At 63.8% G+C, this 56,520-nt stretch carries 54 protein-coding genes and 1 other RNA gene (2 of these 55 cut by a window edge); 38 read left to right on the top strand and 17 right to left on the bottom strand.

What is annotated here, in order from left to right:
* From ABID26_RS13940 to ABID26_RS13910, 7 genes are all read right to left on the bottom strand, one after another.
* On the bottom strand, positions 1-816 hold the 5' portion of the coding sequence (locus ABID26_RS13940; protein ID WP_354415862.1) for a 2-hydroxyacid dehydrogenase. The gene continues 126 nt to the left of window position 1, outside the view; 816 of the gene's 942 nt are visible here — the first part of the coding sequence; it begins with the start codon at positions 814-816; its stop codon lies beyond the left edge, outside the window.
* 38 nt (positions 817-854) lie between these two features.
* Entirely contained in the window at positions 855-2,483 is a 1,629-nt protein-coding gene (locus ABID26_RS13935; RefSeq protein ID WP_354415861.1) for an ABC transporter ATP-binding protein, read from the bottom strand.
* Entirely contained in the window at positions 2,480-3,619 is a 1,140-nt protein-coding gene (locus ABID26_RS13930) for an ABC transporter permease (RefSeq protein WP_354415860.1), read from the bottom strand. The genes ABID26_RS13935 and ABID26_RS13930 overlap by 4 nt, the downstream gene beginning before the upstream one ends.
* Positions 3,619-4,716 (bottom strand): microcin C ABC transporter permease YejB, encoded by a 1,098-nt coding sequence (locus ABID26_RS13925; protein ID WP_292299501.1) that lies wholly within the window; start codon positions 4,714-4,716, stop codon positions 3,619-3,621. The genes ABID26_RS13930 and ABID26_RS13925 overlap by 1 nt, the downstream gene beginning before the upstream one ends.
* Before the next feature lie 30 nt (positions 4,717-4,746).
* Positions 4,747-6,618 (bottom strand): extracellular solute-binding protein, encoded by a 1,872-nt coding sequence (locus tag ABID26_RS13920; protein WP_354415859.1) that lies wholly within the window; start codon positions 6,616-6,618, stop codon positions 4,747-4,749.
* Entirely contained in the window at positions 6,618-8,498 is a 1,881-nt protein-coding gene (locus ABID26_RS13915) for an extracellular solute-binding protein (RefSeq protein ID WP_354415858.1), read from the bottom strand. The genes ABID26_RS13920 and ABID26_RS13915 overlap by 1 nt, the downstream gene beginning before the upstream one ends.
* A 158-nt stretch (positions 8,499-8,656) precedes the next feature.
* Positions 8,657-9,322 carry a c-type cytochrome gene (locus ABID26_RS13910; protein WP_292367580.1) on the bottom strand — a complete coding sequence of 222 codons (666 nt, stop codon included), beginning with the start codon at positions 9,320-9,322 and terminating at the stop codon, positions 8,657-8,659.
* Between the two features lie 193 nt (positions 9,323-9,515).
* Between ABID26_RS13910 and ABID26_RS13905 the strand changes: the two genes are divergently transcribed.
* Positions 9,516-10,244, top strand: coding sequence for a 3-deoxy-manno-octulosonate cytidylyltransferase (locus tag ABID26_RS13905; RefSeq protein ID WP_354415857.1), 729 nt, complete (start codon positions 9,516-9,518; stop codon positions 10,242-10,244).
* 23 nt (positions 10,245-10,267) lie between these two features.
* Positions 10,268-11,131, top strand: coding sequence for a prephenate dehydratase (locus ABID26_RS13900; RefSeq protein WP_126096370.1), 864 nt, complete (start codon positions 10,268-10,270; stop codon positions 11,129-11,131).
* Between the two features lie 52 nt (positions 11,132-11,183).
* On the opposite strand, the gene ABID26_RS13895 is transcribed toward ABID26_RS13900, so the two are convergent.
* Positions 11,184-12,047, bottom strand: coding sequence for a LysR family transcriptional regulator (locus ABID26_RS13895; protein WP_126096369.1), 864 nt, complete (start codon positions 12,045-12,047; stop codon positions 11,184-11,186).
* 86 nt (positions 12,048-12,133) lie between these two features.
* Here ABID26_RS13895 and ABID26_RS13890 point away from each other — a divergent pair, with 86 nt between their 5' ends.
* Complete coding sequence (locus ABID26_RS13890) at positions 12,134-13,120, top strand: aldo/keto reductase (protein ID WP_354415856.1); 987 nt, start codon at positions 12,134-12,136, stop codon at positions 13,118-13,120.
* A gap of 58 nt (positions 13,121-13,178) precedes the next feature.
* On the opposite strand, the gene ABID26_RS13885 is transcribed toward ABID26_RS13890, so the two are convergent.
* From ABID26_RS13885 to ABID26_RS13875, 3 genes are read right to left on the bottom strand one after another with little or no spacing between them, the layout of a single operon-like run.
* Positions 13,179-13,481: a Dabb family protein gene (locus tag ABID26_RS13885; protein WP_126096368.1), complete on the bottom strand. Its 303-nt coding sequence runs from the start codon at positions 13,479-13,481 to the stop codon at positions 13,179-13,181.
* 10 nt (positions 13,482-13,491) lie between these two features.
* Positions 13,492-14,433: an NAD(+) diphosphatase gene (gene nudC, locus ABID26_RS13880; RefSeq protein ID WP_354415855.1), complete on the bottom strand. Its 942-nt coding sequence runs from the start codon at positions 14,431-14,433 to the stop codon at positions 13,492-13,494.
* Between the two features lie 49 nt (positions 14,434-14,482).
* Complete coding sequence (locus ABID26_RS13875) at positions 14,483-14,902, bottom strand: HIT domain-containing protein (protein WP_292299508.1); 420 nt, start codon at positions 14,900-14,902, stop codon at positions 14,483-14,485.
* Between the two features lie 181 nt (positions 14,903-15,083).
* On the opposite strand from ABID26_RS13875, the gene ffs reads away from it, so the two are divergent.
* The 11 genes from ffs to ABID26_RS13820 all read left to right on the top strand — a co-directional run bounded on the left by ffs (position 15,084) and on the right by ABID26_RS13820 (position 26,522).
* Positions 15,084-15,180: signal recognition particle sRNA small type (gene ffs, locus ABID26_RS13870), an RNA gene on the top strand.
* Positions 15,181-15,280: 100 nt separating this feature from the next.
* Positions 15,281-17,080: a DNA polymerase III subunit gamma/tau gene (locus ABID26_RS13865; protein WP_354415854.1), complete on the top strand. Its 1,800-nt coding sequence runs from the start codon at positions 15,281-15,283 to the stop codon at positions 17,078-17,080.
* A gap of 21 nt (positions 17,081-17,101) precedes the next feature.
* A complete protein-coding gene (locus tag ABID26_RS13860; protein WP_071101772.1) occupies positions 17,102-17,425 on the top strand; it encodes a YbaB/EbfC family nucleoid-associated protein in 324 nt (107 codons plus the stop codon).
* Positions 17,426-17,642: 217 nt separating this feature from the next.
* On the top strand, positions 17,643-18,632 hold the full coding sequence (locus tag ABID26_RS13855; protein ID WP_292299510.1) for a cell wall hydrolase: 990 nt from the start codon (positions 17,643-17,645) through the stop codon (positions 18,630-18,632).
* A 101-nt stretch (positions 18,633-18,733) separates the two neighbouring features.
* Positions 18,734-19,339, top strand: a complete 606-nt coding sequence (recR, locus tag ABID26_RS13850; RefSeq protein ID WP_292345833.1) for a recombination mediator RecR — start codon at positions 18,734-18,736, stop codon at positions 19,337-19,339.
* Between the two features lie 190 nt (positions 19,340-19,529).
* Positions 19,530-20,807 carry a lytic murein transglycosylase gene (locus tag ABID26_RS13845; RefSeq protein ID WP_354415853.1) on the top strand — a complete coding sequence of 426 codons (1,278 nt, stop codon included), beginning with the start codon at positions 19,530-19,532 and terminating at the stop codon, positions 20,805-20,807.
* Positions 20,808-21,076: 269 nt separating this feature from the next.
* Positions 21,077-22,708, top strand: coding sequence for an ABC transporter substrate-binding protein (locus tag ABID26_RS13840; RefSeq protein ID WP_354415852.1), 1,632 nt, complete (start codon positions 21,077-21,079; stop codon positions 22,706-22,708).
* An 18-nt stretch (positions 22,709-22,726) separates the two neighbouring features.
* Positions 22,727-23,794 (top strand): ABC transporter permease, encoded by a 1,068-nt coding sequence (locus tag ABID26_RS13835; protein ID WP_292299514.1) that lies wholly within the window; start codon positions 22,727-22,729, stop codon positions 23,792-23,794.
* A 187-nt stretch (positions 23,795-23,981) separates the two neighbouring features.
* The gene (gene nikC, locus ABID26_RS13830) at positions 23,982-24,908 is read left to right on the top strand and encodes a nickel transporter permease (protein ID WP_354415851.1); all 927 of its coding nucleotides are present in this window, start codon (positions 23,982-23,984) and stop codon (positions 24,906-24,908) included.
* Positions 24,909-24,918: 10 nt separating this feature from the next.
* On the top strand, positions 24,919-25,779 hold the full coding sequence (locus ABID26_RS13825; protein ID WP_354415850.1) for an ABC transporter ATP-binding protein: 861 nt from the start codon (positions 24,919-24,921) through the stop codon (positions 25,777-25,779).
* A complete protein-coding gene (locus tag ABID26_RS13820) occupies positions 25,776-26,522 on the top strand; it encodes an ABC transporter ATP-binding protein (protein ID WP_354415849.1) in 747 nt (248 codons plus the stop codon). Before ABID26_RS13825 ends, ABID26_RS13820 begins: the two co-directional genes overlap by 4 nt.
* Positions 26,523-26,720: 198 nt before the next feature.
* Here the strand turns inward: ABID26_RS13820 and ABID26_RS13815 are convergent, their stop codons facing one another.
* The 3 genes from ABID26_RS13815 to ABID26_RS13805 are packed head-to-tail and all read right to left on the bottom strand — an operon-like array spanning position 26,721 to position 32,022.
* Positions 26,721-29,819 (bottom strand): efflux RND transporter permease subunit, encoded by a 3,099-nt coding sequence (locus ABID26_RS13815; RefSeq protein WP_354415848.1) that lies wholly within the window; start codon positions 29,817-29,819, stop codon positions 26,721-26,723.
* The gene (locus ABID26_RS13810; protein WP_354415847.1) at positions 29,819-30,892 is read right to left on the bottom strand and encodes an efflux RND transporter periplasmic adaptor subunit; all 1,074 of its coding nucleotides are present in this window, start codon (positions 30,890-30,892) and stop codon (positions 29,819-29,821) included. Before ABID26_RS13810 ends, ABID26_RS13815 begins: the two co-directional genes overlap by 1 nt.
* Entirely contained in the window at positions 30,889-32,022 is a 1,134-nt protein-coding gene (locus ABID26_RS13805; RefSeq protein WP_354415846.1) for an efflux RND transporter periplasmic adaptor subunit, read from the bottom strand. The genes ABID26_RS13810 and ABID26_RS13805 overlap by 4 nt, the downstream gene beginning before the upstream one ends.
* Before the next feature lie 296 nt (positions 32,023-32,318).
* Between ABID26_RS13805 and ABID26_RS13800 the strand changes: the two genes are divergently transcribed.
* The gene (locus ABID26_RS13800; RefSeq protein WP_354415845.1) at positions 32,319-33,596 is read left to right on the top strand and encodes a 4-aminobutyrate--2-oxoglutarate transaminase; all 1,278 of its coding nucleotides are present in this window, start codon (positions 32,319-32,321) and stop codon (positions 33,594-33,596) included.
* 326 nt (positions 33,597-33,922) lie between these two features.
* Here the strand turns inward: ABID26_RS13800 and ABID26_RS13795 are convergent, their stop codons facing one another.
* Positions 33,923-35,176, bottom strand: a complete 1,254-nt coding sequence (locus tag ABID26_RS13795; RefSeq protein WP_354415844.1) for an NAD(P)/FAD-dependent oxidoreductase — start codon at positions 35,174-35,176, stop codon at positions 33,923-33,925.
* Positions 35,177-35,341: 165 nt separating this feature from the next.
* Entirely contained in the window at positions 35,342-35,533 is a 192-nt protein-coding gene (locus ABID26_RS13790; protein ID WP_126096351.1) for a hypothetical protein, read from the bottom strand.
* A 72-nt stretch (positions 35,534-35,605) separates the two neighbouring features.
* Between ABID26_RS13790 and ABID26_RS13785 the strand changes: the two genes are divergently transcribed.
* The 21 genes from ABID26_RS13785 to ABID26_RS13685 all read left to right on the top strand — a co-directional run bounded on the left by ABID26_RS13785 (position 35,606) and on the right by ABID26_RS13685 (position 54,979).
* Positions 35,606-36,922, top strand: a complete 1,317-nt coding sequence (locus tag ABID26_RS13785) for an imelysin family protein (protein ID WP_354415843.1) — start codon at positions 35,606-35,608, stop codon at positions 36,920-36,922.
* A 127-nt stretch (positions 36,923-37,049) separates the two neighbouring features.
* A complete protein-coding gene (locus tag ABID26_RS13780) occupies positions 37,050-37,361 on the top strand; it encodes a (2Fe-2S)-binding protein (protein WP_354415842.1) in 312 nt (103 codons plus the stop codon).
* Complete coding sequence (gene bfr / locus ABID26_RS13775; RefSeq protein WP_292299526.1) at positions 37,327-37,812, top strand: bacterioferritin; 486 nt, start codon at positions 37,327-37,329, stop codon at positions 37,810-37,812. The genes ABID26_RS13780 and bfr overlap by 35 nt, the downstream gene beginning before the upstream one ends.
* Before the next feature lie 129 nt (positions 37,813-37,941).
* On the top strand, positions 37,942-39,426 hold the full coding sequence (locus ABID26_RS13770) for a di-heme oxidoreductase family protein (RefSeq protein ID WP_435528572.1): 1,485 nt from the start codon (positions 37,942-37,944) through the stop codon (positions 39,424-39,426).
* Positions 39,426-40,505, top strand: coding sequence for an imelysin family protein (locus ABID26_RS13765; protein WP_126102431.1), 1,080 nt, complete (start codon positions 39,426-39,428; stop codon positions 40,503-40,505). The genes ABID26_RS13770 and ABID26_RS13765 overlap by 1 nt, the downstream gene beginning before the upstream one ends.
* 4 nt (positions 40,506-40,509) lie before the next feature.
* Positions 40,510-41,628, top strand: a complete 1,119-nt coding sequence (locus ABID26_RS13760) for a DUF1513 domain-containing protein (protein ID WP_354415840.1) — start codon at positions 40,510-40,512, stop codon at positions 41,626-41,628.
* Between the two features lie 109 nt (positions 41,629-41,737).
* Positions 41,738-42,484, top strand: a complete 747-nt coding sequence (gene tsaB / locus ABID26_RS13755) for a tRNA (adenosine(37)-N6)-threonylcarbamoyltransferase complex dimerization subunit type 1 TsaB (protein ID WP_354415839.1) — start codon at positions 41,738-41,740, stop codon at positions 42,482-42,484.
* A complete protein-coding gene (gene rimI, locus ABID26_RS13750; RefSeq protein WP_126096345.1) occupies positions 42,484-42,978 on the top strand; it encodes a ribosomal protein S18-alanine N-acetyltransferase in 495 nt (164 codons plus the stop codon). Before tsaB ends, rimI begins: the two co-directional genes overlap by 1 nt.
* A 111-nt stretch (positions 42,979-43,089) precedes the next feature.
* Entirely contained in the window at positions 43,090-43,890 is an 801-nt protein-coding gene (olsA, locus tag ABID26_RS13745) for a lyso-ornithine lipid O-acyltransferase (protein WP_126096344.1), read from the top strand.
* An 83-nt stretch (positions 43,891-43,973) separates the two neighbouring features.
* Positions 43,974-45,383: a tRNA (N6-isopentenyl adenosine(37)-C2)-methylthiotransferase MiaB gene (miaB, locus tag ABID26_RS13740; protein ID WP_354415838.1), complete on the top strand. Its 1,410-nt coding sequence runs from the start codon at positions 43,974-43,976 to the stop codon at positions 45,381-45,383.
* A 136-nt stretch (positions 45,384-45,519) separates the two neighbouring features.
* Positions 45,520-46,512, top strand: a complete 993-nt coding sequence (locus ABID26_RS13735; RefSeq protein WP_245460396.1) for a PhoH family protein — start codon at positions 45,520-45,522, stop codon at positions 46,510-46,512.
* Between the two features lie 66 nt (positions 46,513-46,578).
* A complete protein-coding gene (ybeY, locus tag ABID26_RS13730) occupies positions 46,579-47,076 on the top strand; it encodes an rRNA maturation RNase YbeY (RefSeq protein WP_354415837.1) in 498 nt (165 codons plus the stop codon).
* Between the two features lie 27 nt (positions 47,077-47,103).
* Positions 47,104-48,180 (top strand): hemolysin family protein, encoded by a 1,077-nt coding sequence (locus tag ABID26_RS13725; protein WP_126096340.1) that lies wholly within the window; start codon positions 47,104-47,106, stop codon positions 48,178-48,180.
* 12 nt (positions 48,181-48,192) lie between these two features.
* A complete protein-coding gene (locus ABID26_RS13720; protein ID WP_354415836.1) occupies positions 48,193-48,663 on the top strand; it encodes a VOC family protein in 471 nt (156 codons plus the stop codon).
* Positions 48,664-48,815: 152 nt separating this feature from the next.
* A complete protein-coding gene (locus ABID26_RS13715; protein WP_292345740.1) occupies positions 48,816-49,406 on the top strand; it encodes a YajG family lipoprotein in 591 nt (196 codons plus the stop codon).
* 300 nt (positions 49,407-49,706) lie between these two features.
* Complete coding sequence (lnt, locus tag ABID26_RS13710; protein ID WP_354415835.1) at positions 49,707-51,296, top strand: apolipoprotein N-acyltransferase; 1,590 nt, start codon at positions 49,707-49,709, stop codon at positions 51,294-51,296.
* Positions 51,297-51,435: 139 nt separating this feature from the next.
* Positions 51,436-51,858: a helix-turn-helix domain-containing protein gene (locus ABID26_RS13705; protein WP_126086026.1), complete on the top strand. Its 423-nt coding sequence runs from the start codon at positions 51,436-51,438 to the stop codon at positions 51,856-51,858.
* A gap of 169 nt (positions 51,859-52,027) precedes the next feature.
* Positions 52,028-53,305 carry a methionine adenosyltransferase gene (gene metK / locus ABID26_RS13700; protein WP_126096337.1) on the top strand — a complete coding sequence of 426 codons (1,278 nt, stop codon included), beginning with the start codon at positions 52,028-52,030 and terminating at the stop codon, positions 53,303-53,305.
* A gap of 20 nt (positions 53,306-53,325) precedes the next feature.
* The gene (gene trmB / locus ABID26_RS13695; protein WP_126096336.1) at positions 53,326-54,027 is read left to right on the top strand and encodes a tRNA (guanine(46)-N(7))-methyltransferase TrmB; all 702 of its coding nucleotides are present in this window, start codon (positions 53,326-53,328) and stop codon (positions 54,025-54,027) included.
* A 139-nt stretch (positions 54,028-54,166) separates the two neighbouring features.
* Entirely contained in the window at positions 54,167-54,466 is a 300-nt protein-coding gene (locus tag ABID26_RS13690) for a type II toxin-antitoxin system TacA family antitoxin (protein ID WP_126096335.1), read from the top strand.
* 3 nt (positions 54,467-54,469) lie between these two features.
* The gene (locus tag ABID26_RS13685) at positions 54,470-54,979 is read left to right on the top strand and encodes a GNAT family N-acetyltransferase (protein WP_126096334.1); all 510 of its coding nucleotides are present in this window, start codon (positions 54,470-54,472) and stop codon (positions 54,977-54,979) included.
* 71 nt (positions 54,980-55,050) lie between these two features.
* Here the strand turns inward: ABID26_RS13685 and ABID26_RS13680 are convergent, their stop codons facing one another.
* Complete coding sequence (locus ABID26_RS13680; RefSeq protein ID WP_189521391.1) at positions 55,051-55,200, bottom strand: hypothetical protein; 150 nt, start codon at positions 55,198-55,200, stop codon at positions 55,051-55,053.
* A 352-nt stretch (positions 55,201-55,552) separates the two neighbouring features.
* On the opposite strand from ABID26_RS13680, the gene rimP reads away from it, so the two are divergent.
* On the top strand, positions 55,553-56,185 hold the full coding sequence (rimP, locus tag ABID26_RS13675; RefSeq protein WP_126096333.1) for a ribosome maturation factor RimP: 633 nt from the start codon (positions 55,553-55,555) through the stop codon (positions 56,183-56,185).
* Between the two features lie 45 nt (positions 56,186-56,230).
* Positions 56,231-56,520, top strand: the 5' end (the start) of a protein-coding gene (nusA, locus tag ABID26_RS13670) for a transcription termination factor NusA (protein ID WP_126096332.1). 1,306 nt of this gene lie beyond the right edge of the window; the window shows 290 of its 1,596 coding nt (coding positions 1-290); it begins with the start codon at positions 56,231-56,233; its stop codon lies off the right edge, out of view.

Genomic DNA, 56,520 nt, shown 5'->3' with positions numbered 1-56,520 from the left:
GAACACTTTCGGATGGCTCCACAGCGGGCTTGTCTTCGGCAGCGGCTCGACCTCGAACACGTCGAGGCTCGCTTCCTTCAGCGTGCCATCGGTGAGCGCGCGCAGGATGTCGGCGTCCTTCTGCAGCCGGCCGCGCCCGGCATTGATCAGCACCGCGCCGCCGAGGCCGTTGCGCCTGCGCAATTCCTTCAGCACGCCGTAGTTGATGATGCCTTGCGTGTTGGGGGTGAGCGGCAGCAGCACCACCAGGATGTCGGTGGCGTTGAGGAAAGGGATCAGCCCCGCTTCGCCGGCATAGGTCGAAACGCCCTTCATCGGCCGCTCGTTCCGCGACCAGCCATTGATCGCGAAGCCGAGCGAGAGCAGCACCGATGCCGCGGCGCGGCCGAGATTGCCAAGACCCATGATGCCGACGGAGATGTCTTCCGCCGGCCGCTGCGGCAGCTCGCGCCAGATCTTCTTCTGCTGCTGCGCGCGGTAGAGCATGCTCTGGCGATGGTGGTCGAGCACCCGCCAGACGACATATTCGGTCATGTGCTGGGTGAGATTGTCGGCGACGACCCTGACGATCGGCACGTCGGGCAGGCCGGGATCGGCGAAGATATGGTCGACGCCGGCGCCGATCGAGAAGATGGCGCGCAAATTGGGCAGCCTCGACAAGAGATTGGGCTTCTGCTTCCAAACCACCGCATAGGCAATCGACGGATCGGTAGGGCCATCAGGCTCCAGCACCACTTCGCGCTCGGCCGCGAGCAGTTCGCGCCAATGCTGTGGGTGAAAGCCGGTGAGGGCAAGCAGGACTTTGCCTTTTTCCATTCGCGGATGTTCTTCCCTGTTATTGAAACCCGGCGAGCCTACTGGCTGACCACGCCGGTCGGCGCCGTCTCGATCCGGAAGGCGGCCGAGATCAGCGCCCTTGTATAGTCGGTCTGCGGGCTGCCGAAAATCTGTTCGGACGGGCCGGCCTCGACGACCTGGCCATTGCGCATGACGATCACGTCATTGGCAAGGGCGCGGATGACCTTCAGGTCATGGCTGATGAAGAGATAGGCGAGGTTGTGCTTTGCCTGCAGGTTGCGCAAAAGGTCGACCACCTGCGCCTGCACGCTCATGTCGAGCGCCGAGGTCGGCTCGTCGAGCATGACGAAGCGCGGATTGAGCACCATGGCGCGCGCGATGGCGACACGCTGGCGCTGACCGCCGGAGAATTCATGCGGGTAGCGGTGGCGCGTTTCGGGATCGAGGCCGACCTCCTTCAGCACTTCGACGACCTTGTCGTCACGCTGGTCGGGCGAGAGTCCCGGCTCGTGGATCTTGAGCCCCTCCTCGATGATCTCCGCCACCGACATGCGCGGGCTCAACGACCCGAACGGGTCCTGGAAGACGATCTGCAACTCGCGTCTCAGCGGCCGCATGGCGCTGAAGGATAGCTCGTTGATGTCGCGCCCGTTGAAATTGATGGTGCCGTTCGAGGAGATCATCCTGGCCAGCGCCAGACCGAGCGTCGTCTTGCCGGAGCCGGATTCGCCGACGACGCCGAGCGTCTGGCCGGCGCGCACGGTCACGTCGATGCCGTCCACCGCTTTCACATTATCCACCGTGCGGCGGAAAAAACCACGCTTGATCGGGAACCAGACCTTGATGTCCTTGCCGGTCATTACCGCCTTGGCCGCGGCATCCGCCGCCGGCGGCTTGCCCTTCGGCTCGGCGGCCAGCAGGTGCTTTGTATAGGCATGCTGCGGGTTGGCGAAGATCTCCCTGGTCGGGCCGGTCTCGACGATTCTGCCCTTGGTCATGACGCAGACGCGGTCGGCGATCTTCCTCACGATGCCGAGGTCGTGGGTGATGAAGAGCATCGACATGCCCTTGCGGCTTTTCAGGCCCGCGAGCAGCTCGAGGATCTGCGCCTGCACGGTGACGTCCAGCGCCGTGGTCGGCTCGTCGGCGATCAACAGCTCGGGCTCATTGGCCAAGGCCATGGCGATCATGACGCGCTGGCGCTGGCCGCCGGAGAGCTGGTGCGGATAGGCATCGAGCCGCTTCTGCGGATCGCGGATGCCGACCTCGGTGAGCAGCTCCAGCGTACGGGCGTGGGCCTGCCGGTCGCCCAGCCCCTGATGCAGCTTCAGCACCTCGACGATCTGCTGCTCGATCGTGTGCAGCGGATTGAGCGAGGTCATCGGCTCCTGGAAGATCATGGTGATCTTGTTGCCGCGCACGCCGCGCAAGGTCTTTTCGTTGGCGCTGAGCAGATCGGCGCCATGGAATAGGATCTTTCCCGAAGGATGGCTGGCCGCGGGGTATGGCAGAAGCTTCAGCACCGACAGCGCCGAGACCGATTTGCCGGACCCGGATTCGCCGACCAGCGCCACGGTCTCGCCCTTGGCGATGTCGAAGGAGATGTGGTCGACGGCGACCGACTGTGTGCCGCCTTGCGCGAAGGCAACGCTCAGATCGCGGACGGAAAGCAGGGCTTCGCTCATTTGAACGTCTTGCGCGGATCGAAGGCGTCGCGCGTCGCCTCGCCGATGAAGACCAGCAGCGACAGCATCAGCGAGATCACGATGAAGCCGGAGATGCCGAGCCAGGGCGCGTTGAGATTGCGTTGCGCCTGCTTCAGCAGCTCGCCTAGCGAGGCGGAACCTGGCGGCAGGCCGAAGCCGAGATAGTCGAGCGAGGTCAGCGTCGAGATCGAGCCTGAGAGCAGGAAAGGCAGGAAAGTCAGCGTCGCCACCATGGCGTTGGGCAGAAGGTGGCGGAACATGATGGTGAGGTTGGGCACGCCAAGCGCCCGCGCCGCGTTGACATATTCGAAGTTGCGCGCGCGCAGGAACTCGGCCCGCACCACGCCGACCAGCGCCACCCAGGAGAACAGCAGCATCAGGCCGAGCAGGATGAAGAAACCGGGTGGCAGGATGGCGGAGACGATGAGCAGCAGATAGAGCACCGGGATCGCCGACCAGATCTCGATGAAGCGCTGGAACAGAAGGTCGGTCCAGCCGCCGAAATAGCCCTGCACGGCGCCGGCCGCGACGCCGATCAGCGAGGAGCCGAGCGTCAGGATCAGCCCGAACAGCACCGAGATGCGGAAGCCGTAAAGCACCCGCGCCAGCACGTCGCGCGCCTGGTCGTCGGTGCCGAGCCAGTTCCAGTTGCCGACGACGCAGTTCTCATCGGCCTCTCCCTTTGGGTATTGGCTGCAACGCTTGTTCTTGTCGTAGAGCCAGGAGGGTTTGGCGGGCGCCGCCTCCGGAATGGCGTTGTTGACGGTCTGATACGAGTAGCGCACCGGCGGCCAGACCATCCAGCCGTTCGAATTGATCTCGTCCTGGATGACCGGGTCGCGATAGTCGGTGACGGCATAGAAGCCGCCGAACTTCTCTTCCGGATAGGCGACCAGCACCGGAAACAGGATCTCGCCCTTGTGGGAAACGATGATCGGCTTGTCGTTGGCGATCAGCTCCGAAAACAGCGACAGCACGAAGAGGAGAAGGAAGATCCACAGCGACCAGTAGCCGCGCCGGTTCGCCTTGAAGTTTTGCAGCCGCCGCTGGTTGAGCGGCGAAAGCCACGGCCGGGCGGCGCGGGCCGGCTTGGTTTCGGCCGAAGCTGCCGTCATCAGACGTCTCTCCGCTCGAAGTCGATGCGCGGATCGACCCAGGTGTAGATCAGGTCCGACAAGAGGCCGACGAACAGCCCGAGCAGCGAGAAGATGTAGAGATTGGCGAACACCACCGGATAGTCGCGGTCGATCACCGACTTGAAGCCGAGCAGGCCGAGGCCGTCGAGCGAGAAGATGTTCTCGATCAGCAGCGAGCCGGTGAAGAAGGCCGAGATGAAGGCGCCGGGAAAGCCGGCGATGACGATCAGCATGGCGTTGCGGAAGACATGGCCGTAGAGCACCTTGCGCTCCGACAGGCCCTTGGCCCGCGCCGTCACCACATACTGCTTGCGGATCTCTTCGAGGAAGGAGTTCTTGGTCAACAGCGTCGTCGTGGCGAAGGCCGACAACACAAGTGCGGTCAGCGGCAGCGTCATGTGCCAGAAATAGTCGAGGATCTTGTCCGGCCAGGACAACTGGTCCCAATTGTCGGAAACGATGCCGCGTAGCGGGAACCAGTCCCAGAACGAGCCGCCGGCGAACAGCACCATCAAAAGGATGCCGAACAGGAAACCGGGGATGGCGTAGCCGACGATCACCACGCCGCTGGTCCAGACGTCGAAGGTCGAGCCGTCCTGCACCGCCTTACGGATGCCGAGAGGGATCGAGATCAGGTAGGACAACAGCGTGATCCACAGCCCGATCGAGATCGACACCGGCATCTTTTCCAGGATCAGGTCAAGCACCGAGATGTCGCGGAAATAGCTGTCGCCGAAATCGAAGCGGGCGTAGTTCCACAGCATCATGCCGAAGCGCTGGAGGGGCGGCTTGTCGAAGCCGAACTGCTTTTCGAGCTTCTTGATGAATTCGGGGTCAAGCCCCTGCGCGCCGCGATATTTCGAGCTGACGTTGCCTGCGACATCGAGATTGGTGGCGCCGGCATCGCCACCGCCACCGCCGCCGAGGCGATCGGTGCCGCCCTGGTTGGTGAGCCGGGCGATAACCTGCTCGACCGGACCGCCGGGAGCGAACTGGATGACGGCGAAGGATATCGCCATGATGCCGAACAGCGTCGGGATCATCAAAAGGATGCGGCGCAGGATATAAGCGCCCATCAGGCAGCCGGCCCTGCGCGAACAGTCATGTCAGGCTTTGCCAATCTTTGTCGCCTTGCCCTTGTCGAACCACCACGCCGTTTCGACCGGAAAGCCGAAATCGGGTTTCTGCTCGGGAACACCGAACATGTCCCAATAGGCGACGCGGTGATTCGCGAGATAGTATGTTGGAATCCAGTCTAGCCGCGCGCGCAAGACCCGGTCGAGCGCCCTGAGCGCCGTGACGAGTTCTGTTCGGCTTTTCGCCTTGCCTGCCGCCACGATCAGTGCGTCGATGGCCTTGCTTTCGGTACCCGGATAGTTGCGCTGCCCGGGGATCTTCGCCATCCGCGAGTCGTACAGCATCTCCAGGCCGTCGGCAGTGGGCGTCGCTCCGATCGACCAATGGAGCAGGTTGAAATCGAAGTCGAAATCGCTCTGCCGCTCTTCATATTGTGTCGAATCGACCTGCCGGATCGACGCGTCGATCCCAATCGCCTTCATGTTCTCGGACCATTTGGTGAAGAGACGGACGATGCCATCGTCTTCGGCGAGCATTTCCACGCGCAGCCGCTCCCCCTTTTCATTGACGACGAAATCGCCCGCCCGCTTCCAGCCGGCTTCGGCGAGCAGTTTTGAAGCCTTGCCGAGCAGTTTGCGGTCGCGGCCTGAACCGTCGGATACGGGCTGCATGACCGGTTCGCCGAAGGTTTCTGGCGGCAACTCGGCTCGAAACGGTTCCAGCAAGGCCAGTTCCTGGGCCGAGGGCAAGCCCTCAGCCTTATAGTCCGAGCGTTCGAAATTCGAATGCGAACGCTCGTAAGAACCAAAAAACAGGACGCGCCTGGTCCATTCGAAATCGAAGCAATTGGCAATCGCCAGTCTTACGCGCACATCGCGGAATTGCGGACGACGCTGGTTCAGCGCGACCGCCTGCATGTCGGGCGACTTCTCGCCGGGAAATTCCCGTTTGACGACCTTGCCATCCTTAAGCGCCGGAAAGTCATAACCGGTTGCCCATACCCGCGAGGTGAATTCTTCGCGAAAATGCGTGTCGCCCTTCTTGAAGGCTTCAAATGCTGCCTGGCGATCGAGATAGAAGTCGATACGAATGCGGTCGAAATTGTTAAGGCCACGATTCACGGCGAGATCGCGGCCCCAATAGTCGGCGACGCGTTCATACTCGACAGTCTGTCCAGCCACGACGCGCCCCATCTTGTATGGTCCGGAGCCGAGCGGCGGCGTCATCGTCGAGGCATCGAAGTCATTGGCCGTATAAAAGGCCTTGGACACGATCGGCATTCCGACGACCGTAAGAATGTTCTGCGCGGATTGTTCGCCGTTGAAGGTCAGGTCGAGGGTGACGGCATCGATGGCAGCCGCCTCCGTCAAATAGCGCAACGCCTTGGACAGGTTTGGATGGCCCTGGTCCTTGTACAGCTTCAATGCGAAGGCGACGTCCTCGGCGGTAAGAGGTGTGCCATCGTGGAATCGCGCTTGCGGTCGCAGGGTGAAGCGGAAGCCGTTGCGGTCTTGCGACAAGGTAACGGACTCGGCAAGCACGCCATACATCGCGTCCGGTTCGTCGAGTGCGCTTGTCATTAGCGAATCGAAGCAGAGTTCCGTGCGCGGCGGCGAATCGCCTTTCAGCACCAGGGAATTCAACGTGTTGAACGTCAGGAAACTCTGATTCAAGGTGGCGTTCGGCGGCGCGAAATTCATCTGGCCGCCCTTCGGCGCGTCCGGATTGACGTAGTCGAAATGCGTGAAGTCGGGCTTGTATTTCAGGTCGCCGAAGGCCGACAGGCCATGCAACTTGACGCCGGTCGGCGTCTCGGCAAACGCCCGGCCCGGCAGCAGCGCAGCGGCGCCTGCCGCGGCGCCGAGCGCCAGGAAGTCGCGACGAGGAAGCAGCCGCCGCATCAATCGAGGCCTTTGTACTTGCCGGCCAGCGCCTTTTCCTTCTCAGGGTCGACCCACCAGGAATCGATGTCGGCGCCGCGGTAGCTGGGCTGCTTTTCCGGTATGCCGAACTTGTTCCAGTAGGCGAGCCAAACCACCGCGCGGTAGTATTGCGGCACGACATAGTAATTCCACAACAGCACCCGATCGAGCGCATGGGTGGCGGCGACGAGATCGTCGCGGTCGGTGGCGAAGATGATGCGGTCGACGAGCGCGTCGACCACCGGGTTCTTGATGCCGGAATAATTGCGCGATCCCGGCGTGTCCGCCGCCTTCGAGCTCCAGAAGTCGCGCTGCTCGTTGCCGGGCGATTCCGATTGCTGGAGTATGCTGGTTATCACGTCGTAGTCGAAATTGTTGACGCGGTTGATGTACTGCGTCTGGTCGATGATCCGCAGCGTCGCATCGACGCCGATCTTGCGCAGATTGGCGATCCAGGGACTGGCGATGACCTGGTCGGTGTCGTTCGAGCCGAGTATCTCGAACTTGAACGGCGCGCCGGTTTTGGCATTCACCATCTTGCCGCCCTTGATCACCCAGCCTGCCTTGGCGAACAGGTCGACCGCCTGTTTCAGATATTTGCGCTCGGCTTGCGGTGCGTCGTAGACCGGCAGCTTGAATTCCTGGGTGAACAGCTCCGGCGGCAGCTTGTCGCGATACTTCTCCAGGATTTCGAGCTCCTTGCCCTGCGGCAGCCCGCTCGACGCCAGTTCCGTGCCCTCGAAATAGCTGTGGGTGCGCGTGTTCGAGTTGTAGAACAGCGTGCGGTTCATCGTTTCGAAGTCGAACGGATAGGTCAGCGCGGCGCGCACGAGCCGATCCTGGAACAGCGGCCGCCGCTGGTTCAGCACGAAAGCCTGCATCGGCTCGGGTGACGTTGTCTTGAATTCCTTCTTGACCACGTCGCCAGCGCTCACCGCCGGAAAGTTGTAGGCCGTCGCCCAGCGTCGCGAGCTGTTTTCCGGCTTGATGTCGTCGAGCCCGCCCTTGGTGAAGGCCTGCCAGGCGGCATTGTCGTCCAGGATATAGGTAAAGCGCTGGGTGTCGAAATTCTCACGGCCGATCTTCACCGGCAGCTTGGCGGCCCAATAATCGGGCACGCGCTGCCAGACGATTTCAGAGCCCGGCTTGAAGCTGGCGATCTTGTAGGCGCCGGAACCCAGCGGCGGCTCCAGCGTCGGCCTGGTGACGTCGCGCTTCTTGCCGCCGGCGTCGGTGCCCTCCCACCAGTGCTTCGGCAGCACGACGAGGTCGCCGAGGATCTTGGGCAATTCCCGATTGCCCTTCTGGTTGAAATGGAACTCGACCTCGTGATCGGAGACGGCGACGGCGTCGGTCACGTTCTCGAAATAGCGGCTGTACATCGGACTGTTGGCCTTGAGCACCTGGAACGACCAGATCACATCGTCGACTGTGATCGGCTGGCCGTCATGCCACTTGGCGCGCGGGTCGAGGCGGTAGGTCGCCGACGAATAGTCCGGCGGGTATTTGTAGGCCTCGGCGATCAGCGGGTGGCTGACGCTGCCTTCATCGGTCGCCTGGTCCATCAGCGTGTCGTAGAGCAGCCCGCCGCCGAACTGCGCGAAGCCGGCGGCCGGCGATCCCTGCACGATATAGGGATTGAAGCTGTCGAAGGTGCCGACAACGACGGAGTTGAACATGCCTCCCTTGGGTGCATCCGGATTGACGTAGTCGTAACGCTGGAAATTCTCGCCGTATTTGGAAGGGCCGATCAGCGAGGAGGTGGTGTGCCATTCGTCGGCGGAGCTGGCCTGCACGCTTGCGGCGAAAGCAACCGCCAGCATCAATGCGAAAAACGTCCGGAAGCGGCCGACCGTCATGCGTTCTCCTCGTCGCGAACAGTACTCACGGCAATCTAGATCATTTGACGCCTGTGAAAACCGCAAGTGCCGGCTTTTGTAGCCGCATATGCGGTTTTCCTAACAGAAAAAGCCGGGACGAACCCGGCTTTTCTGAGGTTGCCTCTATGACAAATTGTTTATTGAGCAGGTGCCGCGGGCTTCGCCGGGGCGGCGCCTTCTGCCGGCTTGGCGGGTGCGGCACCTTCCGCCGGCTTGGCGCCCTCGGCGGGCTTGGCTTCGGCCGAAGCGCCCGGCTGCGGCAGCGGCTTCGGATTGTCCGACAGCGTGCGCAGATAGGCGATCACATTGGCGCGGTCCTCATCCTTGGGCAGGCCGGCGAAACCCATCGCCGTGCCCTTCACGAACTTCTTCGGCGAGGTGATGAAGTGGTTGAGGTTGTCGTAGGTCCACTTCTCGGCGCCGCCCTTGGAAAAATCCTTCATGCCGGCCGAATAGGCGAAGCCCTCGTGCTCGGCGACGGGGCGGTCGACGATGTCCCACAGATCCGGACCGACCTTGTTCGGGCCGCCCTTCTCGCCGGAGTGGCAGGCCTGGCACTTCTTGAAGATGGCGGCGCCTGCCTCGGCATTGGCGGTGGCGAGCAGGTCGGCGATCGGCTTGGCTTCGGCAGCCGGCGCGGCGGCGCCGCCGCCTTCCGCCGGCTCGGCCGCCTCGATGGCGAAGCCAGGCTTCTCGGGCGCTGGCGAAGCGAACAGCGCGTTCGAGACGATGCCGACCGAAAAGACCACGAAGACGGTTCCGAGGAATCCGGCGAGCAGCTTGTTGACTTCGTTGGAATCCATACGCCCCTTGCTCCCTTTTCCGGCGGACCGTCCCGTCCACTCCGTCCGTCGGTATCGTCAAAGGCCCGGAGGGGCCAGTCAAATCGGGCGGAAACTAGGTCTTTTGCTTCGGCGTTGCAACACATATAAGGGCGCTTCCAGTGAGACGTTTTGCCACTTTTCCATAAGCTTTCCCGGCTGCCCCAAAAGTCCCATGTCGACATTGATCCTGATCCCCGCCCGCATGGCCTCGACGCGCCTGCCGGGCAAGCCGCTGGCCGACATCGCCGGCGCGCCGATGATCGTCCATGTCGCCCGCCGCGGCGCCGAGGCAGGGCTCGGCCGCGTGGTGGTGGCGACCGATACGGAGGCCGTGGCGCAAGCGGTTCGGGAGCACGGTTTCGAGGCGGTGATGACGCGCGCGGATCACGAATCGGGCTCCGACCGCATCTTCGAGGCGCTCACCGCGCTTGACCCGCAGAAAAAGGTCGAGACCATCGTCAATGTGCAGGGCGATCTGCCGACGATCGACCCTGAAATCATCGGCGCGTCACTGCGGCCCTTCGCCGACCCGGCGGTCGACATCGCCACGCTCGGTGTCGAGATCGTCCGCGACGACGAGAAGACCAATCCGAACGTCGTCAAGATCGTCGGCTCGCCGCTCTCCGCGACTAGGCTGAAGGCGCTCTATTTCACCCGCGCCACGGCGCCGTGGGGAGAGGGGCCGCTCTATCACCACATCGGCCTCTACGCGTATCGCCGCGCCGCGCTCGAACGCTTCGTCGCGCTGAAGCCGTCGCCGTTGGAGCGCCGTGAGCGGCTGGAACAGCTGCGGGCGCTCGAAGCCGGCATGCGCATCGATGCCGAGATCGTCCGGTCGCTGCCGCTCGGCGTCGACACGCCCGATGACCTGGACCGCGCCAGGCAAATCCTTTCAAACTGAGATATCCAGAGAGACTTTGGCGCATGCCTGAAAAGACCAACAGAATTTCCTTCCAGGGCGAGCCCGGAGCCAATTCCGACACAGCCTGCCGCAACATGTTCCCGTCGATGGAGCCGTTGCCCTGTCCGACCTTCGAGGACGCCTTCAACGCGGTGGAGACCGGCAAGGCCGAGCTCGCCATGATCCCGATCGAGAACACGATCGCGGGCCGTGTCGCCGACATCCATCACCTGCTGCCGGAATCGCGGCTGCACATCGTCGGCGAGTATTTTTTGCCGATCCACTTCCAGCTGATGGTGCTGCCGGGCGTCAAGCGCGAGGAGATCAGAAGCGTGCACAGCCATATCCACGCGCTTGGCCAGTGCCGCAAATACATCCGCAAGAACGGTTGGAAGCCGGTTGTCGCCGGCGATACGGCGGGTTCGGCCAAGATGGTTTCCGAGGTCAGGGATCGCACCATGGCCTCGCTCGCGCCCGCGCTCGCAGCCGAGCTCTACGGCCTCGACATCATCGAGAAGAATGTCGAGGATACCGACTCCAATGTCACCCGCTTCGTCGTGCTGACCAAAAACAAGCAATGGGCCGAGCGGCCTTCGCCGGACGCCAAGATGATGACCACCTTCATCTTCCGCGTCCGCAACGTACCGGCCGCGCTCTACAAGGCCATGGGCGGCTTCGCCACCAACGGCATCAACATGACCAAGCTGGAGAGCTATCAGCTCGGCGCCTTCACCGCGACGCTGTTCTATGCCGATATAGAGGGCCACCCGGACGATCCGCTGGTCAAGCTGGCGCTCGACGAACTGCGCTTCTTCTCGCGCGAGATGCGCATCCTCGGCGTCTATCCGGCGAGTGCGTCGCGTGAGCAGTGGAAGGTGGCGGATTAGCTCTCTTGTTTGAACGGGGCGTTCCGAAAACCATTTTTGGCAACACCCTAGGTCAAACACAATCAGCGGCCTGCCGGATTGCGGTGTCGAAGGCTCGATCCGAACCAATGAGTCGTGCGATCCTATCGATCGTCGCACGCACCTCTGGCAATTTGCGATCATCGCCATGCACCACCAACCATTGTTCGTGCGACAGTTCCTCGATCACGCCATCAGTGCGAACCAGATCGTTGTGGGCATCGCCAACAAAGCAGGGCAATACCACATGGCCAGCGCCAGCAAGCGCGAGGTCAAGGAGTGAGCGCGGTTGAGTGACTTCAAACCGGATTTGATCTCGTTTGTGGGCGCGCACCCAGATTGCTGATGGTGTGTTCACCGTAGCCGCGATCCAATCAGCTTTTCGAACGGCATTTGGGTGTGAATAGGGGGCAAATGCTACGGTCTTTGTCCTCCGAGCCGCGAGTCCTGGCTCGGACGGCCTCCGGTTGCGGATCCCGATCAACGCCTCGCGCCTGCCTATGTTCTGCACCTCTTCAACAGCGCTGAAGACAATGCTGCGGTCGGTCACTCCCAGTTTTTCGATGTTGCGCGCCAGGTACCACGTCATCCAGGTGCCCGCGGACACACGGATGGGCGCCGACACGTTTCGTCGTGAGAATTCCCGGCGGATATCCAGGAACCGCTGCTCGATGGTCTCAGCCTGAGATGTCAGTGCTCGACCTGCTGCCGTCAACTCATAGCCGGATGGCAGCCGGGAGAACAACTCCGCACCCAACGCTCGTTCAAGATCGACGATATGTCGGCTCAGCGTTGCCGCACTCTGACCAACAGTCTTCGCCGCAGACGAAAGGCTTCCATCGCGTGCGACCGCCAGAAAGATTCTCAGGTCCGACCAGTCGATAGCCATTTCATTCATGCGCGACCCTCTTCATTTTTGTTGTCTCCCATCTGACGTCGATCTGGCGCCATATCAAGACCGTGCAGTCAGCGGAGAACACAGATATGGCGCCGAAAATTCACCTTGGATCGCGCATCGGCATGGGTTGCTGGGCGATCGGTGGCCACTTTTGGTCAGGCGAGATCCCGGTCGGATATTCCGGCGCTGACGACAGCCAATCCGTAAAAACCATTCACGCGGCATGGGATGGTGGAATCCGGCTCTTCGATACGTCGGCGGTGTATGGAGCCGGGCACTCGGAGGAGCTTTTGGGCAAGGCGCTCTCAGGCCGTTCTGAAGCAGTTGTCGTGTCGAAGTTCGGCCATTCCTTCGATCCGGCTTCCCGCCAGATGACTGGCCCAAGGTTCGACCCCGAATATGTGCGCTGGTCGGTCGGTGAGAGCCTTCGCCGGCTAGGTCGCGATTGCATCGACGTGATGTTGCTTCACCTGAACGATCTCACCGTCGAACATGCGGAACCGGCGTTTGAGGTCTTGGAGCAGCTTGTCCGTGTCGGAGCCATTCGAAGCTATGGCTGGAGCACCGACTTTCCATCAAGTGTCCAGGCATTCGCTGACCGGAGCGGCTTTTCAATGGTCCAGCATTCGATGAACGTCTTCTTCGATGCACCGTCGATGTGCGAAACCGCACATAACAACGGGTTGGCCCAGCTGATCCGGTCGCCGCTCGCCATGGGCGTGTTAACGGGGAAATTCTCGGACGGACGTGCGGTTCCACCGGACGATGTCAGGTCGGTTCCCGCGGATTGGCAGGTATACTTTGAAGCATCGCGCGCCCGTTCCGAACTGACCAGGCAGATCGATGCAATCCGCGATTTGCTCACCGCTGGCGGGCGGACGCTCGGTCAGGGAGCCTTGTGCTGGCTGCTGTCGAAAGGTTGCAACATTCACCCCATCCCGGGCGCGAAAACGCCCGCGCAGGCTGTTGAGAATGCTGCAGCCATGGAATTCGGGCCGCTGTCAGAGACCGTGATGGCCGAGATCGAAACCATTCTCCAAAGGCCGCCAGAAGGTGAGTTTCGCGCTCGATAGGTGCCGCCCCGTTGTGGCTTCGCAATGGCCACTTGGGCGATGCGGTTGTTTTGAGCGCCTAACCCCAACCCAAAGGCACGTAGTCGATCTCCATGAACGCCTCGACCTCCGGCACCCAGCGGTCCCGGACGAAGGCGACGTGGTCGGGGTGCTCGTTGTATCTCGTGTAGGCGGCCTGGTCGGCGAACTCCATCGAGAAGCCGAACTGGTAGTCGTTCTTGGGGCTGACCTGGCGCAGCTGCTCGAAATGCGTGACACCCTTGATCGCTGTCAGGATCTTCTTGGCATCGTGCAGGAACCGCTTCGCCTCCAGCGAATGCGGCGGATGCTTCAGCGTGAACACGACGGTATGGCGGATCATTTCCCTGCTCCTATTCGCTGTCGACCCAGGCGCGGATGAGGTGATGCGCGATCGCCCCCTTCGGCGGCGTGATCAAGCCGCTGGCATGCGTTCTGTCCAGCATCGAGCGCACCTCGTCGCGGAAAAACCAGCGGCAGTCCTCCAGCTCGTTGAGGTCGGCCTGGATGTCCTCGTTGAGCGGCTCGCCGAAGCAGCCGATCATCAGCGAGTAAGGAAACGGCCAGGGCTGGCTGGCGTGGTAGACGACGCGGCCGAGCTTTATGCCTGCCTCTTCCAGCGTCTCGCGGCGCACCGCCGCCTCGATCGTCTCGCCGGGCTCGATGAAGCCGGCAAGCGCCGAATACATGCCCGGCGCGAAATGCCGGCCGCGCCCGAGCAGGCATTTCTCGCGCGTCGCCGTCAGCATGATCGCCACCGGATCTGTGCGCGGGAAATGGTCGGTGCCGCAGGCCGGGCAATGTCGCCTGTAGCCGCCGGCGCGCATTTCCGAGCGGTTGCCGCACTTGCTGCAGAACGCATGGCTGGCGTGCCAGGCGAGCAGCGCAGCACCCTGCGCCAGCGCCCCGGCGGCCGCCTCGTCGATCAGGCCCTGCATGTAGACCGAACGGTAGTCGATCGCCTTCACCGCTTCCGGCAGATTTTCCGGCTCGATGCCGGCCGGCACGGCCAGCACCGGACCGCTGTCCGAAAGGCCGAGCAGCACGCCGTGGTCAAGCGAAGCCTCGAAGCCCTGGCTTTCCGCCGCCTTGAACCAGGGGTCGAACTGGCCGTCTTTCAATTTGAGATAGAGCCTGCCGCCATGCATCAGCATCAGCCGCGCCGTCTGATCGGCAAGCGCCTTCTCGACGGCGTCGTCGGCGCGGTTTTCCGATTGCCGGTCGATCCGGTTTCCGGCGAAACCGACGAACTGGCTCGGCTCGCGCAATGGCGCGTCAAACAGGCGAAAGCTCATGGTGACTCGAGGTTGGGGGACTCAAGGTGCAGGATGGACACTGATCGGCTTATAGCGCTGCCTTGATCGTTTCGGCAAACCGGCGGATATCGGGGCGCTGATAGGGCTCGCGCATGCCGTGCCCCCAGACCGGCCCCGGCCAGCCGGGGTCGCCTTCGGTACGGGCGATGACATGGACATGCAGCTGGCGCACGATGTTGCCCAAAGCACCGGTGTTGATCTTGGTGCAGCCGGTCACCCGTTTCAGCGCCTGCGCCACCATATTGGTCTCGAAGGTCAACATCGCCTGGTCGAGCGGCGTCAGATCGTGGATTTCCTCAACGCCCGGCCGCTGCGGCACAAGGACCAGCCACGGCCAGCGGCGATCGTTCATCAGCCTGAGCTCGCACAGGCCGAGCCACATGAGCTGCTCACTGTCCGCCTCCAACCGGGCGTCCAGCGTGAATCCGGCCTTGAGGCCAGGCAGCATGGGCGTTTCCTTCGCTTTTGTAATATTTTCCAAACCGGGGAACGCTAGAGCGGCGGCAAGGTGGCTGCAAGCGATTCATTGGCCGCTGTTGTCGATTTAAAGGCTTCCGCGCCTGCATCGCTTGGCCGGTCATTCACCTCCACCCTTGCATTTCGCCGCCGAATTGCCGATATGGAGCGCGGGAGGTTGGTGGTGGACGATCCACTCGCCAACCGGGTCAGGTCCGGAAGGAAGCAGCCCTAACGAGCCCGGAACGGGTCATTGTTCCAGCCTCCCGCCTCTTCGCCTTTCTCCCGCGACATTGACGGCGCCGAGCCGTGCGGGCGAGACTATGCGCAGGAATCGGCCGCCTGCAGTCCTTGGAGCTTTTGACGGCGAATGAGCGAAGCCGGAAATTTGGGGCCAAAAAATCCGGAGACGGAAAAGGCCGGCGCCTATCGCGTGCTGGCGCGCAAATATCGCCCCTCGAATTTCTCCGAGCTGATCGGCCAGGAGCCGATGGTCCGCACGCTGACCAACGCCTTTGCCACCGGCCGCATCGCCCAGGCCTGGATGCTGACCGGCGTGCGCGGTGTCGGCAAGACGACGACCGCGCGCATTCTGGCGCGGGCGCTCAACTACAAGACCGCGACCGTCGACCAGCCCTCGGTCGACCTGTCGGTCCCAGGCGAGCATTGCCAGGCGATCATGGAAGGCCGCCATGTCGACGTCATCGAGATGGACGCCGCCTCCCACACCGGCATCGACGACATCAGGGACATCATCGACCGCGTGCGCTATGCGCCGGTCTCGGCCCGCTACAAAGTCTACATCATCGACGAAGTGCACATGCTCTCCACCCAGGCCTTCAACGGCCTGTTGAAGACGCTGGAAGAGCCGCCGCCGCACGTCAAATTCATCTTCGCCACCACCGAGATCCGCAAGGTGCCGATCACGGTCCTGTCGCGTTGCCAGCGCTTCGATCTGAGGCGCATCGACGCCGGCGCGCTGGTCGCGCATCTTTCCTCGATTGCCGCCAAGGAGGGCATTTCCGTCGACGACGAGGCCCTGGCGATGATCGCTCGCGCGGCCGAAGGCTCGGCGCGCGATTCGCTCTCCATCCTCGACCAGGCGATCGCCCATGGCAGCGGTACGGTCAGTGCCGAGGCGGTGCGCGCCATGCTGGGGCTTGCCGACCGTGCCCGCATCATCGACCTGTTCGAGCATGTCATGAAGGGTGATGTCGCGGCGGCCTTGGCCGAGTTCCGCGCGCAATACGACACGGGCGCCGATCCGGCCGCCGTGCTCACCGATCTTGCCGAATTCAATCACCTCGTCGCCCGGCTGCGTTTCGTGCCGGCCGCGGCAGACGACGCTTCGCTCTCCGAGGACGAACGCCGGCGCGGTGCCGAGTTCGCGAGCGCGCTGTCGGTGCGCGTGCTGTCGCGAACCTGGCAGATGCTGCTCAAGGGCATTCCCGAGGTGCAGTCCTCCAACCGTCCGGTCAGCGCCGGCGAGATGGTGCTGATCCGGCTGGCGCACGCCGCCGACCTGCCGACGCTGGACGAGGCGCTGAAATCGCTGGAAGGCGCGGCAACCGTGCCGAATGGCGCGCCGCGCGCCAACGGAGCGCCCGCCGGCAATGGCGGCGGCGCAAGTGCCGTGGCCCGGATGCCGACCTCCACCGGCGGCGCGCAGACGATGCGGCTGGTCGAGGCGCAGCCCGTGCCCGCGACCTTCGCTCTGGCGCCGGTAGTTGAAACTCCCGTCGTGCCGGTCAAATCGCTGGCCGACATTGTTGCGCTTGCCGACGCCAATCGCGACATGGCCTTCAAGGTGCTCGTGAAACGTTGCGTAAGGCCCGTGCGCATCGAGCCTGGCCGCATCGACGTCACCCTGACCGACGATGCGCCGAAGATGCTGCTCAACGACCTGACCGCGAAGCTGCGCGCCTGGACCGGCCGCAACTGGCTGGTCTCGCTATCGAAGGAGGAAGGCGGCCAGACGCTGGCCGAGATGGAGACGACGAAGCGCGAGAACGCCTTCTCCGATGCCAGGAGCGACCCGACGGTTGCCGCCATTCTCGCCCGCTTTCCCGGCGCCAAGATCATCGACGTGCGCATTCCGGATGTGCCGGACGTGGAAGAGACCGGGGCTGACCTGCCGGTCGAGCCGGCCGTCGACGACGACGAGATTTGAAGAAATAAGAGGACGTTTGCAATGAAAGATCTTCTCGGCCTGATGGGCAAGGCGAAGGAAATGCAGGCCAAGTTCCAGGCCATGCAGGACGAGATCGCCACGCTGGAAGCCACCGGACAGGCGGGTGGCGGACTGGTCAGCGTGACGCTGACCGGCAAGTTCGAAATGAAGGCGCTGAAGATCGATCCGTCGCTGCTCAAGGACGACGAGGTCGAGATCCTCGAGGACCTGCTTTTGGCCGCTCACAATGACGCCAAAAATAAGGTCGAGCAGGTTATGCAGGAAAAGACCAAGGCGCTGACGGCAGGTCTGCCCATACCACCCGGAATGAAATTGCCGTTCTGAGGCGGCTGCCGCCAGTTAATTGATTATGAACGAAAATCGAGTTCGGGCCGCTATATTAACCATTTTGCCGGCAATGCTCACGGGTTCATTTCGCGACATTCATAAAGTTTTACCCAAGTCCAGAGGTTGCTAACCATCTAGCCATCTTTTTGCCTGAAAGAGTCTCATTCTTGCCACATCTCGGGGCGGGCTGGCATCTGGAAATGAGGCTTTTTTGTTGATCGCGACGCGATGGAAGACGCCGCTGCTGCTTATCGGCATCGCCGCTTCCCCCTTGTTCCTGGCCGGCTGCAGCCAGACCGCTTCACATGGCATGTCGGTGGCGAGCCTGGCCGACGCCGTCACGCCGAGCTTCCTCAGCTCGCGTTCCTACAAATACACGATGAAGGACAAGGAGTGCCTGCAAAGGGCGATGTTCTTCGAGTCCAACCGATCGAGCCGCGACGGCATGATCGCCGTCGGCACGGTCGTGATGAACCGGCTGCGCTCGGGCCAGCACGGCAGCACCATCTGCGAGGTCGTCGGCGAGAGGGGTCAGTTCGCTCCCGGCGTGCTGACCCGGCCGATGAATTCGAGGGCGCTGCCCGACGTCGAGGAGGCCGCCGAGGCGGTGCTCAAGGGCGAGCGCAAGGCCAAGCTCAAGAACACGATGTATTTCCACACCGCCGGCCTGCGCTTCCCTTACAACAACATGCATTACACGATGGTTGCCGGCGGCAACGCCTTCTATGAGAAGCGCGGCCGCAACTGGCAGCCGCTGCCGGATGAGCCCATGGTCGCCATGGCCTCCGGCAAGTCGCAGAAGACCGACCCTGCCGCTCCGGTGCTCGTCGCTTCCGCCGAGCCGGTGGTCAAGACGATTGTCCATGCCGATCCGGCCAAGCAGGCCGCTATGACCGCTGCTGCCGCACCGGCGCGTATGGGTGAGCCTGCAACCGCCCCCGCCGAGCAGACCTATATGACGGCTTCCGCCGCGCCGGCGCAGAAGTCCGGCCGAGTCACGGCGAAGCCGATCGTGGTGGCGATGCAGGAACCGATGGAGGAGCCGGACGCGTCGCGTTTCGGCGGCACGTTGAAGGGCCGGTACGTCACCTCCGTTCCAAGCGCGCCGCAGGAAGCGGCGATGGGTTTCCAGTCGACACCTGAGAACACCGACGCCATCGGCGCGCTGATCGTGAGCCAGAACCGGCCGCTCGAAGCCTACTGAGGCCAATGGCATCCGACACAAAGGCCCGCCATGGCAGCATGGGCGGGCCTTGTGTCATTGCGGCTGTTCCAAACCGCCCGGAAAAATCCTAGATCAAGGCGATGTCGAAACGAATCGCCGGTCCAGAGATCGAACGCCTGATCCAGCTCCTGGCCAAGGTGCCGGGGCTCGGGCCGCGTTCGGCCAGGCGCGCGGCCCTCCATCTCATCAAGAAGAAGGAGCAGTTGCTCGAACCTTTGGCCGCCGCCATGGGCGAGGCGGTCGACAAGGTGCGCATCTGCTCGACCTGCGGCAATGTTGACACCTCCGACCCTTGCATGATCTGCACCGACCCGCGCCGCGACGCCGGCACCCTGATCGTCGTCGAGGACGTCTCCGACCTCTGGGCGCTGGAGCGCGCCGCCGCCATGAACGTGCGCTACCACGTGCTCGGCGGCACGCTGTCGCCGCTCGACGGCATCGGCCCCGACCAGCTCAACATCCGCTCGCTGGTCGACCGTGTGGCCGGCGGCGAGGTGAAGGAAGTGATCCTCGCCGTCAACGCCACCGTCGAGGGCCAGACCACCGCGCACTACCTGACCGACCAGCTCTCGGGCCTCGACGTCAAGGTGACCAGACTCGCGCATGGCGTGCCGGTCGGCGGCGAGCTCGACTATCTCGACGAAGGCACGCTGGCCGCTGCGCTGCGATCGAGGACGGCGTTTTGAGAGAGTGGGGAGGGGGCTTGTGATGGGTTCTTCTTCTGAAGCGATTGCACTCCGTCCCACCCCCCTCTGTCCTGCCGGACATCTCCCCTGCAAGGGGGGAGATTGGCTGTTTTGGCGCCTTGCGTCATCCTGCGGCGTTGGTGATTGGCGAAAGCCTGCGCGTCATCTGATCTCCCCCCTTGCGGGGGAGATGTCCGGCAGGACAGAGGGGGGCGCGAAGGAACGCGGCTTCTATGGATTGGCCGTCACGATCTTCGTTGTAATCGCTATGGCGTTGGGTGTTTCGACCCCCTCCCGCGCCGCCCCCATCGACGACCAGTTCCAGGCCTGGCTGCAAAACGACCTCTGGCCCGAGGCGCAGGCCAAGGGCATCTCCAAAAAAACCTTCGACGCCGCCTTCATCGGCGTGAAGCCGAACCTGAAATTGCCGGACCTCGTCATGCCCGGCAAGAAGCCGACGACGCCTGAAAAACAGCATCAGGCCGAGTTCGGTCCGCCCGCCAACTATTTCGCCGAGAAGATCATTCGCCCCGTCACCGCCGGCGGACGGTCGCGCGAGAGCGCCAACGCAAGAGTGCTCGGGCTGATCGAGAAGCGTTACGGCGTGCCTGGCGAGATCGTGCTGGCGATTTGGGGTCGCGAGACCGGCTTCGGCGCGGCCAGGATGCCTTACGACGCCTTCGAGGTGCTGGGCACCAAGGCGTTCATGTCGACCAAGAAGGATTTCTTCCGCACGGAGGTGCTGGCGGCGCTCGAGCTCGTCGAGCGCGGGCTCGCCCCGGTCAACGCGATGAAGTCGTCCTGGGCCGGCGCGCTCGGCCAGCCGCAATTCATGCCGACGTCTTTCCTCAAGCATGCCGTCGATTTCGACGGCGACGGCCGGCCCGACATCTGGAATTCGACGCCGGACGTGCTCGCCTCGATCGCCAATTACCTCGTCCACTACGGCTGGGTGAGGGGGCGCGGCTGGGGGACCGAGGTGATCGCGCCGGCCAACGTCTCCTGTTCGCTCGAAGGACCCGATCAGGGCAAGAAGATTTCCGACTGGGTGGCGATGGGCGTCAGGCGCGCGGACGGCAAAGCGTTCCAGGCGAGCGAGCTGAAAGCCGAGGGCTTCCTTCTGATGCCGGCCGGGCGCAGCGGCCCGGCCTTCCTCGTCACGCCGAACTTCTATGTGCTGAAGGAGTATAACACCAGCGACCTCTATGCGCTGTTCATCAGCCACGCCGCCGACCGCATCGCCAAGGGCGACGCCACCTTTGCCGGCGACTGGGGCCCGGTCGGCGATCTCCACCGGTCCGATATCGCATCGCTCCAGCGGGCGCTGGAGGCGAAGGGGTACGATGTCGGCAGCGCCGATGGCCTGCCCGGTTTCAAGACGCGTCGCTCGATCGGCACCTGGCAGTCGAAGAACGGCAAGGCCGCGACCTGCTTTCCCGACGCGAGCCTGGTTGCGCAGATGAAATGACGGGCGACTTCCAAGCGTCGAAAGTTTAGCAGATTTTTCCCGATTGGAGCCTTCGATTAGGCGGTGCACGGTTCGACTCGCGGCGGCTCGTTCTGGCCCAATAAGCTGTTTCGCAAAATGCGCGTTGCCGGTTCGAGCGCCGCCGAATAGGGTGTTGACCAACTGGACAAAAACCACGACGGTAAGCGGTCCGAGCCGCCGTCGGCTTCGAGAAGAATAATGCAGCCCTGAGCCGGGAACTCAGGTCAACAAAACAGGGAACGATCATCATGATGCTGGAAAAGTTTGCTCTCCGTGGCTTGCTTGCGGGTGTGGCGATGTCTGCGCTGCTTGCCGCGCCCGCTTTTGCGGTCACGCCTGCCGACACGCTGGTCGAAGGCTTCGCCTTCGACGACATCATCACGATGGATCCGGGCGAGGCGTTCGAGCTGTCGACCGCCGAGGTCACCGGCAACACCTATGATCTTCTGGTCCGCCTCGACCTCAGCGACACCTCCAAGGTGAAGGGCGACCTTGCCGAGAGCTGGACCGTTTCCGACGACGGCCTGACCTACACCTTCAAGCTGAAGCCCGGCATGAAGTTCGCTTCCGGCAATCCGATCACCGCGGCCGACGTCGCCTATTCCTTCGAGCGCGCCATCAAGCTCGACAAGAGCCCGGCCTTCATCATCAACCAGTTGGGCATCAGCGGCGACAACGTCACCGAGAAGGCCAAGGCGGTCGACGACACGACTTTCCAATTCGTCGTCGACAAGGCCTACGCGCCGAGCTTCGTGCTGAACTGCCTGTCGGCCACCGTCGCTTCGGTCGTCGACAGCAAGCTGGTCAAGGAACATGTCGCCGCCGTCACCCCAAGCGCCGACTACAAATGGGACAACGACTTCGGCAACGCCTGGCTGAAGACCGGCTATGCCGGCTCAGGCCAATACAAGCTCCGCGAATGGCGCGCCAATGAAGTCGTCGTTCTGGAACGCAACGACAATTATAACGGCGAAAAGGCGAAGCTCGCCCGCGTCATCTACCGCTACATGAAGGAAAGTTCGGCGCAGCGTCTGGCGTTGGAAGCCGGCGACATCGACGTCGCCCGCAACCTCGAGCCGAACGACCTCGACGCCATCGCCAAGAACGCCGATCTCACCACCACCAGCGCGCCGAAGGGCACGGTCTATTACATCAGCCTCAACCAGAAGAACGCCAACCTCGCCAAGCCGGAGGTTCGCCAGGCGTTCAAATACCTGGTCGACTATGACGCGCTGGGCTCGACCATCCTCAAGGGAATCGGCGAGATCCACCAGTCCTTCCTGCCCAAGGGCGACCTCGGCGCGATCGACGACAACCCGTTCAAGCTTGACGTCGCCAAGGCCAAGGAACTGCTCGCCAAGGCCGGCCTGGCGGACGGCTTCAGCGTGACCATGGACGTGCGCACCGGCCAGCCCACCACCGGCATGGCGGAATCGATCCAGCAGACGCTCGGCCAGGCCGGCATCAAGCTGGAGATCATCCCCGGCGACGGCAAGCAGACGCTGACCAAGTACCGCGCCCGCAACCACGATATCTATATCGGCAACTGGGGCCAGGACTATTTCGATCCGAACTCCAATGCCCAGACCTTTGCTTCGAACCCGGACAATTCCGACGCCGCCAAGATCAAGACCCTGGCCTGGCGCAATGCCTGGGACATTCCGGACCTGACCAAGCAGACCGAGGCGGCGCTGCTGGAAAAGGATTCGGCCAAGCGCGCCGACATGTACAAGGATCTGCAGAAAAAAATCCTCGACACCAGCCCCTTCGTCGTCATCAACCAGCAGCTCGAAGTGGCCGGCCTGCGCAAGAACCTCAAGGGCTTCGCGCTCGGACCGAGCTTCGACACCAACTTCGTCGGGCCGGTCTCGAAGGAATAGCGTTTTCGGACGCGCCGCGTGAGCGTAGCTGAGAACCAGGCGGCGGCGGGGCGCGGCAGCGCCCGCGCCGTCGCTATCTTGTCGTCGATCGGCCGCTTCCTGGTCATCGCGGTGACGACCTATCTCGGTCTTCTCGCGGTGACCTTCTTCATCGGCCGCGTCATCCCGATCGATCCGGTGCTGGCCGTGCTCGGCGACCGGGCGCCGACCGCCGTCGTCGAGCGCACGCGCCGCGAGATGGGCCTCGACCTGCCGCTGATCGAACAGTTCTACATCTATGTGAAAAGCGCGCTTCGCGGCGATTTCGGCACCTCGGTGCTGACCACCAATCCGGTGATGTCCGACATCCGCCGCGTCTTCCCGGCGACGATCGAGCTCGCAACGCTGGGCACGATTATCGGCGCCGTCATCGGCGTGCCGCTCGGTGTGCTGGCGGCGGTGCGGCGCGGCAGCCTCATCGACCAGATCGTGCGCATCATCGGCCTGATCGGCTATTCCGTGCCGATCTTCTGGCTCGGGCTTCTCGGGCTCGTGCTGTTCTACGCCAAGCTGCAATGGGTCGCCTTTCCGGCGCGGCTCGACGTCGTCTACGAATACACTTTCACGCCGATCACCGGCTTTTATCTCCTCGACGCGGCGATGCAGGGGCAGTGGGACGTCTTCTACGACGCCTACCGCCACATCATCCTGCCGGCTTCGCTGCTCGGCTACTTCGCGCTCGCCTATATCAGCCGCATGACGCGCTCCTTCATGCTGAACGAGATGGCGCAGGAATACATCGTCGCCGCGCGCGCCAAGGGCCTGTCGGAAACGCGCATCATCTGGGGCCATGCGCTGCGCAACGCCGCGGTGCCGATGGTGACGGTGATCGCGCTTTCCTACGCCAGCCTGCTGGAAGGCTCGGTGCTGACCGAGACCGTCTTTTCCTGGCCGGGCATCGGGCTCTATATCACCAACTCGTTGCAGAATGCCGACATGAACGCTGTGCTCGGCGGCACCATCATCATCGGCTCGGTGTTCATCGGTATCAACCTTCTGTCCGATTTGCTCTACCAGCTGCTCGATCCGAGGACGAAGGCCGGATGAGCAGAGATATCGCACTTTCGGGCCTGGCTGCGGCCAATCACCCCCGCTCCGGCCCTTCGGGCCACCTCTCCGGGGAAAGGAAAAGCTGGTCGCATGCTTGGCGCCTTTCCTCTCCCCCGCCGAACGGGGGAGAGGTGGTCTGCGAAGCAGACCGGAGTGGGGGTCGACAGCTTCAAGAGGCATCGTCATGACCGCCTCTGACGCCGGCTCCCTCTCCCGCCGCGAATGGTTGCTGTCGGAGCGGCCGGCTTCGCGCCTGCAGGCGAGGCTCGGCCGCGCCTATGTGGCGTGGCGGCGTTTTTCCGCCAACCGGCTGGCCTTCGTCGGTCTGCTGATCATCCTCGCACTGGTAGCGGTTGCCGCCTTTGCCGATGTGTTGGCGCCCTATTCGCCGACCGTGGGTGACCTGAAGAATGCCCGCTTGCTGCCGCCGGGCGCCGCGCACTGGTTCGGCACCGACGACCTTGGCCGCGACATCTATTCGCGCATCGTCTACGGCTCGCGCTGGACGCTCTACGTCGTCATCCTCGTCGCCATCATTGCGGCTCCGATAGGTTTGCTCGTCGGCACTGTCGCCGGCTATGCCGGCGGCTGGACCGACGCTATCCTGATGCGCATCACCGACATTTTTCTCGCCTTCCCGAAGCTGGTGCTGGCGCTGGCCTTCGTGGCGGCGCTTGGCCCCGGCATCGAGAACGCGGTGCTGGCGATCGCCATCACCTCCTGGCCGCCATATGCGCGCATCGCGCGGGCCGAGACGCTGACGGTGCGCAACTCCGACTACATCAAAGCCGTGCAACTGATGGGCGCCTCGCCCTTCCGTATCGTGCTGCGCCACATCATGCCGCTTTGCATCTCCTCGCTGATCATCCGGGTGACGCTCGACATGGCGGGCATCATCCTCACCGCCGCCGGCCTCGGCTTCCTCGGCCTCGGCGCGCAGCCGCCGCTGCCCGAATGGGGCGCGATGATCGCGTCCGGCCGCCGCTTCATCCTCGACCAGTGGTGGGTGGCCGCGGCACCAGGCGCCGCCATCCTCATCGTCAGTCTCGGCTTCAACCTGCTCGGCGACGGCCTGCGCGACGCGCTCGATCCCCGGAGTGGTGACCAATGAGCGACGACCAATGAGCGGCAATCCAGATAGGCAGCAAAAAGGCACGCTGCTCGACGTCGAAGATCTGCGCGTCACCTTCCCGACGCGTACCGGCGTCGTGCAAGCCGTGCGCGGCGTCTCCTTCTCGCTCGGCCGCGAGCGGCTCGGCATTGTCGGCGAGAGCGGCTCCGGCAAGTCGCAGACCGGCCGTGCCATCATGGGCGTGACCCCGCCGCAGGCTATAGTATCGGCGAAGAAGCTCGGCTTCGACGGCATCGATCTGCTCTCCATATCGCCGGGCCAGCGCCGAGCGCTGCGGGGAAACCGCATCGCCATGATCCTGCAGGATCCGAAATACTCGCTCGATCCGGTGATGACCATCGGCCGCCAGATCGTCGAAACGCTGCGCACGCACGAAAAGGTCTCCAAGGCCGAGGCGCGCGAACGGGCGCTGGAGATGCTGCGGGCGGTGCAGATCCGCGACCCGGGCCGGGTCTTCGACCTGCATCCGCATGAAGTCTCGGGCGGCATGGGCCAGCGCGCCATGATCGCCATGATGCTGATCGCCGGGCCGGAGCTGATGATCGCCGACGAGCCGACCTCGGCGCTGGACGTCACCGTGCAGCTCGACGTGCTCAACATCCTCGACCGGCTGGTCGCCGAGCGTGGCATGGGCCTGATCTTCATCTCGCACGATCTGCGCCTGGTTTCCTCATTCTGCGACCGCGTCGTCGTCATGTATGCCGGCAAGGTGGTCGAGCAGCTCAAGGCCTCCGAACTGCGCGACGCCCGGCATCCTTATACGCGCGGCCTGCTCAATTGCATGCCGCGGATCGGCTTCGAGCGCCATCCGCTGCCGGTGCTCGACCGCAAGCCGGAGTGGGCGGCATGACGGCCGCGCTTTCCGTCGAAGGGCTGGAGGTTGTCTTCGACCGCTTTCGCGCGCTGAAGGGCGTCAGCGTCGAGGTCAGGGAAGGCGAATCCTACGGACTGGTCGGCGAGAGCGGTTCCGGCAAATCGACGCTGCTCAAGGCCGTCACCGGCCTGGCGCCGGTCGCTTCGGGCACCATCACCGTCAACGGCAAGGCCTTGGGCAAAGCCCGCGACAAGGCTTTCTACCGCGAGGTGCAGATGGTCTTCCAGGATCCCTACGGCTCGCTGCATCCGCGCCAGACCGTCGACCGGCTGCTGCAGGAGCCTTTAGCCATCCACGGCATCGCCGACGGCGAGAAGCGCATCGAGCGCGCGCTGGATGAGGTAGGCCTCGGCAAGGGCTTCCGCTTCCGCTACGCGCACCAACTCTCCGGCGGCCAGCGCCAGCGCGTGGCGATTGCGCGCGCGCTGATCCTCGAACCCTCGATCCTTTTGCTCGACGAGCCGACCTCGGCGCTCGACGCCTCGGTGCAGGCGGAGGTGCTTAACCTGCTCGAAGATGTGCGCCGGCGGCGCAAGCTCACCTTCCTGATGGTCAGCCACGACCTCGCCATCATCACCCATATGTGCGAGCGGCTGATGGTGATGCAGAACGGCGAGGCGGTCGAGACGCTGACCGCGAGCCAGCTGATCGGGCATCGGGTGAGCGAGGATTATACGCGCAATCTGCTCAGGGCGAGCGAGGGGTTTGTGCGGGTGTAGTTTTATACGTCGCGATCCTTCACACCCCCCTCTGTCCTGCCGGACATCTCCCCCGCAAGGGGGGAGATCAGCAGTTCTTGCGCCCCGCTCTATCCTGCAACGTTGGTGATTGGCGAAACCCGCCGAGTGCTCAATCTCCCCCCTTGCGGGGGAGATGGCCGGTAGGCCAGAGGTGGGTGTGAAGGATCGCGACGCAAGTCATGTTGCCGCCTCTTCTCCCTCCGGCAGCGCTTCGTTCTGCACGCCTTCCCCGCCTTTCGGCTCCTTTACCCGGAACCACGTCACATAAAGCGCCGGCAGGAACAGCAGCGTGATCGCCGTGCCGGCGATGATGCCGCCCATCATGGCGTAGGCCATAGGCCCCCAGAACACTTCGCGCGCGATCGGGATCAGCGCCAGGCTCGCCGCCGCGGCCGTCAGCGCGATCGGCCGCATGCGATGCTCGGTCGCCTCGATCACGGCCGCCCAGCGGTCCTTGCCGTCGGCGACGAGGTCTTCGATCTGCACGATCAGGATGACCGAGTTGCGGATCAGGATGCCGATCAGCGCCAGCACGCCGAGGATGGCGACAAAGCCGAGCGGCGCGCCGCTTGGCACTAGTGCCGCCACCACGCCGATCAGGCCGAGCGGCGCCACCGCCACCACCAGGAACAGGCGCTGGAAGCTCTGCAGCTGCACCATCAGGATGGTCGCCATGATGAACAGCATCAGCGGAACGACCGCCGCGATCGGGCCCTGGCTGTTGGCGCTTTCCTCCACCGAGCCGGCGGTCTGCACCGAATAGCCCGGCGGCAGCTTGGCGATGAAGGCGTCGACCGACGGCTTCAGCTCGTTGACGACCGTCGCCGGCAGCACGTCGCCGACCAGGCCGGCGCGCACGGTGATCGTCGGCGTGCGGTTGCGCCGCCACACCGTCGGCTGCTCGAGGTCGTAGCGGAAGTTGGCGATTGCCGCCAACGGGATCGACTCGCCGGTGCCGGTCGGCAATTGCATGTTCTGCAGCGTCGAGATCGAGCTGCGGTCCGCCTCGCGCGAACGCGCCACCACATTGATCAGATAGGTCGCGTCGCGCACCTGGGTGATCGTCGCGCCGCCGACCGTGCTGTTCAGCGCGCTGGCGATGTCGGATGAGGTGATGCCGAGCTGGCGCGCCTTGTCCTGCAACACGTCGACCCTCAGCACGCGCTGCGGCTCGTTCCAGTCGAAGGTCGGCGCGCCGAGCTTCGGATTGGCCGAGATGATGCCGGCGAATTGCTGCGCCAGCTCGCGCACGGTCTGGATGTCGGGTCCGCCGACGCGGTATTGCACCGGACGCCCCACCGGCGGCCCGAGCTCGAGCGGCTTGACGAAGGCGTCGGTGCCGACGAACTCCTCGCGCAGCAGCTTCTCCAGCGCCGGCTTGACCCGGTTGCGCGCCTCGATGCTCTTGGTGACGATCACGGTCTGGCCGAAATAGGGATTGGCCGGCTGCACGTCATAGGCAAGCAGGAAGCGCACCGCGCCCTGGCCGATATAGGACGAGAAGTGGTCGATGTCGGGATTGCCGACCAGCGCCCGCTGCTCGAAGCGCTCCATCTGGTCGCGCGTCTCGGCGATCGAGGCGTTCTGCGGCAGGTTCCAGTCGACGATCAGCTCAGGCCGGTCGGAGGGCGGGAAGAACTGCTGCTGGACGAGGCCGAAGCCGGCGATCGAGGCGGCGAACAGAAGCACCGTCGCGATAATGGTCAGCCAATGACGGCGCACCGAGAGGACAAGTACGCGCCGGAACATGGAGGTGAATCGCCCCGGCTGGTCGTGGTGCTTGGCCTTCATCGTCGCCGGCAGGATGGTGACGCCGAGCAGCGGCGCGAAGAGCACGGCGACGATCCATGACACCAGCAGCGACACCGCGATGACGACGAACAGCGTGAAGGTGTATTCGCCGGCAGCGCTCGAGTTGAGGCCGATCGGGATGAAGCCCGCGACCGTCACCAGGGTGCCGGTCAGCATCGGGAAGGCGGTGGACGTGTAGACATAGGTCGCCGCCTTGCGCAGGTTGTCGCCGACCTCCAGCCGCGCCACCATCATCTCCACCGCGATCATGGCGTCGTCGACCAAAAGGCCGAGCGCGATGATCAAGGCGCCCAGCGAAATGCGCTGCAGCGAGATGCCGAGATAGGCCATGACGGTGAAGGTGATGGCCAGCACCAGCGGGATCGACAACGCCACGACGAAGCCGGCGCGCAGGCCAAGGCTGATGAAGGAAACCGCGAGCACGATGGCGACCGCCTCGAACAGCGCGCGGGTGAAGCCCGAGACGGCTTCCTCGACGATGACCGGCTGGTCGGCCACCAGATGCACGCCGACGCCGACCGGCAGGTCGGCCAGCACCTTGTTCATCTCCTCGTGCAGCGCTTCGCCGAACTGCAGCAGATTGGCGTTGGGCTTCATGCCGATGGCGAGTCCGATCGCGTCCTGGCCGTTGAAGCGGAACAAGGCCGTCGGCGGATCGACATAGCCGCGCCTGATCGTCGCCACGTCGCTCAGCCGGAAGAAACGGTCGTTGACGCGCAGGTTGATGGCGCGCAGGCTCTCTTCGGAGGTGAACTGGCCGCCGACACGCACGCTGATCCGCTCCGGTCCGGACTGGATGACGCCCGACGGGGTGATCGCGTTCTGCGCCTGCAGGCTGGCGACGATCTGCTGCTGGTTGAGGCCGAGCGCGGCGATCTGGCGGGAAGAGAATTCGAGATAGATCGCTTCGTCCTGGGCGCCGACGAGATCGACCTTGCCGGCGTTCGGCACCGTCAGGATCTTGGTCCGGACATCCTCGACATAGTCGCGCAGCTGGCGCGGCGTCAGCCCGTCTGCGGTGAAGGCATAGAAGTTGCCGTAGACGTCGCCGAAGCGGTCGTTGAAGAACGGCCCCTGCACACCTTGCGGGAACTGCGACGCGATGTCGTCGACCATGTTGCGCACTTGCAGCCAGGTCGGCACGACGTCGCGCGCCTTGGTGTTCTGCTTCAGGTTGACGAAGATGACGGTCTTGCCAGCGGTGGTGACGGATTTGGTGTAGTCGAGGCTGTCGAGCTCCTCGAGCTTCTTCTCGATGCGGTCGGTCACCTGGCGCACTGTCTCGTTGACCGAGGCGCCCGGCCAGTTGGCCTGGATCAGCATCGTCTTGATGGTGAAGGCGGGGTCTTCCTCGCGGCCGAGGTTGAGGTAGGAGAAGATGCCGGCCACCACGAAGACCAGCATGAAATACCAGACCAGCGAGCGGTGGCTGAGCGCCCAGTCGGAGAGATTGAAGCCTTTCATCAGACCCCTCCCTCCGGCACTTTGACCTTCTGGCCCTCGCTCAGGCTGTGCACACCCGCGGTGATGACGCGCATGCCGGCCTCGAGCCCCGATGCCACGGTGAAGGTGCCGCCATTCTTCGCGGCAATCCTGATCTCGCGCGCGCTTACGCTCGAGGACTGCGGATCGACGATCCAGACTTTCTCGGCGCCGTCCTTTTCGAGCAGCGCCGACATCGGCAGCGTGATGGTCGGCGCGACCTTGGTCATGCGGGTCGCGGTGATCGTCGAGCCCAGCCGGAACGCCGACGGAGGGTCGGTCAGCGTCAGCCGCACGCGGCGGGTGCGGGTCGAGCCCTCGGCCTGCGGCGCGATCTCGCGCAGCTTTGCCTCGGTCGTGATGGTGGGCAGCGACTGCAGGATGATCTGGAACGGCGTGCCGACGGTGAGCTCGCCGGTCAGTTGGTCGGGAATGTCGACCACCGCCTCGCGCGGATCGGTCCGCGCCACGGTGACGACGGTTTGTCCAGGCGAAACAGTCTGGCCGACCTCGGCGCCGACCGCGGTGACGACGCCGTCGAAATCGGAAAACAGCCGGGCATAGCCGAGCTGCTCCTGTGACTTGGCCAAAGCGGCATTCGCCCGTTCGACCCCGGCCGCGGCCGCTTGTCTCGCCTGCTGCGCGGCGTCGAACACGGCCTGCGAGGTGTTGGCGGAAGCGAGCAACTGGCGCTGCCGATCTTCACTGGCTGCGGCATTGGCAAACTGCGCCTGGGCGTTCGACAAATCGGCTTTCGAGGCCTGGACGGCAAGCTCCAGCGCCGTCGGATCGAGCGCCGCGATCGTCGTCCCCTTGCTGACGATGTCGCCGACCTTGACGTCGCGTGAGACGACGCGGCCAAGCAGGCGGAAGGAAAGGTCGGCGCTGTATTGCGGTTCGACCGAGCCGGCGAAGCCGAAGGTCTCGACGGTCTTCGCTTCGACGACCATCGACAGCACCGGCCGGATGATCTCGGGCGGCTTCTCCTCCGAGCGCGAGCAGGCGGCAAGCGATGCAATGAGCAGGAGCGCGGCAGTAAGCGGTAGCCGGTTCATTGGCTCACCCCCGCTATCTCGATCGTCTGGCCGGGACTGAGCAACTGCCCACCGGCGGTGACGACGCTCTGTCCTTCTTGCAGCCCCTTCTCGACGACGACCACGCCGGAATCGAAGGCGAGCACCTCGATCGGGATCGTCGTCACCGCCTTGCTCGACGGATCGACGACCCAGACAGCCGGCTTGCCGGCGCTGGACGTCAGCGCCTGCCAGGGCAGCAGGACGGCCCTCACCGCCTTGGCGCTGACGGTGCCGATGACGGCGGCGCCCAGCGCCATGCCGGCGGGCGTGTCAGCGATGCCGACCTTGACCCGGATCGATCCCGACGCGGTGTCGACCGCCGGCGAGATTTCCCGCACCTTCCCCACCGCCCTGATCTGCGGGTCCGACAGCAATGTGATCGTCACCGCCGGCGACGACGGTGTTCTGGCAACGAGCGTCTCGTGCACGTTGAAGACGGCATCGCGGTCGCCGTCCTCGGCAATGGTGAAGACGGTCTGCGCCGCCTGCACCACCTGGCCGGCCTCGACCTGGCGCGCGGTGATCACCCCAGCGGCACCCGCCTTGAGCTCGGTGTAGGAAAGGTTCTCCCTGGCGTTGGCCAGAGCGCTTTGCGCGGCGTCGACGCTGCCTTGCGCGACTTTCAGCGTCTGGTCGGCGGTATCGAAGTCGCGCCTGGTCGTGAAACCCTGCGAAAGCAGCGTCTTTTGCCGTTGGTAGGTGGCCGTTGCCTGGGTGAGCTGCGCCTGCGCCGCGTCGAGATCGGCCTGCGCTGAGCGCAGGTCCGATTCCTGTTCCTGCGGATCGATGCGGGCAAGCACGGCGCCCTTGTCGACATGCTGGCCGACATCGACCAGCCGTTCGGCGACGCGGCCGCCGACACGGAACGACAGATTGTTCAGCGTCCGGGCCGCGATCACGCCGGTCAGCGAGGTCCTTGGCGCGTAATCGGCAAGCGCGACCGTCTGCGTGGTCACCATCACCGGCAGTTTCTTTTCCGCCGCCTGCTGTTTCTGGCAGCCGGCGACGGAGAGGGTGGCGGCGCAGGCCAGCAGCAAAAAGACATTTGAACGAGACAGGAGGCTGGGCGGCGAAGACGGCAAGGCGGACGATGTCGCGTTCCTGCTCATAGTTCCCCTCAGCCCGCGGGGAGCCGCTCCTGATGGCGGCACGTCGCGGATAAAAGAGGATAATCGATCGGCGGGAAAAGGAAACCATCATCGCCGGCCTGGTTAAGATCGATTTCTATCTTTTTGTTGGACGCAATTCAGCACGGAAAACCGCTTCACACTTTTCCTGGAATTGCTTTTAGGGCAGGCCCAATCGACCGGGCCAATGTGCCGACTTGAGGAAAACCTGAAATAAGGTCAGAAGAGGCTTTGACGGCTTCAAAAACAGAACGGGCGCTTGCCCGATGAGGGATGAGATGAAGAATTCAGCCATTTCCGAACGCAAGAATCAGTCGATCTCGCGCGGCGTCGGCATGACCACGCAGATCTACGCCGATCGCGCCGAGAATTCGGAGATCTGGGATGTCGAGGGCCGCCGCTACATCGACTTCTCGTCGGGCATCGCCGTGGTCAACACCGGCCATCGCCATCCGAAGGTCATCGAGGCGGTTAAGGCGCAGCTCGATCGCTTCACCCACACCTGCCACCAGGTCGTGCCCTATGAGAGCTATGTGCGGCTTGCCGAGCGGCTGAACGGCATGCTGCCCGGCAAGTTCGACAAGAAGACGGTCTTCGTCACCACCGGCGCCGAGGCGGTCGAGAACGCCATCAAGATCGCCCGCAACGCCACCGGCCGCCAGGCAGTCATCGCCTTTTCCGGCGGCTTCCATGGCCGCACCTTCATGGGCATGGCGCTGACCGGCAAGGTCGTGCCCTACAAGGTCGGCTTCGGCGCCATGCCGGCCGATGTCTTCCATGCGCCGTTCCCGGTCGCGTTGCACGGTGTCTCCGTCGCCGACTCGCTCGCCGCGCTCGACAAGCTGTTCAAGGCCGATGTCGACCCGGCCAGGGTCGCCGCCATCATCGTCGAGCCGGTGCAGGGCGAGGGCGGCTTCTACGAGGCGCCGCGCGATTTCATGACGGCGCTGCGCAAGATCTGCGACCAGCACGGCATCCTGCTTGTCGCCGACGAGGTGCAGACCGGCTTTGCCCGCACCGGCAAGATGTTCGCCATGGACCACCATGACGTGGCGCCCGATCTCACCACCATGGCCAAGAGCCTCGCCGGCGGCTTCCCGCTGTCGGCCGTCACCGGCCGCGCCGAGATCATGGACGCGCCCGGCCCCGGCGGCCTTGGCGGCACCTATGGCGGCAGCCCGATCGGCGTCGCCGCGGCCCATGCGGTGCTCGACGTCATCGAGGAGGAAAAGCTCTGCGACCGCGCCAATGCGCTGGGTGCCAGGCTGAAGCAGAGGCTGGAATCGATCCGCGACGACGTGCCGGAGATCGTCGACATCCGCGGCCCGGGCTTCATGAACGCCGTCGAGTTCAACGACGTCAAGAAAGGCCTGCCGTCGGCCGAATTCGCCAATGCGGTGAGGTTGAAGGCGCTCGACAAGGGCCTCATCCTGCTCACCTGCGGCGTCTACGGCAACGTCATCCGCTTCCTGTCGCCGATCACCATCCAGGACGGCGTCATGACCGAGGCGCTGGACATTCTGGAGAGCTCGATCCGTGAGGCCCGTGCGGCGTGAGTGCACTTTGTTCGGGTTGAAGTTCAGGCCAGTTTAGGATTGCCGATGATCGGCATTCCTAAAAGCTGGAGCAAGACAGCCTAGGCCGGCGCCGCCCCTCATTGCCCTGCCGGGCATTTCTCCCCGTATAGTGACGGGGAGAAAGACGCTGCCACAAATGGTTTCGCCAATCGCCAACGTCGCAGGATTGAACGCCAAGATCGCGGCCAGTACCCTTCTCCCCGTCACTATACGGGGAGAAGGTGCCGGCAGGCGGATGAGGGGCGGCGCGGCGTTTCAGATTAAAGCTTGTCGCCAAACGTCGCGGTGCCTGCCACCAGGCGCCCTTAGCCCGCCGCCCTCGCAGGCTCATCCTCCTGGAACGCTGCGAGCGCCGCCTTCAGCGCGTCCGGTCCCGCCGCGACCGTCTGCGGCGCGGGCGAGAAGCCGGCGCCGAGCATCCTGCGGCCAAGCATGTGGTCGGCCGGGCGGTTGACGGATTCGATGCCGAGCAGCCGGTTGCCGGCATAGTGGTAGATCGAGAACTTGTTCTCGGCCGGCTCGCCCAGCACGACATGGCTGTCGCCGCCTTGCGTCAGCCCGACCATCTGCAGCTTCATGTCGCCGATATCCGACCAGAACCACGGCACGGCGGAGAAGGGCTCGGCATGGCCGAGGATGGTGCGCGCGGCAAGCCGCGCCTGGTCCGTGGCATTCTGCACCGATTCCAGCCGCACGTCGCCGCCGGTGAACCAGTGCCGGTAGGAGGCGGCATCGCCGACAGCGAGGATTTCGGCGATAGAGCTCTGCATATGCTGGTCGACGCGGATACCGTTGCCGATCGTGACGCCGGCGGCTTCCGCCAGCTCGACATTGGGCACCACGCCTATGCCGATGATGACCATCTGCGCCCGCAGGCGCTCGCCGCTCGAGGTGATCGCGGCCGAGACGCGGCCGCCGTCGCCTTCGAGGCGGGAAACCGTGGTTCCTGTCATGATGCGCACGCCCATCGCTTCCAGGCGCTGGCGCACATGGGCCGCGATAACCGGCGCGACGGCACGGCCGAGCAGCCGGTCGACGGCCTCGACGACGGTGACCTTGCGGCCGGCGGCCCGTAGCGTCGCCGCGATCTCCAGCCCGATGAAGCCGCCGCCGAGGATGACGACGTCCTCGCTCTCAGCGCTCAACTCGCGGATCAGCCGCGCGTCGGCCAGAGAGCGCAGCGACACCACACCGGCGAGTTCCGTGCCGTCGAGCTTGAGGAGGCGCGGCCGCGAGCCGGTCGCGAGCACCAGCCGGTCGAAGGAAATCGTGCCGCTGCCCGCTACGTCCAGCCTGCGGGCGCCGGCATCGATCCTGTCGATCCGCACACCCGGCCGGTAATCGATGGCGTTGCCCGAATAGAAGGCTTCGCCGCGCAACGGCTGCGGCTTGGCTTCGGCATCCTTGATGAAGGTCTTGGACAGCGGCGGCTTGTGATAGGGCAGCTCGTTTTCGTCGCCGACCAGGACGACCGGTCCGTCATAGCCTTCTTCGCGCAGGCTTGCGGCTGCCTGGACGCCGGCATGGCCCGCACCGACAATCACCACCCCGTTCTTCATCTCAGTCCTTTTTGTCTTCAAATCTAGGATCTTCCGGCAGGTGGCGATTGTCTGCCGCCGCCGCAAGAGCCTTGATCCGGGTCGCACCCAGAATGGCCGCCTGTCAATCCGGATGTTCGGCGCCATCGCTGGGTTTAAAGTTGATAATTGCAGTTTAGAATAATTCTAAACTGTTGTTTCAATTGAATTTTCTCTGGCGAACCAGTTGACTTCCAGCCGCTCCGCCGCTTTATGGAGGGCTGCGCTCCCGGCGCATTCCTTTGATGTCTGGGCCTTGAACCCTTTCGATTGGAGGCATTTCGGTGTCTTTTGCTGATTGGCCGCGCCGTCGCGTGGCACCCTTGCCTTTTCGGCCATTCGTGCTCGCGCTGGCGCCGTGCGCCGGCGGCCGCATGTCTATGTCATTGAATTTCTGAGGAGATGGGATTGATGAAAGCGATAATTTCGCCACGGATTGTCACGCCACGTTGGGGCAGCAGGCTTGCCGCGATCGGCGCCACCGCGGCGCTGACGGCCGCCGTGTTCGTGCTGCCGGCGAAAGCCGAAACCGACGTGAAGGCGGTGATCAAGACCTATGCCGACATCGCGCTGGCCAAGTACGAGGACTCGCTGACCACCGCGCAGGCGCTCGACAAGGCCGTCGATGCGCTCATCGCCACGCCCTCGGCCGAGACGCTCAACGCCGCTCGTGAGGCCTGGAAGGCGGCGCGCATCCCCTACCAGCAGACGGAGGTCTATCGCTTCGGCAACAAGATCGTCGACGACTGGGAAGGCCGGGTGAATTCCTGGCCGCTGGACGAAGGCCTGATCGACTATGTCGCCAAGAGCTACGGCACCGAGTCGGACGAGAACGCGCTCTATACGGCCAATGTCATCGCCAACAAGGAGATCGAGATCAACGGCAAGAAGGTCGATGCCTCGAAGCTGACGCCGGAATTCCTGTCCGGCACGCTGCAGGAGGCCGGCGGTGTCGAGGCCAATGTCGCGACCGGCTATCACGCCATCGAGTTCTTGCTCTGGGGCCAGGACCTGCATGGCACCGGGCCCGGTGCCGGCGAGCGCCCCTACACAGACTACGATCTCAAGAACTGCACCGGCGGCAATTGCGACCGCCGCGCGCAATATCTTAAGTCGGCGAGCGACCTTCTTGTCTCCGACCTGCAGGAGATGGTCAACGACTGGAAGGAAGACGGCGCTGCTCGAAAGAATCTCATCGATGGCGAGACGAACGCCGGCATTTCGACAATCTTCACCGGCATGGGCTCGCTGTCTTACGGTGAACTTGCCGGCGAGCGCATGAAGCTCGGTCTCCTGTTGCACGATCCGGAGGAGGAGCACGACTGCTTCTCCGACAACACCTACAACTCGCATCTCTACGACGCCGTCGGCATCCGCGCCGCCTACCACGCCAGCTATACGCGCCTCGACGGCACAGTGGTTTCCGGCCCGTCGGTCTCCGACATGGTGAAGGCGGCCGATCCGGCCATCGGCAAGGAACTGTCTGACAAGCTCGACGTGACGGTCGCCAGGATGGAGGCGATCAAGGCGCGCGCGCTGGCCGGCGAGGCCTATGACCAGCAGATCGCCGAGGGCAACGCGGAAGGCAACGCCACGGTGCAGGCCGCGATCGACGCGCTGATCGACCAGACCAAGTCGATCGAGCGCGCCGTCGGTTCGCTCAAGCTCAACGCCATCGCCTTCGAGGGCTCCGACAGCCTCGATGCGCCCGACAAGGTGTTCAAGTAAGCCAAGGTGTTCAAGTAGGACCGGGGCATGATCCCAAAAAGTGGAAGCCGGTTTTTGGCCAAGATCATGCCCGATTGAGAAACAAGCCAAACGGCGCCGGAGCGGCGCCGTCAGCCAGAGCAAGTAGATGCTGATCTGCCATTGCAACATCATTACCGAAAAGGAGATCGAGCAGACGATCATTGGTCTGCTGGATGAAGATCCCTGGCAGCTTATTGTGCCGGCCAAGGTCTATCATGCCATGCACAAGCGCGGCCGCTGTTGCGGCTGCTTCCCAAATGTGGTGGAAACGATCATTCGGGTCACCGAGAACTACCACGCCCATTCAGAGCGGAGCGGCGCGGACCTCGTTTCACACCTGGACCGCGTAAGAGGCTTGCGGGTCCAATACGGGAGCAGATTCCATGAAAGGCGAACCGCAGATCATCGAGCGGCTTAACGAAGCCCTGTTTCTGGAGCTTGGGGCCGTCAATCAGTACTGGGTCCACTATCGTCTGCTCGAGGACTGGGGCTACACCAGGCTCGCAAAGAAGGAGCGGGCGGAATCGATCGAGGAGATGCACCACGCCGACCGGCTGGTGGCCCGCATCATCTTCCTCGAAGGACACCCGAACCTGCAGTCCGTCGCGCCGCTGCGCATCGGCCAGAACGTCAAGGAAGTGCTCGAATCCGATCTCGCCGGCGAGTATGACGCGCGCACCTCCTACAAGCGCTCGCGCGAGATCTGCCAGGAGGCAGGAGACTATGTGTCGATGAAGTTGTTCGAGGACCTTTTGTCCGACGAGGAAGGTCATATCGACTTCCTGGAGACGCAGCTCGACCTGCTTGCCTCGATCGGCGAGGAAAAATACGGCCAGCTCAACGCCGACTCGGCCAACGAGGCGGAGTAAGGACATGCGGGAATGCGGCGCCCCGTAAACCTTTTGCGCCGCACGCGGCGGGCCGAAGTTGATGGCCTGCCGCTTCAGGAGGACCTGCGATACCGGATTTGTCGCGGGGTTTTGCTCCCGCTGGCAATCATGTTTGCTACATCGACTTCACCTGGCGAGCCGTCCGGTCTGCCGACCAGCCGCACCGATCTGACGCCTAAAGATCAGGCGCGGGTGCTGGCGGTCACCCGGCCGACCGCGGATTTCTCCAAGCCCGAGCCGTTCGAGCTGATGCAGGGCGGCGCCGGCACGTCGGAGAAGGACGTCAACCGGGACGCCTTCTCGCAGTCCTCCGCCAATATCACCTTCGAGGAGGAAGGGACTTTCAAGCTCGGCAACGCGCTTTTCCGCAAGAACTGGGTGTCGTCGCCGTCGTCGACCCAGGCTTCCGACGGGCTCGGCCCGCTGTTCAACGAACGCGCCTGCCAGAACTGCCACCTGAAGGACGGGCGCGGACGGCCACCGGAAGGCGGCATCGGCTCCACGTCGATGTTCTTGCGGCTGGCGCGCGACGCAAGCAATGCCGAAGAGAGGGCAGCGCTTGCCGACCATAAGGCGCTGAACTTCCCCGATCCGATCTACGGCTCGCAATTGCAGGATCTTGCGGTTCCAGGCCTCAAGGGCGAAGGCCGCATGCGCGTCGATTATTCGGAAGAGAAGGTCACCCTCAGCGACGGTGCCGTCGTTTCGCTGCGCAAGCCAACCTATACGGCCGAGGGCTTGGCCTATGGCCCGCTCGATCCACGCACCACATTGTCGCCGCGCCTGACGCCGCCGATGATCGGCCTCGGCCTGATCGAGCAGATCGCGCCCTCCGACATCCTCGCCCATGCCGATCCGGACGATCGCGACGGCGACGGCATTTCGGGCCGGCCGAACATCGTCCGCGACGCGTTGAGCGGCGAACCGACGCTTGGCCGTTTCGGCTGGAAGGCGCAGGCCGCCTCGATCCGGCAGCAGGCCGCCGATGCCTTTGCCGGCGATATCGGCATCTCGACGCCGGAGGAGCCGAAGCATTGGGGCGACTGCACCAGGGCTGAGAAGGATTGCCTTGCCATGCCGGATGGCGTGCAGCAGCGTCTGGGCACCGCGGAAGCGCCGCCCCCGGTCATGGACCTCGTCACCTTCTATTCGCAGAACCTTGCGGTGCCGGCCCGGCGCGACCTCGGCACACGGCAAGTTCTTGCCGGCAAGAAGCAGTTCTATGAGATGGGCTGTATTTCCTGCCACACGCCGAAATTCGTCACCATGCGAGGCACGCCCAATAAGGCGCAGGCGTTCCAGCTGATCTGGCCCTATTCCGACTTCTTGCTGCACGACATGGGCGAGGGCCTTGCCGACGGGCAGCGTGTGGGGGAAGCGAGCGGCAGCGAATGGCGCGCGCCGCCGCTATGGGGCATCGGCCTGACCGCGACTGTCAACGGCAACAGCTTCTATCTGCATGACGGGCGGGCTCGAACCCTCGCCGAGGCGATCCTGTGGCATGGCGGCGAGGGCCGGAAGGCGAGCGACCGCTTTGCTGGCGCCGCCGCCGCCGACCGTGATGCGCTGATCAAATTTTTGGAGTCGCTATGATGTCGAAACGCCTGGCAGCCGCGCTTGCTGTTCCCCTGTTTCTGGCTGCTGCATGGCCGGCCTCGGCCGCGGTCAAAGCCTCCGACGTCATCGGGCGCGCGATCGACGGCTTCGTGCGCCCGGCCTATGCCAGCCTCGACGATCATGCCGCGAGCCTGACCAAGGCGATGCAGCAGCTTTGCGATGTCCCCTCCCGGCAAAATCTGGACGCGGCGCGCGCGGATTATTCGGCTACGGTCGAAGCCTGGTCGGTGGCCGAGATCATCGCCTTCGGGCCGATCAAGGAAAACAACCGGCTGGAGCGCATGCTCTATTGGCCGGACCGCAAGAGCATCGGTTTGAGGCAGGTGCAGGCGACGCTCGCCGCGAAAGACCCTTCCGCGACGGTTCCGGCGCAGTTGGCGGGAAAGAGCGTCGCCATGCAGGGGCTCGGCGCGCTCGAATATGTGCTGTTCGGCGACGGCGCCGAAACGCTTACCGGGAAGAACGAACCCTATCGCTGCGCCTATGGCGCTGCCGTCGCCGGCAACATCGAGGCGATCGCCGGCGAGGTTCGCGACGCCTGGAGCAAGCCGGACGGCTTCGCTTCACTCTGGGCCAATCCGGGACCGAAGAACCCGCTCTATCGCGATGGCACCGAAGCGGTGACGGAACTGGTCGGCGTTTTCATCAACGAGCTGGAAATGATCCGCGACGTGCGGCTCAAGGGTTTCCTTGGCGCGAAACCTGACGCAGACAAGCCGAAGCAGGCGATTTACTGGCGCTCGCAAAACACGACGAGCTCTCTGGCCGGGAACCTGTCCGGCATCGACCAGTTGTTCCAGGCCTCGAAGCTCGGCGATGCGCTGCCTGGCGATGCGCGGTGGATGGCGGAATCCATCCACATCCAGCTCACCAATGGCGTGGCGACGGCGAAGTCCGTCACCGGTCCGATCGACAAGGCGCTTGCCGATCCGGCACTGCGCGGCAAGCTCGAGCACTTCGCGCTGATCACCTCCAGTCTTTCGACGCTGATCGGCACCAGGATGACCGCCGAGTTCGGCCTGACCGCCGGCTTTTCCTCGCTCGATGGGGATTGATGCTGTGAGGACCGCGCTCATCGATCGTCGCGATTTCCTGCGCGCTGCCGGTGCAGGCTTCGCCGCTGCCATGGCGCCGCGCGCCTGGGCGGAAACGCTTGCCGCTGACGCCGTCTTTGCTACGGCCTTCGTCAAGCGTGACGGCGGCTTTGGCGCCGCCGTGCTCTCCGAGGCCGGCAGGATCCTGCACACTGTCGATCTGCCCGACCGCGGCCACGACGTCGCCTTCGACCCGGTGTCGAAGCGCTCGGTCGTCTTCGCCCGCCAGCCCGGCACCTTCGCGGTCGTCTTCGACCATGCCGGCCGCGAGAAGCCATTGACCATCGCCAGCATCGCCGGCCGGCATTTCTTCGGTCATGGCGTGTTCTCGCCCGACGGCGCGTTGCTCTACGCCACCGAGAACGATTTTGACAACGCCGCCGGCGTCGTCGGCGTCTATGACGCGAAGGCGAAATTCAACCGCATTGGCGAGTTCCCGACCTATGGCATGGGCCCGCACGAACTGCTGCTGCTCGGCGACGGCAGGACGCTCGCCATTGCCAATGGCGGCATCGAGACGCATCCGGATTTCGGCCGCGCCGAGCTGAACATCGCGACGATGAAGCCGTCCTATACGCTGGTCGACCGCGTCACCGGCGACCTGATCGAAAAGCACGAGCTGCCGCCGGCGCTGCACCAGCTCTCGATCCGCCACATGGACCGCGACCAGGCGGGCGTCGTCTGGTTCGGCTGCCAGTATCGCGGTCCGGCGACCGACTGCCCGGCGCTGGTCGGGCGCGCCGCGCGCGGCAAGGAACTGGAGCTTTTGGAGATGCCGCAGGACGTGCTCTCCGGCTTTCGCAACTACATCGGCTCGGTCGCAGCCAATCCCGCCGCCGGCACGGTCGCCGTCACCTCGCCGGAAGGCAATTCGCTGGCTGTGATTGATGCCGCCAGCGGGCGCGTGGTCGCGACCAGGTCGCTTGTCGAGGTTTGCGGTCTCGCCCCGGACAACGCCGGCTTCATGGCGACGACCGGCGCCGGCGAGATCGTCGGCGGCGCTGGTGCTCAGCGTTCCGAGCCCGACTATGTCTGGGACAACCACATGCTGCGCATCGCGGCTGGCGGAAGCAAAGCCGCTTAACATTTATGCGGCCTGGCCCTTGCAGCGGCGGGCCATGCCGGGCACAGGGAAGGCGTTCGATCCAGTGGGTTAACCGGCCACATGGAGCTGCCCGTATGAAGCTGCCCGTATGAAATTGCTCGCCATCGACTGCGCCGCCAATCTCTGTGCCGCCTGCGTCTACGACGCGGGCGAGGGCATCGAGCTTGGCCGGCAGGCGCTCGATCTGGGCAAAGGCCATGCCGAGCATCTGATGGCCGTCATCGAGACTGCCCTGAAGGCCAGCGGCATCGGTTACCGAGGCTTGGATGCCGTCGCCGTCTCGATCGGGCCGGGTTCCTTTACCGGCCTGCGCGTCGGCGTGTCCGCCGCGCGCGGCCTGGCGCTGGCGCTGAAGATCCCGGCCATCGGCGTGACGACGCTGGAAGCGCTGGCTGCGGAGGCTGCAAATGCCTTTCCCGGTCGCGCCGTGCTTGCCGCGCTCGACGCCGGCCGCGAGGAGCTTCATGCGGCTCTTTTCGACAAAGCGTTAGTTTTGACTTACGGTCCTGCCGCGGCCACGCTTTCCGAAGCCGCCGCAGTGGCAGTCAAGGCGACCGCGGTTCTAGCCGGCACCGCCGCGCCGCAGATTGCCGCGGCGGCAGGACCTACCTTCGACATCGGGCCGGTCGCCGCCACGGCGGACATCGCGACCTACGCCCGGCTCGCCGCCGCCAAGGGGCCAGGCGAAAAGCCGAAGCCGCTTTATCTGCGCGGCGCCGACGCCAAGCCACAGGCTGGTTTCATTTTGCCGAGACAGGACCAGCCGAAAGGTCATGGTCCGGAAAAACAAGGCCAGAGTCCCCGGAAGCGGGGCTCAGGAGAAAAAGAATCCTGATGCGCATACCTTTTCTTCAACCGCGCCGCAGGGACTATGCGCTTGAGCCGCTGACGGTTGCCGACAGCGGCGCCGTCTCGGTGCTGCACCGTGAGGACTTCGTCCGGCCCTGGACCGACGGCGAATTCGCGGCGCTGCTCGAACAGGACACCGTGTTCGGCTATGCCGCGCGCGAGACCGGGCAGGGAGCAAAGCCTCCGGTCGGCTTCGTGCTGGCGCGTCTGGCGGCGGGCGAGGGCGAGATCCTGACGGTTGCCGTGGCCCGCGCGCATCGTCGCCAGGGGCTCGGCTGGCAATTGATGGACGCCGTGCTTCGCGAACTGCACGCGCAGCGCGCCGAGGCGCTCTTCCTGGAAGTCGACGAGACCAACACGCCGGCGATCGCGCTCTACCGCAGGCTCGGCTTCCGCCAGGTCGGCCAGCGTCCGAACTACTACCGGTCGACCGAGAACGGCCCGACCGGCGCGCTTGTCATGCGCCGCGATCTTCGCTAGCCAGACCGCGCATGACCGCGAACCGGAGGGTCGTGCGCCAAATTGGGGTGTTACAGCGTCTTTCGCGCGCTTGTGAGGGCGCAGCGCTGTAATGACAGGGCCTGCGCGTTGATGATCAAGAAATTGCGGATTTTCCTAGCGTTCGGCCTCGTCGTCGTCGGCTCGCTAGTCATGGTGCCGCTTCAGATACTGTCGATGAAGACCGGACTCTGGCCGGAGACGGTCGTTCTGAAAATCTGGCACCGCATGATCCTCAAGGCGCTCGGCATGCGCGTGCACGTGAAGGGCAAGCTGTCGAGGGAGCGTCCCTTGCTCATCGCGGCCAACCACATCTCCTGGACCGACATCATGGTGCTCGGCTCTTTTGTCGATGTGAAGTTCATTGCCCGGGCCGATATGGAAGGCTGGCCGCTGATCGGCATGCTGTCCAAGCTGCAGCGCACCGTCTTCATCGAGCGCGACCGCAAGCGCACCTCCGGCGACCAGGCGAGCGAGATCGCCAGGCGCATGGCCAAGGGCGATGCGATGGTGCTGTTCGCCGAGGGCTCGACCGGCGACGGCAATCTGGTGCTGCCGTTCAAGAGCACTTTGTTCGGTGCGGCCTCGATGGCGATCTCGGAAGGGGCCGCAGACCAGGTGTTCATCCAGCCGGTGGCGATCGCCTACACGCGCCTGCACGGCGTGCCGATGGGCCGCCGTCACCGGCCGATCGCCGCCTGGATCGGCGACCAGGATCTGATGCCGCATTTGAAGGGTTTGCTTGCCGAAGGCTCGCTCGATGCCGAAGTGCATTTCGGCGATCCGGTGCCGTTCTCCAAGGGTTCGAACCGCAAGGAAACTGCAAGATTGATGGAAGCGAAGGTGCGCGAGATGATGCAAGCCACGCTCGCCGACCCACATCCCAGCCGCTAGCGGACAAAGCGAAAACCGAACTCGCGCCGTAACCCGCCAGAATCGTCTGTTTTTTGTCACGGAAAGGCGTTAGAAGCCGCCCGATGGAATTGAACACGATTGAAAGTCACGAGATCGGTGCTACGCCCGAGCACTCGGCTGGCGCCGCCCCGGCGGCGAAAAAGGTCTTCGTCAAGACCTATGGCTGCCAGATGAATGTCTATGATTCCCAGCGCATGACCGATGCGCTGGCCGCCGACGGCTATGTCGCGACCGATGCCGTCGAAGACGCCGACCTGGTGCTCCTCAATACCTGCCATATCCGCGAGAAGGCGGCCGAAAAGGTCTATTCCGAGCTTGGCCGCATCCGCGACATGAAGGCCGAGCGCGCCGAGGCCGGCCGCGAGTTGCTGATCGGCGTCGCCGGCTGCGTGGCGCAGGCCGAAGGTGCAGAGATCATCCGACGCGCGCCAGCGGTCGATCTCGTCATCGGCCCGCAGACCTATCACCGTCTGCCCGACGTGCTGGCGAGGGTGCGCGGCGGCGCAAAGATCGTCGAGACCGACTACGCCATCGAGGACAAGTTCGAGCACCTGCCGCAGCCGAAGCGCGCCGAGGTGGCCAAGCGCGGTGTCACGGCGTTTCTCACTGTGCAGGAAGGCTGCGACAAGTTCTGCACCTTCTGCGTCGTGCCTTATACGCGCGGCTCCGAAGTCTCGCGGCCGGTGGCGCAGATCGTCGCCGAGGCCGAGCGTCTGGCCGAGGCCGGCGTGCGCGAGGTGACGCTGCTCGGCCAGAACGTCAACGCCTGGCACGGCGAGGGCGAAAACGGCGAGGAATGGGGTCTTGGCCGCCTGCTTTTCCGCCTGGCGGAAATCCCTGGCCTGGCCCGGCTGCGCTATACGACCAGCCATCCGCGCGACATGGATGACGAATTGATCGCCGCCCACCGTGACCTGCCCGCCTTGATGCCCTATCTGCATTTGCCAGTGCAGTCTGGCTCCGATCGGATACTCAAGGCGATGAACCGCAGGCACACGGCACGCGACTATCTGACCCTCATCGAGCGCATCCGCGCCGCGCGCGGCGATATCGCCATGTCCGGCGACTTCATCGTCGGCTTCCCCGGCGAGACGGAAGCGGATTTCGAGGCGACGCTCGAGCTGGTGCGAGAGGTGAACTACGCCTCTGCCTTCTCGTTCAAATATTCGCCTCGCCCCGGCACGCCGGGCGCCGAGATGGACGGTCATGTGTCGGAAGCCGTGAAGGATGAGCGGCTGCAGCGCCTGCAGGCGCTGATCAACAAGCAGCAGAAGGATTTCATCGCCGGCATGGTCGGCCGCACCGTCAGCACACTGATCGAGAAGCCGGGCCGCCGTCCCCACCAGAAAGTTGGTCGATCGCCATGGCTGCAGCCGGTTATTGTTGACGACAAGGCCGGTGGAATCGGTGACATTATTGACGTACGAATCACGAAGACAGGTCCAAACAGCCTGTTCGCCGAGTTGGCCTGATGCATGTCGCCCAAAAGTACTCGCGGTTTTGGGACAACGACATGCATAGCCACAAGCCTCGGCAGATGAGGAGAGACGGTTGAGCGCTGCTGAACTGAAGAATCCGCCCCAGAGCCAGGCATCCGGGGCCTCCGACATGGCGCACATCGTACTGACCTTCGACAACAACAAGCTTGCCAGCGCCCTTTACGGCCAATTCGACGAGAACCTGGCCCGGCTCGAGCAGAAGCTCGGCGTCGATATCCGCTCGCGCGGCAACCAGCTCGCCATCAAAGGCACGGCTTCGGCCGCCGAACAGGCGCGCCGCGCGCTGGATACGCTCTACGGCATTCTGCAGAAGGGCGCCGATATCGGCCAGTCGGATGTCGACGGCGCCGTGCGCATGGCGATCGCCGCCGACGACCAGCTGACGCTGCCGACCATGGAGCGCAAGGGCAAGGTCTCCGCCGCCCAGATCGCGACGCGCAAGCGCACGATCTATGCCCGCTCGCTCAACCAGGACGCCTATATGCGCGCGCTGGAGCGCTCCGAAATGGTGTTCGGCATCGGCCCGGCCGGCACCGGCAAGACCTATCTGGCGGTGGCGCATGCGGCCATGCTGCTCGAGCGCGGCATGGTCGAGCGCATCGTGCTGTCGCGTCCGGCGGTCGAAGCCGGCGAACGCCTGGGCTTCCTGCCAGGCGACATGAAAGAGAAGGTCGATCCGTATCTCAGGCCCCTCTATGACGCGCTCTACGACATGATGCCGGCCGACAAGGTCGAGCGGGCGATCGCCGCCGAGGTCATCGAGATCGCGCCTTTGGCCTTCATGCGCGGCCGCACGCTGGCGCATGCGGCGGTGATCCTCGATGAGGCGCAGAACACCACGCCGATGCAGATGAAGATGTTTCTGACTCGTCTCGGCGAGAACTCGCGCATGATCGTCACCGGCGATCCGACCCAGATCGACCTGCCGCCCAACACCAAGTCGGGCCTGGTCGAGGCGCTGCGTATCCTCGACGGCGTGCCGGGCATCGTCACGGTCCGCTTCAACGAGGGCGACGTCGTGCGCCATCCGCTGGTTGCCGAGATCGTCAAGGCCTATGACCGCGACGGCAAGCTGGCCAGAGGCCTCGGCACCGAGAACTAGAGCATGATCCCGAAAAGTGTGCGCGGTTTTCGGGAAAGATCATGCTCAGACAAGAAATAAAGCCCCATGGCTGATAATCCGGGATCCAGCGGCGAGACGCCGGTCGACATCGATATTTTCGTCGAGGCCGGCGACTGGCCCGAGGAAGCGGAGCTGACACGCCTGGTAGATCGTGCGGTGGCGGCCGCCTTTACCGAGACCGGCGCAAAGGGTGCCTCGGAACTCAGCGTCGTTTTTTCCGACGACGCCCATATCCGTACCCTCAACGCCGAATGGCGCGGCAAGGACAAACCGACCAACGTCTTGTCTTTCCCGGCTTTTTCCTTCCCGAAAGGCGGCAAGCTGCCGCCGATGCTAGGCGACATCGTGCTGGCCTCCGAGACGGTCGCGCGTGAGGCCACTCTGGAAGACAAGCCGCTGGCGAACCATATCACCCATCTCGTCATCCATGGCCTGCTGCATCTTCTGGGCTATGATCACGAGACCGACGCCGAGGCCGAGGAGATGGAAGCGATCGAGCGCGCGGCGCTTGCGAGGCTTGCCATTCCCGATCCCTACGCGTAACAAAAAAGACCAATTGACCTGATGGCGATGAACGACAAACCAGAAACTGCCGCCCGTCCGGATGCCGGCAGTGCGGCCAAGCCTTCCGAGAAGTCGGAAGAGGGCTCCAGTCCGAGTATTCCGACCGGCAGCGTGGCCGTTGAGCCTTCGCATGCCGGTCCTTCGCTCTTCGATCGCGTGCTCGGCCTGTTCCGGCACCGCAACGGCACCAATTTGCGCGAGGAGATCGCCGACGCGCTGGCTGAGACGGCCACCGATGCCGAATCCTTCTCGCCCGGCGAACGTGCCATGCTCAACAACATCCTGCGCTTGCGCGAAGTGCGCGTCGAGGATGTGATGGTGCCGCGCGCCGACATCGAAGCGGTCGAGATCGCCACCAATCTTGGCGATCTGCTTGGCCTCTTCGAACAATCCGGCCATTCCCGCATGCCGGTCTATTCCGAGACGCTCGACGACCCGCGCGGCATGGTCCACATCCGCGATGTTCTTGCCCACATCACCAAGCTCGCCCGCGTCAAGAAGGGCCGCGCGAACAGGAAGAACCCGGCGCCGACCGTTCTCGATCTCGCCCAGGTCGATCTCGCGCGCACGATCGGCGATCTCGACCTGATCCGCCCTGTGCTGTTCGTGCCGCCTTCCATGCTTGCCTCCGACCTGATGGGACGCATGCAGACGACGCGCACCCAGATGGCGCTCGTCATCGACGAATATGGCGGCACCGACGGCCTCGCCTCGCTCGAGGATATCGTCGAGATGGTGGTCGGCGACATCGAGGACGAGCACGATGACGACGAGCCGATGGTCACCCAGACGGGCGACGGCGTGTTCGTCGTCGACGGCAAGGCCGAGATCGACGAGGTCGCCAAGATGATCGGTGAGGATTTCGCCGCCGGCGAGCATGGCGAATATGTCGACACCATCGGCGGCATGATCTTCAACACGCTTGGCCGCGTCCCGGCCAGGGGCGAGGTGGTGCAGGCCATACCTGGCTTCGAGTTCCACGTTCTCGACGCCGACCCACGCCGCGTCAAGCGGGTGCGCATCGTGCAGAGCCCGAAGGGCGAACGGCAGCGCCGCCGCGCTGCGCGCACCGAGCAGGCCTGATTTCGTCGCGTCATGCCGGTCGACAACCCGTTCAAGCATGCCGTCCTCGGTTCCGGCGTCTTCTATCGAAATCCGCGCGCGGCCCTGGCCTGGCTTCAGGCGGCGTTCGGCTTCGAGCCGAGCATGCTGGTCAGCGATACGGACGGACGGCTCGTTCATGCCGAAATGCGGTTTGGCGATGGCTACATCATCGTCGATTCCGAATGGACCGAGCACGTTGCCAGCCCGGCTTCGGTCGGCGGCAGGAATACCCAGTCGGTCTACATCCGTTTGAAGGAAGACCTCGACGCCCATTGCGAGAAAGCGCGCGCGGCGGGGGCGGAAATTCTCGAAGAACCCACCGACCATTTCTACGGAGAGCGCCAGTACCGCGCCCGCGATCCTGAAGGCCATATATGGACTTTCACCCAGACCTTGCGCGTGGTGCCGCGAGAAGAAGCCGAGCGGCTGAGCGGTCTGAGGATCGAGGGTTGGCACCGATAGCGCGACCGTGAATTAGGCTGGGCTCATCCGTGTTTGGAGCAGGCGGCTGGCTCCAGGCACTACGCAGGCAGGCGTTTGCGATCCAGGCTCTATCCGACCGCGCAACCTGTTATGTAATACTCCGAATCGATTTTGATGATTTGGAGATTCCATTGCTTCGCCGCAGTATTGTTGCCATTGTCGCGATTGTCCTTACCGCTTGCGCCGCGTCCACCATTGATCCGCAGAGGAAGGCCTCCATAGGCTTCGTCTATGTGGAGCCCGTGCAGCTATCCAAAGCCTCTGTCTTTGGGCCAAATTTAAGTGAGGCAGATGCAAGTTCTGGGAAAGTACCCGCCACGGTGTCGGAGGCTGAATCTCGTCTTCAGCAGGTAGTGGATGCGCGCACGAATCTCCGCGAACTCATCGAAAGTCAAGCAAAGCAAGACCTCATTAGCAAAGGATATCACGTAACAGACACGGCATCAGGCGCTTCCGCCAAACTGAAGATCAACGTGTACCACGCGTTGAGCGTTCCAGTTGGCGATGGGCGAGGGATTGCAATGACCGTCAGCGCTGAGATGGTTCGTTCATCGGACGGCAAACGGTTAATGTTCGCCGGCGAGAGCCAAATCAAGGATTCTGAAACGAAAGGAGTTCGCATGGCACCCTATGCCGAATGGTTCACCAATGATGATTTCCTCGTCGAGCAGTACCGATTGGTAGCTCGGCTACTCACGGCTCAGGCCCTTGCGGGTCTATAGGGGCACAAGAATTCGTTGGAGGCGAGACCCCTCGCGGGACAGCAAGCGCCCATTCGCGATGTGGCGACCGACATTGCGAAAACGCTACCGGGGCCGAGCCTGACGACAACTTCAACGTGACATGAGTTCGCGTCGGTCCGCCGGACGGCGGACCGACCTGGCTTTAAGCCGTAACCTGAAGCTGCCGCCTTTAGGCGATGGAGCGTTTACAAGGACGTCCCTCAAATCACCGTCATTTGGAGCAGGCGGCGCGGCCTGTTAAATCTCTGGCACCCTGATTCGCGCGACTTGGGAAGCTATATGCAGCGCTTTGCCGGCCGGATAATTCTGCTGTGGGGGTGGCGGCGATCGCTGGTGGCGTTTTTCGCGGGCGCGCTCGCGGTTCTCGCTCAGGCTCCTTACGATTTCTTCGCCGTCTGCTTCGTCTCGTTTCCGGCGCTTGTCTGGCTGCTCGACGGCGCGACCGGCGAGGCCTCCGACGGGTGGCTGAAGCGCCTGAGGCCGGCCTTTGCCATCGGCTGGTGGTTCGGCTTCGGCTATTTCCTCGCCGGCCTCTGGTGGATCGGCCAGGCACTTCTGGTCGAGGCCGACACCTTCGCCTGGGCCTTGCCTTTCGCCGTGGTCGGCATCCCCCTCGCGCTTGCCTTTTTCTACGGCTTTGCGGCGGTCGTGGCGCGGCTTTTCTGGAGCAGCGATATCGGCCGCATAGCAGCACTCGCCTTCGGCTTCGGCCTTGCCGAATGGCTGCGCGATTTTCTCTTCACCGGCTTTCCGTGGAATGCCGTCGGCTATGCCGCGATGCCGGTGCCGATCCTGATGCAGAGCGTGTCGGTGACCGGCATGATCGGCATGAACGCGCTCGCCGTCTTCGTCTTTTCGCTTCCCGCTCTCATCGCCGCGCGCCGGCATCTGAGGCTGGGCCTTGCCCTGTTCGTCATCCTCGTCGCCGCCGATGTCGGCTTCGGCTATTTCAGGCTTGCCGCCCCGGCCGAGCCGGCCACCCGCTCGATCGATGTTCGCATCGTCCAGCCCGCCGTCGATCTCAGCGAGAAATGGGACGCTTCGGTGCGCGACCGCATCTTCGCCACGTTGTTGGGGATATCGGGGAAAGCGCCGGAGCAAGGCCATGCCAAGCCGCAGCTGATTCTCTGGCCGGAAACATCGGTGCCGTTCCTGTTCACCGAGCGTCCGGACGCGCTGACGGCGCTGGGCGATATGCTGGGCGACGGCCAGATGCTGATCGCCGGCGTCGTGCGCGAAGAGGGCGGCGCGGGAAATGCCGGCAGCCGTTATTACAATTCCGTGGTGGCGATCAACGACAAGGGCGAGATCACTGACGCCGTCGACAAGGTGCATCTGGTGCCGTTCGGCGAATATCTGCCCTTCGAGGGCCTGTTCGAACGTTTCGGCATCGGCCAACTCGTCGCCGGACCGATGAATTTCGCCGCCGGCAACGAACGGCATCCGATCGCGATGCCGAACGGCCTGCGAGCGGTTCCCTTCATCTGCTACGAGGTCATCTTTGCCGACCTTGTGGCGGTTGACGCAGCGTCATCCGAACTTATTGTGAACGTCACCAACGACGCCTGGTTTGGCGACACGCCAGGCCCGTACCAGCACTTCAGGCAGGCGCAGGTTCGCGCGGTGGAGAACGGGTTGCCATTGTTGCGTGCGGCCAACAACGGCATCTCCGCCGTTGTCGATTCGCGCGGGCGCATCGTCGATGCCCTGGCGGTCGACGCGCGCGGCGCCATCGATGCGCATGTGCCGATTTCTGGGCGCGTCCTGCTGTCCGCCGACCAGCGCCGCATTAACGGATTGCTGATCATGTTGCTGTTTGCCCTGACGGCCTTCACATTGAATGTAAGGCAGCGGCTACGGGTGAATTGACAGTCGGCACATTAGAAACTCATACTGTAACGCCTAAAATTTTCTCGAAGTCGGCTGGAGGGGACTGTTGGGGCAGGTGGCTCCGGCTTCGTTTGGGCGGCAAAAATAGAAAAAGCCGGAAAAATTCGGCGAGGAAAAAATGACAGAAGAGAACAAGAAGAAGCCGAATCCGATCGACATCCATGTCGGGAGTCGTATTCGGTTGCGTCGCAATATGCTTGGAATGAGCCAGGAAAAGCTGGGTGAAAATCTCGGCATCACGTTTCAACAGATACAGAAGTACGAAAAGGGGACGAACAGGGTCGGCGCCAGCCGTCTGCAGGCAATAGCCTCCATCCTGAGTGTTCCCGTCGCCTTCTTCTTCGAGGACGCCCCCGGTCAGGAGGCCGGGGCCGGCAACCGGGGATTCGCCGAGGACGCCTCGATGGCCTTCGCCATCGAATTCTGCGGCAGCCCGGAAGGGCTTCAGCTCAATCGCGCCTTCGTCAAGATTCCGGACGTCAAGGTGCGGCGCCGGATCATCGATCTTGTGAAGTCCCTTTCGCCGGACGATGCCGAGTGATTCCAGGCTCCTGCTGCCGGCGGTGCCCTGCCGCCGGTGGCACAAGCCGATTGTGCCGATATTCATGCCAGATCCGTCGCGCCGCTTGACGAGCGGCGCCCGGCACCGCTAACACGTGGCGCGCCAAAAATCGGCAGCCCTGCCGATCTTTTTTCAAGAGGGGACACCCGTGACGCGGCAGAACTATCTCTTCACCTCGGAATCCGTCTCCGAGGGCCATCCCGACAAAGTCTGTGACCGTATCTCCGACGAGATCGTCGATCTCGTCTATCGCGAGGCCAAGAAGACGGGCATGGACCCGTGGAAGGTGCGCGTTGCCTGCGAGACGCTGGCCACGACCAACCGCGTCGTCATCGCCGGCGAGGTCAGGGTTCCCGACACGCTGCTGAAGAAGGACAAGGCCGGCAACGTCCTCAAGGATGCGTCGGGCCACCCGGTCGTCAATCCGACCAAGTTCAAGTCGGTCGCCCGCAAGGCGATCCGCGAGATCGGCTACGAACAGGCGGGCTTCCACTGGAGGACGGCCAAGATCGAGGTGCTGCTGCACGGCCAGTCGCCCGACATCGGCCAGGGCGTCGACAATGCCGCGGACCGCCAGGGCGAGGAAGGTGCCGGCGACCAGGGCATCATGTTTGGTTACGCCTGCCGCGAGACGCCGGACCTGATGCCGGCGCCGATCTATTACAGCCACAAGATCCTCGAATTGCTTGCCGCCGCGCGCCATGAAGGCAATGGCGAGGCCGGCAAGCTCGGCCCGGATGCCAAGAGCCAGGTCACCGTACGCTATGCCGACGGCAAGGCGGCGGAAGTGACGCAGATCGTGCTTTCGACCCAGCATCTCGATTCGAGCTGGGATTCCAAGAAGGTCCGCAAGGTCGTCGAGCCCTACATCATCGAGGCGCTTGGCGATCTCAAGGTCGCCGAAGACTGCAACTGGTACATCAACCCGACCGGCAAGTTTGTCATCGGCGGGCCCGACGGCGATGCCGGCCTCACCGGCCGCAAGATCATCGTCGATACCTATGGCGGCGCAGCACCCCATGGCGGCGGCGCCTTCTCCGGCAAGGACACCACCAAGGTCGACCGTTCGGCCGCCTATGCGGCGCGCTATCTCGCCAAGAACGTGGTGGCGGCCAAGCTCGCCGACCGCTGCACCATCCAGCTTTCCTACGCCATCGGCGTTGCCCAGCCGCTGTCGGTCTATGTCGACCTGCACGGCACCGGCAAGGTCGACGAGGCCAGGCTCGAGGAGGCGCTGCGCCAGGTGATGGACCTGTCGCCGTCCGGCATCCGCCGTCACCTCGACCTCAATAAGCCGATCTACGCCAAGACCTCGTCCTATGGCCATTTCGGCCGCAAGGCCGGCCGCGACGGTTCCTTCTCCTGGGAGAAGACCGATCTCGCCAAGGCACTCAAGGACGCGGTTGCCGATGCGATTGCCGCCTGACGGCGTCGCCAAGCGTATCCATGGAGCCAAACGACAGGCCGAGCCGCGCGACCGAAGCTTTCTTCGGCCGTCGGCACGGCAAGGCCATTCGCCCGCAGCAGGCCGCGGCGCTTGAAAGTGGCCTGCGCGCCTACGGGCTCGACCTGACGGCCGAGGCGCCGGCGGATCTCAAGACGCTGTTCGAGGCGAAGGTTTCCGCACTTCAGCTTGAGATCGGCTTCGGCGGCGGCGAGCATCTCTTGCATCGCGCGACGGAAGCGCCGGCGACCGGCTTCATCGGCGTCGAGCCCTTCGTCAACGGCATGGCCAAGATGATGACGGCGCTCGACAAGGGCCCGCTCGCCAATCTGAGAGTCTATGACGACGACGCCACACGCCTGCTCGACTGGCTGCCACCGGCTTCGCTCGACGGCATCGACCTGCTTTATCCCGATCCCTGGCCGAAGAAGAAGCACTGGAAGCGGCGCTTCGTCAGCCCGGCCAATCTCGACCGGTTCGCCCGGGTGCTGAAGGCGGGCGGCAGGTTCCGCTTCGCCTCCGATATCGACAGCTATGTGAACTGGACGCTGCTTAACTGCCGCGCCCACGGCGCCTTCGCCTGGCAGGCGAGCGAGTCTGCCGACTGGCACCGGCCCTATGAGGGTTGGCCCGGCACGCGCTATGAAGCCAAGGCCATCCGCGAGGGAAGGCGGCCTGCCTATCTGACCTTTGTCCGGAAATAAGCTCGAAGATATCGAAGCTTCAAAGTGCCGGTAATCAGGTCGCTCGGAAGCGGTGATCTTCGAAGGCGATGGGTCGACCTGCTGTATTGTATTGCATATAGCGCTACAAATCGCTATGTTGCCGGCCAGGAGATGCATTATGGCCGCCACGGTCGAACGTAAGGAATACCCGATCTCGATGCGCCTGCCGGAAGCGGACGTGGCGATGATTGACCGTGCCGCCACTCTCCGCGGTCGGTCCCGTACGGACTTCGTGCGCGATGCCGCCGTACGCGCGGCCGAGGATGTGCTGATGAACAACCGCCTTGTCCGCATGAGCCCGGAAGGGTTCGCGGAATTTATGGAGGTCCTGTCGGCTCCGGCCGCCCCGGTCCCCGATTTGGTGGAATTGGCAAAGCGGCCCGCACCCTGGGAAGCTGGTTACACAACGAAGCGCTAAGCCGTGGCCTTATCGGCTCCCGAACCGCTTACCGCAGCCCACGACGTTTCCGGATTTTCCTGCGGGAAACCGACACTTGATCACTGGCTGAGAACGCGCGCGCTCTCCAATCAGGAGAAGGGCTTTACGGCCGTTATCGTTGTCCATGAAGCCAGCCGCGTGGTCGGATACTATGGTTTGGCGCCCACGGCCGTCGTGCCGTCGATCTTGCCCCGGTCGATCCGCACGGGGCAACCGCCGGATCCCGTGCCTTGTCTGCTCCTCGGCCAGCTTGCGACCGATACCGGATGGGCTGGGCGCGGCATCGGCACCGGCTTGGTGAAACATGCCCTTCAGCGCTGCGTCCAGGCAGCGGGACTGATTGGAGGGCGTGCGCTCATGGTCAATGCGATCGATGAGGACGCTGTGCAATTCTGGCGGCGGCGGGGATTTCTCCCAACGAAGGACGATCCATTTGTCTTGTTTCGTCCGATCGCAACAATTGCCGCATCGCTCGTGGAAGCCCAGAAGTAAGGTGCTGCGGTGCCGTCCGGCGGGATGGCGACAGCCAGGCAGCCCACACCTTGCTGGCTCCCGTAGGCGGCTTAGAAACGGCCGAGCTTGTCGAAGGCGGTCGGGTCGATGCCGAGTTTCTTCAGGTCGCTGCGGCGCGGCTTACGGCCGGCCTCGACGGCGCGCGATGCGGCAGCCGCGCTGCCGAACGTGCCGAGAAAATCGCCAATCACGAAAAACAATCCACGGTCCATGATAAATACCTTTCGCGCGCCACCGCGCGCGACCTTTCCTTATTGCAATGCAACATAGATGGGTATGGCCGGTCAGCACTTACAGGGGCGGCGACGCATGGCCGCCATGCTCGACGTGCATTGCCCCCACGTTCAATCGCCGGATCATGGCTTGTTGCAGTGAAGGATCAAATGGCCGCGCCAGCTCTAGATGTAACGGCGGCACGGTCAGGCTTGAAACGCCGGCCGGGATCGTCTATATCAGCATCAAATTCTTGGTCGGTATGACGAAGAGTGGGTCCTCCCGGTCCCGCTCTTTTTTGTTACCTGCCGGCCGGAGCGACGAAGCGACAGGAATCTTATGACCGCAGCGGCAAGCGAAGCCGACGACCGTATCATCCGCGAAAGCGGTATCGATGCGCGCATTGCGATGATCGTGCAGCCGGTGCTCAAGGCCATCGGCTTCCGCCTTGTTCGGGTGCAACTGACGGGGCAGAACGGGCTGACGCTACAGATCATGGCCGAGCGCGAGGACGGCACCATGACCGTCGAGGATTGCGAAGAGGTCAGCCGCGCGGTGTCGCCGGCGCTCGATGTCGAAGATCCGATCGAAAAGGCGTATCATCTCGAAGTGTCGTCGCCGGGCATCGACCGGCCGCTGGTGCGCAAATCGGATTTCGCCGCCTGGACCGGCCACCTGGTCAAGATGGAGACCTCGGTCCTCATCGGCGACCGCAAGCGCTTCAAGGGCAAGATCGCCGAGGCGGATGCCGACGGCTTCCTGCTGGAGCGCGACAAGGCGGCCTATGGCGAAGAGCCGACGGTGCGCGTGCCTTATGACGCGATTGCCGAGGCGCGGCTGGTGCTGACCGACGATTTGATCCGCGAGGCCCTGTCGAAGGACAACAGGGCCCGCAAGGAAGCGAAGAAACGCCGGGGCGAAGCGGAAGATGCCGCCGCCGGCGAAGAAAACGAAACCGAACAGGAAAGTTGATTGACCTTCGGGCCGCGTGCCCGGGGCGAAGTCGGGAGAAAGACAATGGTTGTAAGCGCCAACAGGCTTGAACTGCTGCAGATCGCCGATGCGGTCGCGCGTGAAAAGTCGATCGACAAGCAGATCGTCATCGCCGCCATGGCCGATGCGATCCAGAAGGCGGCGCGTTCGCGTTACGGTCAGGAAACCAACATCCGCGCCGACATCAACCCCAACACGGGCGAGATGAAGCTGCAGCGCCTCATGGAAGTGGTCGAGAAGGTCGAGGACTACGCGACGCAGATCGCTCTTTCCACGGCGCGCGAGCGCAACCCCGACGCCCAGCTTGGCGATTT

Origin of the sequence: Mesorhizobium shonense, from assembly GCF_040545255.1 — a bacterium.
GTDB classification, from domain to species: Bacteria; Pseudomonadota; Alphaproteobacteria; order Rhizobiales; family Rhizobiaceae; genus Mesorhizobium; species Mesorhizobium shonense.
Note: the sequence above shows the minus strand (reverse complement) of the source record. Positions and strands in the feature narration are given on the sequence as shown.

Bases quoted from the DNA above. Each gene is read 5' to 3' on its own strand.
- ABID26_RS13845 (WP_354415853.1), top strand. From the start codon at position 19,530: ATGTCCGGCAGGACAGAGGGGGGCGCGAAGGAACGCGGCTTCTATGGA.
- olsA (WP_126096344.1), top strand. From the start codon at position 43,090: ATGATCAAGAAATTGCGGATTTTCCTAGCGTTCGGCCTCGTCGTCGTC.
- ABID26_RS13935 (WP_354415861.1), bottom strand. From the start codon at position 2,483: ATGAGCGAAGCCCTGCTTTCCGTCCGCGATCTGAGCGTTGCCTTCGCG.
- ABID26_RS13810 (WP_354415847.1), bottom strand. From the start codon at position 30,892: ATGAACCGGCTACCGCTTACTGCCGCGCTCCTGCTCATTGCATCGCTT.
- ABID26_RS13915 (WP_354415858.1), bottom strand. From the start codon at position 8,498: ATGACGGTCGGCCGCTTCCGGACGTTTTTCGCATTGATGCTGGCGGTT.
- rimP (WP_126096333.1), top strand. From the start codon at position 55,553: ATGACCGCAGCGGCAAGCGAAGCCGACGACCGTATCATCCGCGAAAGC.
- ABID26_RS13765 (WP_126102431.1), top strand. From the start codon at position 39,426: ATGTCGAAACGCCTGGCAGCCGCGCTTGCTGTTCCCCTGTTTCTGGCT.
- ABID26_RS13690 (WP_126096335.1), top strand. From the start codon at position 54,167: ATGGCCGCCACGGTCGAACGTAAGGAATACCCGATCTCGATGCGCCTG.
- ABID26_RS13770 (WP_435528572.1), top strand. From the start codon at position 37,942: ATGTTTGCTACATCGACTTCACCTGGCGAGCCGTCCGGTCTGCCGACC.
- ABID26_RS13815 (WP_354415848.1), bottom strand. From the start codon at position 29,819: ATGAAAGGCTTCAATCTCTCCGACTGGGCGCTCAGCCACCGCTCGCTG.
- ABID26_RS13930 (WP_354415860.1), bottom strand. From the start codon at position 3,619: ATGACGGCAGCTTCGGCCGAAACCAAGCCGGCCCGCGCCGCCCGGCCG.
- ABID26_RS13895 (WP_126096369.1), bottom strand. From the start codon at position 12,047: ATGAATGAAATGGCTATCGACTGGTCGGACCTGAGAATCTTTCTGGCG.
- ABID26_RS13780 (WP_354415842.1), top strand. From the start codon at position 37,050: ATGCTGATCTGCCATTGCAACATCATTACCGAAAAGGAGATCGAGCAG.
- trmB (WP_126096336.1), top strand. From the start codon at position 53,326: ATGGAGCCAAACGACAGGCCGAGCCGCGCGACCGAAGCTTTCTTCGGC.
- ABID26_RS13720 (WP_354415836.1), top strand. From the start codon at position 48,193: ATGCCGGTCGACAACCCGTTCAAGCATGCCGTCCTCGGTTCCGGCGTC.
- ABID26_RS13885 (WP_126096368.1), bottom strand. From the start codon at position 13,481: ATGATCCGCCATACCGTCGTGTTCACGCTGAAGCATCCGCCGCATTCG.
- ABID26_RS13795 (WP_354415844.1), bottom strand. From the start codon at position 35,176: ATGAAGAACGGGGTGGTGATTGTCGGTGCGGGCCATGCCGGCGTCCAG.
- lnt (WP_354415835.1), top strand. From the start codon at position 49,707: ATGCAGCGCTTTGCCGGCCGGATAATTCTGCTGTGGGGGTGGCGGCGA.
- ABID26_RS13705 (WP_126086026.1), top strand. From the start codon at position 51,436: ATGACAGAAGAGAACAAGAAGAAGCCGAATCCGATCGACATCCATGTC.
- tsaB (WP_354415839.1), top strand. From the start codon at position 41,738: ATGAAATTGCTCGCCATCGACTGCGCCGCCAATCTCTGTGCCGCCTGC.
- ABID26_RS13905 (WP_354415857.1), top strand. From the start codon at position 9,516: ATGTCGACATTGATCCTGATCCCCGCCCGCATGGCCTCGACGCGCCTG.
- ABID26_RS13840 (WP_354415852.1), top strand. From the start codon at position 21,077: ATGATGCTGGAAAAGTTTGCTCTCCGTGGCTTGCTTGCGGGTGTGGCG.
- ABID26_RS13900 (WP_126096370.1), top strand. From the start codon at position 10,268: ATGCCTGAAAAGACCAACAGAATTTCCTTCCAGGGCGAGCCCGGAGCC.
- ABID26_RS13865 (WP_354415854.1), top strand. From the start codon at position 15,281: ATGAGCGAAGCCGGAAATTTGGGGCCAAAAAATCCGGAGACGGAAAAG.
- ABID26_RS13725 (WP_126096340.1), top strand. From the start codon at position 47,104: ATGAACGACAAACCAGAAACTGCCGCCCGTCCGGATGCCGGCAGTGCG.
- miaB (WP_354415838.1), top strand. From the start codon at position 43,974: ATGGAATTGAACACGATTGAAAGTCACGAGATCGGTGCTACGCCCGAG.
- ABID26_RS13925 (WP_292299501.1), bottom strand. From the start codon at position 4,716: ATGGGCGCTTATATCCTGCGCCGCATCCTTTTGATGATCCCGACGCTG.
- ABID26_RS13920 (WP_354415859.1), bottom strand. From the start codon at position 6,618: ATGCGGCGGCTGCTTCCTCGTCGCGACTTCCTGGCGCTCGGCGCCGCG.
- ABID26_RS13785 (WP_354415843.1), top strand. From the start codon at position 35,606: ATGAAAGCGATAATTTCGCCACGGATTGTCACGCCACGTTGGGGCAGC.
- ABID26_RS13735 (WP_245460396.1), top strand. From the start codon at position 45,520: ATGGCGCACATCGTACTGACCTTCGACAACAACAAGCTTGCCAGCGCC.
- nudC (WP_354415855.1), bottom strand. From the start codon at position 14,433: ATGAGCTTTCGCCTGTTTGACGCGCCATTGCGCGAGCCGAGCCAGTTC.
- ybeY (WP_354415837.1), top strand. From the start codon at position 46,579: ATGGCTGATAATCCGGGATCCAGCGGCGAGACGCCGGTCGACATCGAT.
- rimI (WP_126096345.1), top strand. From the start codon at position 42,484: ATGCGCATACCTTTTCTTCAACCGCGCCGCAGGGACTATGCGCTTGAG.
- ABID26_RS13820 (WP_354415849.1), top strand. From the start codon at position 25,776: ATGACGGCCGCGCTTTCCGTCGAAGGGCTGGAGGTTGTCTTCGACCGC.
- ABID26_RS13910 (WP_292367580.1), bottom strand. From the start codon at position 9,322: ATGGATTCCAACGAAGTCAACAAGCTGCTCGCCGGATTCCTCGGAACC.
- ABID26_RS13800 (WP_354415845.1), top strand. From the start codon at position 32,319: ATGAAGAATTCAGCCATTTCCGAACGCAAGAATCAGTCGATCTCGCGC.
- ABID26_RS13825 (WP_354415850.1), top strand. From the start codon at position 24,919: ATGAGCGGCAATCCAGATAGGCAGCAAAAAGGCACGCTGCTCGACGTC.
- recR (WP_292345833.1), top strand. From the start codon at position 18,734: ATGTCGAAACGAATCGCCGGTCCAGAGATCGAACGCCTGATCCAGCTC.
- nikC (WP_354415851.1), top strand. From the start codon at position 23,982: ATGACCGCCTCTGACGCCGGCTCCCTCTCCCGCCGCGAATGGTTGCTG.
- ABID26_RS13890 (WP_354415856.1), top strand. From the start codon at position 12,134: ATGGCGCCGAAAATTCACCTTGGATCGCGCATCGGCATGGGTTGCTGG.
- ABID26_RS13860 (WP_071101772.1), top strand. From the start codon at position 17,102: ATGAAAGATCTTCTCGGCCTGATGGGCAAGGCGAAGGAAATGCAGGCC.
- ABID26_RS13805 (WP_354415846.1), bottom strand. From the start codon at position 32,022: ATGAGCAGGAACGCGACATCGTCCGCCTTGCCGTCTTCGCCGCCCAGC.
- bfr (WP_292299526.1), top strand. From the start codon at position 37,327: ATGAAAGGCGAACCGCAGATCATCGAGCGGCTTAACGAAGCCCTGTTT.
- ABID26_RS13875 (WP_292299508.1), bottom strand. From the start codon at position 14,902: ATGCTGCCTGGCCTCAAGGCCGGATTCACGCTGGACGCCCGGTTGGAG.
- ABID26_RS13790 (WP_126096351.1), bottom strand. From the start codon at position 35,533: ATGGCCGAAAAGGCAAGGGTGCCACGCGACGGCGCGGCCAATCAGCAA.